Here is a 57,671-nt window from a genome sequence, read left to right as displayed (position 1 = left end):
CAAAAACGTATATTATCTGGACGGAAATAAACCGATAGACGAGGAATGCAAACGCTATGCCGAACTGCTGAAGAAATATCCTCCGCACATCGTTTGCCTGGGTATCGGCGAAAACGGACATATCGCTTTTAACGACCCTCATGTGGCTCATTTCAATGACCAGGAGGATATCAAGGCAGTCACCTTGGATCACATCTGTCGGAAACAGCAAGTCGACGACAAATGCTTCGCCAAGATCGAGGATGTGCCCACGCAGGCACTCACCCTGACCATCCCCGCGCTCATGCAAGGGCAATACATGTTCTGCATCGTGCCTTACAAAACGAAAGCGGAAGCCGTATACCGAACGCTCCAAGGCGAAATCTCCGAAACCTGTCCCGCCTCCGTATTGCGCACGAAAGAACATGCCTTCCTCTACATCGACCGCGAGAGTGCTGCACTATTACATCTGAAACAATAATTATAAAATTCGCATATTATGAAGATTAAAACATTTCTGATCGCCCTTATCGCACTGTTCGTTTCAAGCTGGGCTTTCTCCCAAAAAGTGATAAAACTGGGAATTATCGGACTCGATACGTCTCACGCTCCCGCATTCATCAAACTCTTGAATGACGAGCATGCGCCCGAGCAATATAAAAATTTCCAAATCGTAGCCGCTTATCCCTACGGATCGAAAACCATCGAGAGCAGCTATAAACGTATCCCCGCATACGTAGAAGAAGCCAAGAAATACGGTGTCAAAATTACCTCCTCCATCGCCGAGCTACTCAAAAACGTGGATGGTGTTCTATTAGAAACGAACGACGGCAACTGCCATTTGGAACAGGCCCTCGAAGTCTTTAAAGCCGGGAAACCGACCTTTATCGACAAGCCCGTCGCCGCCAATTTGGCAGAAACCATCGCCATCTTCAAGCTGGCAAAAAAATATCAGATACCGCTCTTCTCCTCTTCCTCCTTGAGATATTCTCCTCAGAACCAGGAAATCCGAAACGGGAAATACGGCAAAGTCTTAGGCGCCGACTGCTACTCGCCCGACGCGTACGAACAAAGTCATACCGATTTCACATGGTATGGCATACACGGCATCGAAATCCTCTATACGGCTATGGGAAGAGGCTGCACTCAAGTAACTCGCACTACGACGAAAGATTACACCGTCACTACGGGAATCTGGGCGGACGGAAGAATCGGTACTTTCCGTGGCATCCGTGCAGGCAAGAAAGATTATGGCGGCAACGTCTTCCTCGAAGATAAAATCGTGCCGGCCGGAGGATATGTCGGTTACCAAGTACTGCTGGATCAGATTCTGGAGTTCTTCCAGACGAAAGTCATTCCCATTGATCCGGAAGAAACAATCGAAATCTTCACGTTCATCGAAGCATCTCATCAAAGCAAAATGTTGAACGGACTTCCCGTTTCGATGGAAGCCGTATTGGAGAAAGGTAAGATGGATGCGGAACGGGTATTGAAGACGTTGAACGAATGAGGAATTTCTCGTTTTGTAACGAATCGTTTGATATAGCGCTTTAAAAATAAGGGAGGATGTGTCGACGGGCGCATCCTCCTGCGTTGTCGCGTCACCCGTCAGCCCCTGGTGAAGAGAACGGAGGTCACAGATCGTAAATTTTGTATCCGTCGATCACATAACGGGATAATACGCGATCGAGGCGGTCTTCGGGCAAAACCATCAATACGGTCGAAAGCACTTCCGTATCGACGGCACTGAAAGCCTTTACCGATACCAAGCGGTGCTCTTCGTTATATACCTGCGTATGAGGATCGATGATGTGCTTGGGGTGAGCAGGCATATTGCCTGAGGTAGACATCGCGCGGTCTCGGAGCTCGACAACGTCCAACCGTTGTCGGACATCATACGGATTTTCTATGCCTACCGCCCAACAATGACCGTAAGGATGGGTCCCCAGGCCGAGTACGGAACTGTTGCCGAAATTGATCAGTGCGGAGGTAAACCCATGCGCTATCAAGAGCTGCCGAATCCGCTCGAGGGCGTAACCTTTGCCGTAAGCGCCCAAATCGATCTCCACCTGATCGGTTTTAAAAGAGACGGTTCGATGCTCCTCGTCGAACGAGATCGCTTTGAATTTACCGAGAGCGACGTCGAAATAACCTTCGGTCAGTCGATGATGTTCTCTGCATGCGGTGAGAATCGACCAAAGCTCGTCTCCAACCGGATAAGGCGCCTCCGCTGCACGGTGATTGACGGCGTACAACTCACTGACCTGATCAAACTTGTCATAGATGCGCGACAAGCGGACACATTCGTCGACGATAGCATTCCAACACGTCGCGGAGGCTTCCTTGCTTTTTCCCAACAACAGAGCTTCCAGCCTCGTCCACATGATGTTCGTCAAGAGTCCGTGAAACAGGAGGGAGGATTCGTAATAATCGATGTAAGAATTCGTCGTATTCATCGTATCCGTCTATGGCAAGGGCTTCGGTTTCAGCTGTTTTTATGCCGATTCTCCCGCCGTTTCCGTATTTCCGCCTTCTTCTTGGCTGCGGCTGAGCCGTGCAATCCCGTGATATAAGTTTTCTTCTTTGCCTTCGTTCTCATCTTGTTCCGCTGCGGTTCGGAGAGACTTCTGCTTCCCTTGAACACGATACCGTCCACCATCGCGTGCCGTATCTCTTCGTTCTTCACCATTTTGTTTTCTCTTAAGGATTACGTCATCGTTGTTTTCAGAAATCGACTTGTTCGATCTCTTTCGCGGCAGCATACCTCTTCAACAGGCGAATCATATCATCGGCGGCTTGCTGAAGCCCGACGGCGCCGTCGTACCCGTTGATGAGGGCTAAGAAATGGGTCGTATTCAGATCCATTTTGGTACGTTCATGATCACTCGTAGGCGTCCCTACTCCACCCGAAGCGTCGCGATAAACAGGCAGACATTCGATATTCAGCATCCCTCTGCCGATCCCTTCATAGGGTTCACCGGCTTTGCCGATGCCCAAGGTCAACGTATCGCCACGGAATTTATCTGCATCAAAACCTCCGATGGAATAACCGTAACGGAGAGAGATCACATTGATCAGATCGACCAACGTGTCGATCTGATACAGCGGCAATCCGCGCACGATTCGCCGACACAGCGCCTCGTTGGAAGGCCGGTAACGGCTGGGGTCCTTCCCGCACTGACGGTATGCTTCGCGAGTGGCACGGATCGGGGCAATTTCTTTTACGGTATCCGGCGTATATCTCGTCCGATACACCGTAGTCAGTTCCTCGATTTCTTCCCACAGTCCTTTGCTATAAGCACTGTTTTTCACGTGGGCATAGACGGCCTTCCCGCGAAATTCGGGGCATTTTTGTTCGAATTCGTCCGATAAGTCGATCTTGATCCTCATGGTTTCGGCTCCTCCTGGTCTTCGTATTCGTAGTCAATGTCGTCGAGGTCGGCCTTCAAGTCGTCATCCTGCCCCATCTCTTTCAATTCTTCAGGGAGGAGATTTCTGTTTTTGGCGCGGTGTATCAACACTCCGGTCTCCTTTAGCAGGTTGCTCTCCTTATTCAACTCCGTCCAAAGCAGATCTTTCAATTCGGCCAATCCTTTGCCGGTCACTGCCGAGATAAACACGTGGGGAATCTCTTCGGGAAGCGTCGGTTCCAACAGCCGGATCAGTTCGTCGTCGATCAGATCGCACTTGGTGACAGCCAAAATCCTCTGCTTATCGAGCATCTCGGGATTAAAGGCGGTCAATTCGTTCACCAGAATCTCGTATTCTCCTCTGATATCTCCCGTGTCGGAAGGAATCATAAAGAGCAAGAGCGAGTTGCGTTCAATGTGTCGAAGGAAACGCAAGCCTAACCCCTTCCCTTCGCTCGCCCCTTCGATGATACCGGGGATATCGGCCATCACGAACGAACGCCCGTCGTGATAGGGGACGATCCCCAAATTCGGTTCCATCGTGGTAAATGGATAATTGGCTATCTTCGGACGAGCAGAGGTCACAGACGAGAGCAAGGTCGATTTCCCCGCATTGGGGAATCCGACCAACCCGACATCCGCCAAGAGTTTCAGTTCGAGTATCACCGTCAGCTCTTGCATCGGCTCCCCGGGTTGAGCGTATCGGGGGGCTTGATTGGTCGCCGTACGGAAATGCCAGTTTCCCAATCCGCCGCGACCGCCTTTGAGCAAGACGAACTCCTGTGCATCTCTCGTAATATCACAGAGATATTCGCCGGTCTCCGCATTATACACGACGGTCCCGCACGGCACTTCGATCACTTTGTCCGCTCCGTCCTTTCCGAAACTTCTGTTGCGCGATCCGTCTCCTCCGTGAGCAGCAAAGGCGTGACGTTCGTATTTCAGATGGAGCAAGGTCCAATAATTGCGATTTCCGCGCAGAATTACATGTCCTCCCCTGCCTCCGTCGCCTCCGTCGGGTCCTCCCTTCGGCACATACTTCGCCCGATGCAGATGCATGGAGCCTCGCCCGCCCTTTCCCGAGCGGCAGTAAATCTTCACGTAGTCTACGAAATTCGATTCGGCCATCACGCTGTCATTAGTCGTTCACTGCATCGACGACTTCGCAAATATCACGAAAGATCCTTTCCTTCGTTCCGATACCGTCGATATGCCGATGCTTTCCCTCTCTCTTGTACCAATCGATAACCGGAGTGGTCTGCGAATGATAGACCGTCAGACGGTTTTTGATCGTTTCTTCGTTGTCGTCGGTACGCCCCGTCTCCCTCCCGCGCTTAATCAGGCGAGTCATTAACTCGTCTTCCGGAACTTCCAGATTCAACATGACGGACACATCCTGCCCGCGCGTAGTCAACATTTTTTTCAACGCATCCGCCTGCGCTATCGTTCGAGGGAAACCGTCGAAGATCACGCCTTTACTGTCTTTCAAGCCATCTAATTTGGAAGCCAGCATGTGTACGATCAGATCGTCTGGAAGGAGTTTACCCTCGTCCATGTATCCTTTGGCGATTTTTCCCAACTCCGTTCCGTCCTTCAGCTCCGCACGCAATACGTCTCCGGTCGAAACATGGTGGAGACCGTATTTCCTAACGATATACTCGCTCTGCGTTCCTTTTCCTGAACCCGGAGCACCAAAAATGACAATGTTCAGCATATTATTTATCTTTAACGTTCATTTACCACTGCATAAATATCCCGGCAGTTTCTGCCCAGTTCCTCGTAATCCAAGCCGTACCCTATAATAAAATCGTTCGGAATGCGCATGGCCACGTAACTGATATTCAAATCGACTTCCAACTTTTCCGGTTTCAATAACAAAGTACAAATCTTTATCTCTTTCGGGTTTCTCGTTTGCAAATCCTCCAACAAGTATTTCATGGTCAATCCCGTATCGATAATATCTTCGATCACGACGACCGTCCGTCCGGCAATATCGGTATTCAACCCGATGAGTTCTTTCATTTTACCCGTCGACGAGGTTCCCGAATAGGAGGCGTATTTCACAAAAGAGATCTCGGCAGGAATGGTCAGGTTGCGCATCAAATCGGACGCGAAAATAAAAGAGCCGTTGAGCACGCTTAAAAAAATCGGATTCTTCGCTACCAAATCCTGACTGATCTCTTCTGCTACACGTTTCACTTCCCGCAGAATTCGTTCCTCTTTAATGAACGGTGCAAAGCACTTATCTTTAATTTGCATGGTCTCCATACCACCATAAATTGTAATTGTTGCAAAAGTAGCATTTTTCCGTCAATATAGCAGTTTTCTTTCTCACTTCTTTTATAAATGTGCTATCTTTGCTCAGGTAAAACGGCGTTACGCTACAGAATGAGGAGGCCCATGAAAATTTTAAGTTGTATCCAACTCAAAGAATTAGATCGATACACCATCGACCGTGAACCCATCACTTCGATCGATCTGATGGAACGGGCGGGCGAAGCACTGACCCGAGCTATCGCACGGCGTTGGGATACTTCTTATGCGATAAAAGTCTTTGCCGGACCGGGCAATAACGGCGGGGATGCGTTAGTCGTCGCCCGGATGCTCTCTCAGAAAGGTTACGGCGTAGAAGTATTCCTGTTCAATATCTCCGGCCGACTGAGCGAGGAATGTCAAATCAATCTCGATCGGTTGAAAGAATGTGGTGAGGTGTATTTCTCCGAAATCACTACGCAATTTTCGCCTCCGGTCCTTACATCGACCGATTTGGTAGTCGACGGATTATTCGGCAGCGGATTGAACCGTCCGTTGAACGGCGGGTTCGCGGCGGTTATCAGATATATTAATACCACTGTCGCTCCGGTTGTCTCCATCGATATTCCTTCCGGTCTGATGGGAGAAGACAACACCTGCAACGTCCGTCCGAATATCATCCGCGCCACAGTCACGCTGAGCGTCCAGTTGCCCAAACTGGCTTTTCTTTTTCCTGAGAACGAAGAGATCGTAGGCGAATTGGAACTTTTGGACATCGGTTTGCATAGAAGCTATATCGACCGAACGACGACCCCTTATCATATCACGGAGGAAGCGGACATCAGACAGATGCTGAAGCCGCGAAAACGGTTCGCGCACAAAGGAATGTTCGGACACGGCCTGCTCATCGCTGGGAAATACGGCATGGCCGGAGCCTCGATCCTGTCGGCCCAAGCTTGCTTGAGGTCGGGCATCGGCCGGCTGACCGTTCACGTTCCCATCCACAACAACGATCTGTTGCAAATGACCGTCCCCGAAGCCATCGTACATACCGACATCCACGAACGGTACTTCGCCGTCCCCGAAGAATCGGACAACTTCCGAGCGATCGCTATCGGACCTGGCATCGGACAAGAAGAGGATACAGCACTCGCCCTGAAAGAACAACTGCAAAAGACGACCCGTCCCATGATCCTAGACGCCGACGCGCTGAACATCGTAAGCGACCATCGCAACTGGCTGACGATGTTGCCTAAACGCTCTATCCTCACTCCCCACTTAGGCGAACTCGACCGCCTGATCGGCAAATGCACCGACTCGTTCGAACGGTTGAACAAAGCGAAAGAACTGGCCGCTTCGCTCCAATGCTATCTCATCGTGAAAGGACATTACACCGCGATCGTTACGCCGGAAGGGAACTTCTTCTTCAACCCTACGGGAAATCCGGGAATGGCTACGGCCGGCAGTGGAGACGTACTGACCGGCATTCTGCTGGCTCTGGCAGTGCAGGGATATACCTCCGAGGAGACTTGCCGTATAGGCGTTTACGTACACGGACTGGCCGGAGACCTGGCTGCGGAAAAAGCAGGAGAGATCGGTATGACGGCAAGCGACATGATTCGTTCACTGCCGCAAGCGTGGAAGAAATTGACAGGAACCGCTCCCTAAACGAGAAAGAATCATTAATTTTGTGCCATCAATACATAATTAAAAAGAAAAATGAAAAAAACACTATTCGCCATAGGTCTATTACTCGCCCTGAACAGCCATGCCCAGAACTTCAGCACCTATACTCCCGGCAGTTTGAGCGAAGGCGTCGTTTACTATTTGCCCAAGACCGTCATCGACATCGAAGTGATCGCGACAAAAATAATCTATACGCCGGGCGACCTCTGCCAATATGCCAACCGATACCTCCGATTGAACCATATCTCGGCCGTGCCCGAAACTCACTGGGAAATCAAGGAAGTAAAGGTAAAGTCGGCGGGTGTGCCGGACCCGAATAACGCCTATCAGGTGAAGCTGAAAGAGAAAGAAGTAGCATCGAACGTTCAACTGACAAAAGACGGCCTCATCATGGCCATCAATACCACTGTGTCGACCGACAGGGAGAAGACGACGCCGGAAACACACCCATCGACCGAAAAACTTAATCCAAACAAATACCTGACGGAAGAAATACTCAATGCCACCTCGACGGCTAAGACGGCCGACTTGGTAGCCAAAGAAATTTACAGTCTTCGCGAAAGCAAGAACAGCTTGGTACGCGGCCAATCGGAATACATGCCCAAGGACGGAGCGGCATTGAAACTGATGCTCGAGAAGATTGAAGAACAGGAACAAGCCCTGACGCAGATGTTCACCGGAATTACCGTCGAAGAAGACCACACGCTGCACTTCTACATCACTCCGGAAGATAAAACTGTCGACCAGATAGCCTTCCGCTTCTCCCATCGGTTAGGAATATTGCCTCCCGGTAACTTAGCCGGTTCGCCCGTATACCTTTCGATCAACAGCGTCGATCCGATTCCTGTCCCCGATCCGAAGACCGCCGAAAAGAAAAAGAAAGTGGAAGGCATCATTTATAACATTCCGGGCAAGGCGAGGGTAAAGGTAAACAGCGTTGAAAAAACGTACTTCGACGGAGAACTCCCCGTCACGCAGTTCGGCACGACCGAAGTACTGGTGGGCGATCTGTTCAAAAGCAAAGTGAATACGCAGGTCGTCTTCAATTCGCAGACGGGAGCGATCGTGAAAATCGATAAAGACCTGTAACGGAGAACTGCCTCCATCCCCACCCCGTTTTCTCTGCTTGGCCGGAGCGAAAACAAACGGTTGGGAACCTGCCAAAACTTGGTGAGAATAAAATACGGTCGTTCGAAGCCTGCGGAAACCTTATCCAAGCCCGGAACTGTTCAGCAGATAATCCTTAAAATCGGCAAACGACTTACGTATCGGTACGGTTCGCTTCTTTCCCTGCATAAAACGTTGCAAACGCGGAGGAACAGCGATGGAATCCCCGATGATTCGCTCCACCTTTTCCTGGAACTTGGCAGGATGAGCCGTGGCCAAAAAGAAACCGACCTCGCCGGGCATCAGACTCTCTCTTAACGCCCGAAAGCCGCAAGCGCCATGGGGATCCAACAAATAACGATGCCTGTCCCATACGGTCCGAATCTCCTCCGCAATCTGTGCATCGTCATACGCCGCCCCGCCCACGTCAGTGACGATCGCCTCGTAACTGTTCGCGTACAAGGCGAGGATACGGGCGAAATTGCTCGGGTCGCCCACATCCATGGCATTGGCCAACGTGGCAACACTGGGCCTCGGCGAATAACGACCGGTCTTCAGGTACTGATAAAAGACATCGTTCCGATTGTTGGCGGCGATATACTTATCGACCGGCAAACCCATCTTCTTCGCCAACAGGCCGGCCGTCAGATTCCCGAAGTTTCCGCTGGGAACGCAGGCGACAAGGCGGGCATCCGCCTCTTTCAGACGAGCATAGGCATGGAAATAATAAAACGCCTGGGGTAAAAAGCGAGCGACATTGATGGAGTTGGCGGAAGTCAGATCAAGACGATCGTTCAATTCGTCATCCATAAAAGCCGATTTCACCAACGCCTGGCAATCGTCGAAGCAACCGTCTACCTCGAGAGCGGTAACGTTCCCTCCCAGCGTAGTGAACTGCTGTTCCTGAATCCGACTGACCTTTCCCTTGGGATAAAGCACGTGCACACGAATCCCTTCCACACCGAGAAAACCGTTAGCCACGGCACTGCCCGTATCACCCGAAGTGGCAACCAGTACGTGCACTCCCTGCTTGCCTTCCTTTCGAATAAAATAGCCCAACATACGGGCCATGAAACGGGCACCTACATCCTTAAAGGCGAGTGTCGGACCATGAAACAGTTCCAACGAATAGATCCGATCGGTTACCTTTACCAGCGGAATATCAAAATTCAGGGTATCGTCGACCATCGAGCGAAGGATATCCGACGGGAGGTCTTCGCCGAAGAAAGCCGTCGCCACTTCGAAGGCGATCTCCTGCAAACTCAGCTTCTCTATTTCGCGGAAGAATTTCGCCGGCAACAGGCTGATCGCTCGCGGCATGAATAATCCTTTATCCGCAGCCAAACCTTTGACGACGGCTTCTTCCAGTGTAACGTCGGACGTCCGACAATTGGTACTGTAATAGTTCATACGCGCATAAATTCACGGATAAATTCATCGCCTTTCAATAAACCGTACGAGCCTCGGCAGGCAGCCGACTCGTCAAAAGTCTGCACCTCATCGGGCACAATGCCGGGATACCAGATCGCGAAAGGCACAGGCTCCGCCGTATGAGTGCGGTGTTCGCAAGGAGTCGGGTGATCGGGCAAAACCGCGATGGCTACCGGTTCTTCCCATTTCTCGACTTCGTGATAAATAGGTCCGACTACCCGCCGGTCGAGATCTTCGATCGTTCGTCTCTTCAGCGAGATGTTCCCTTCATGCCCCGCCTCGTCGCTTGCCTCGATATGCAGATAAACGAAGTCGTCCTTACGCAGAGCGTCCAATGCCGCCTTTACCTTGTTTTCATAATTCGTATCGTAAAGTCCGGTCGCCCCTTCCACCCGAATCCGGTTCAGTCCGGCATAGCGACCTATACCATTGATCAGGTCGACCGCCGAGATTACGTCGCCGTTCTTGATCTGAGGAAACTTTTCGGCGATAGGTTCCATCCGGGGGCGATACCCCGGGCTCCAGGGCCAGATGCTATTTGCCGGATCTTTCCCCTCGGCACGGCGTCGAATGTTAAACGGATGGTCGCGGAGTAATTCCTGCGAGGCAAGTATCTGCTCGTTGATCAGGTCGGCCGTCTCCTGCGGCGTAAACCGCGTGATGCGGTCGTTCTCGAGACCTTTCATCGGCTTCGCCAGCAGGGGGCGGAAGGGCTGGAGCGGGGCATCGTGTGGCGGAGTCGTCTCGATCCGCTTGTCGCCTCCCTTTATCACCAGCAGGTGCCGATACTGAACGCCCGCGTAATAACGGATGTATTCATTTCCGAGACGGCGTTGCAAATATGCGATCAACGCGTCGCCGTCGCTCGTTTCGATATGTCCAGCCGAATGGTTCTTCAAACGCTCTCCGTCGATGCAGACCAAGTTGCATCGCATCGCCATTTCCCCCGGCTGTAAGTCGACGCCGATGCTGGCCGCTTCCAACACCCCTCTTCCCTCGTACACCTTGGGAAGATCGTATCCCAGAATCGACATGTTGGCAATTTCGCTTCCCGGATGGAAGCCGTCGGCGACCGTAATCAGCCGTCCGTTTCGTCCGTTTCGGGCAAGCAGGTCCAGGTAAGGCGTTTCGGCTACTTGAAGCAAGGTTCTATTTCCTAATGATTCGATCGGCCAATCTGCCATACCGTCACCTAATATAATGATATGTTTCATGTTTTATTGCTTTATATTGCAGGCGGAACCACTGCATGAACCGCCTCGGTTGAACTTCGCATCGCCCTACTTTCATGAAGGCGATAAATGAATAAATAAATAGAAAAAGAAGCCGACGCGCGCAGAAGCATCCACGCCATGCGGAATAAATACCGACTTCCAAGATTTACGAATGAATGTGCTTCACGTAGAAACACGAATAACTATCCCAACCCCGAAGGGTTGTGACTGTGAAAGATGTGACGAATGTCAGACAGTTATACGTTCTCATTATGATGCGCTACGTTTTTCAATCGTTGATGCTGCAAATATAAGCAAATAAATGACACTTCAACCGCTTTCCTTCTTTTTTTTAATAAAATGTCATTTTTTTCGGGAAAAGGCAACTATTTCTTCGTATTGCGGCAAAGGCGAAAAGCGTCCCCACAAGTTTTTCTTGACTTATGGGGAACTTTGATCGATAGCGCCGTCATTACTTACTTTCGGATATTGGGCTCTTCCAATCCGTAGGCGTGTTCCTTATCGATTACCTTCAAATAGACGGCGAAAACCATAGCCAGCACGCCGAACAGGGCGAAGATAATCAACGGGACGGTATAATCATAGGGGATAAAAGTATCGGTAGCGCCCTCGGCAATAGCTTGTTTGGCGGCGATCACCGCAGGATTCGCGGCATTGACCGACTGAAGCACGCTCCCGATCAGCAGGGGGACGAAACAAAGCCCGATATTCTGAACCCAAAAAATCAAGGAATAAGCACTGCCCAAATAACGGGCGTCCATAATCTTGGGAACGCTGGGCCACAATGCCGCCGGAACCAAAGCGAACGAAACACCGAGGATGACGATGGTCGCATACGCCATCACTCGACTGTGTGTGATCGGCAAACCGAAGGCGAATACCAAGTGACAAACGATCAGGAGCAAGGCCCCCCAGATCAGCATGGTAGCCCCCCTGCCCTTGTGATCGAGGTAAGACCCCAGGAAAGGAGTGATGATAGCCGCCCCGACGGGAAACCAACGGAAGATCTCGGAAGCGGAAGTGGCAGAAATACCGTTCAAGTTGCATTGAAGCATGTTGGCACCGTAACGCTGAAAGGGGAAAATGGCAGAGTAATACAGCACACAAAGCAGAGCGACTACCCAAAAGATCTTGCTGGAGAAGATATTCTTCACATCGCTGACCTTGAACTGTTCTTCCGCCTCGACCTCCAAACCGTCGCCGAGCTGTTTGTCCAATTTCCTGTCGAATACGCAAAATACCAAGAAGAAGATCAATCCGATAAGCAACAGCACGGTACAGAAAGCGACGGGTTTAAGAACCGTACCGAATTTCTCGGCAATCCAAGGAGAGATAGAGAAGATAGAAAACACGCCGATACGGGCAATGGCCATCTCCACACCCATCGCCAAGGCCATCTCTTTCCCCCGGAACCACTTGGCGATCGCTTTCGAAACGGTGATGCCCGCCATCTCGCAACCGCAACCGAAAATCATAAAACCCAGCGAAGCCATCTTGGCGCTCCCGGGAAGCGAAACCCACCAGGAATTGAGCCATTCATTGACCGCCGTAGCTTGAAACCAGTCGCTGATGCCCACATATTTGATGCACGCCCCGACGAACATCATCGAAGCCGCCAACGTCCCGGTAAAACGAATCCCGCACTTATCCAGAATGATACCTGCCAGAATCAGGAATCCGCATACGTTTAAAATATATTCTGCGCTGGCATAAGTCCCGAAAACGGTTGGCGACCAGCCTCGCTCCGTCTCGATCAAACTTTGCAAGGGAGACATCACGTCGACGAACATATACCCGAAAAACATCATCAAGGCTATCAGTATCAGCGCAGCCCAACGTACCACGACATAATCGTTGATCAATCTCTGAATTTGTCCTACCATAACTCTATCATTAATATTGGCGCATTTTTTTTACTCAGGCAAAGATACAGAAATTTGTTAAATACTTGAACGCATTCCCGAAAAAGTTCTATATTTGCAGCCGGGAAACCATACGCAATTTATAGAAATAATATACAAACCCTATCAAATAACGAATATGAAAAAGAGTAAATTCACCCCGTTGTGCTTCCTCTTGAGCGGAAGCATCCTGTTTTCATCCTGCATCGGCTCTTTCAAGCTGTTCAACAACCTCAAAGAGTGGAATCAAGGCGTGAGCGACAAGTTTGTCAACGAACTGATCTTCTTAGCTTTCCACATCGTTCCGATCTACCCGATCGCCTATCTGGCAGACGTTCTGGTGCTGAATTCCATCGAATTCTGGAGCGGTCGGAACCCCGTCTCGAGCATCGGCGATCAAAAGGAAATAAAGGGGGAAGACGGAGCCAACTATACCGTGACGACTACGGCCGACGGCTATCGCATCGCTAAAGAAGGCGAAAACGTTTCCCTCGACCTGGTATACGACAAAAAGGACAGGACGTGGAATGCCGTTTCGGGCAACGAACGTTACGAGCTCGTGCAAATGAACGAAGACGGCACGGCGACCTTAAACCTGCCGGACGGCAGATCGATGACCGTGACACCCGATGCGCAAGGCATAGCAACCGCCCGCGTGGCTGTTACGAGCGCTGCATTCGCCAAATAAAAGGGCAATGCGCCCCAAATTAAACGTAGGGAAACGCCTCTGTGCAACTTGCCGATAATCAGGTGTCTAAGGACGCGAAAACGGTCCTCTGAGACCATTCAAATTCCCTGCGCAGACAATTTTAAGAGAGTGCGCAGACAATTTTGAGAGAGTGCGCAGACAATTTTGATGGGCTGCGCAGGAGGGACATAAAAAGTAGGCCGCTTTGACGAGCGGCCTACTTTTCATCTATCGTGGGGACACTATCAGGAGAGATCGGCCAATTTGTTTTCCGATCCGAGGACATCGATGATTTTATGCTTGTACATCTTGGTCATTTCCTCGCGAGCCGGCCCGCAATACTTGCGCGGATCGAACTCTCCCGGCTTCTCATCGAATACTTTCCGAACGGCAGCCGTGAATGCCAGACGGGAGTCGGAATCGATGTTGATCTTGCAGACTGCACTTTTGGCAGCCTTCCGCAACTGTTCTTCGGGAATGCCTACCGCATCGGGCAATTTGCCGCCATGTGCATTGATCATATCCACATACTCCTGAGGAACGGAAGAGGAGCCGTGCAACACGATGGGGAAGCCCGGCAACTTGATCATGATCTCATCCAGGACGTCGAACGCCAGGGGAGGAGGAAGCAACCGGCCGGTCTTCGGGTCGCGCGTGCACTGTTCGGGTTTGAACTTATAAGCGCCGTGAGACGTTCCGATCGAAATGGCCAAGCTGTCTACGCCGGTCTTCCCCACGAAGTCCTGCACCTCTTCCGGTCTGGTATAGTGAGATTCTTCGGCCGACACCTCGTCTTCTACACCTGCCAATACGCCCAGTTCACCTTCCACCGTGATATCGAAGCGGTGAGCGTAATCGACCACCTGCTTGGTCAGGGCGACATTCTCCTCGTAAGGCAGGGCAGAGCCATCGATCATCACGGAAGAGAATCCCATATCGCAGCAACTTTTCGCCAGCTCGAACGAATCGCCATGATCCAAGTGCAGCGCGATCTCGGGATGCTTGCATCCCAACGACTTGGCGTACTCCACAGCGCCTTGCGCCATATATTCCAACAGAATTGGATTGGCATAGTTACGGGCGCCCTTGGACACCTGAAGGATAACCGGCGACTTCAGCTCGGCAGAAGCCGTAATAATAGCCTGCAACTGCTCCATGTTGTTGAAGTTGAATGCAGGGATCGCATAACCGCCTTTCATTGCTCTGGCAAACATGTCTCTTGTGTTTACCAAACCTAAATCTTTGTAATACATTTTACTATGTTTTATGGTTAGAAATACTGTTTTACTTCCGACCACAAAATTAGCAATAAATGTGACAAATCTGCGATAGTCGGCGTAAAATTGACTTCTAATTAACTTAATTTTATCTCGTTTCCGATAAAATGAAAAGTTTGACATATCGACTTTACAAAAGATCAGGATGTTAAAAAGAAGCCGATCAGAAAAAAAACAAAGAGATGCTTTTCCTTTTTTAAAGAAATGCGCTATCTTTGCAGACCGAAACATTATTCGAAATAAATAACAGTAAAATCATAATCGAAATGAAAAAGGATCTTCATCCCTCGGAATATCGCCCGGTCGTATTCAAGGATATGAGCAACGGCGATATGTTTTTGTCTCGCTCCACGTGCAGAGCCACTGAAACTATTGAGTTCGAAGGCGAAACTTACCCCTTGGTCAAGTTGGAAATCTCGAATACTTCGCACCCGTTCTACACCGGAAAATATAAATTAGTGGATACTGCCGGACGGGTGGATAAGTTCATGAACCGCTACGGCAATCGTTTTAAAAAGTAAGCTCAATCGAAGTGCCCTATAAAAAGACCGCTCCGTTCGGAAGCGGTCTTTTATGGTGATAAGCCCTTCTTCTCATCCTGCTTCCGAGGGCGTAAATTTCCCCTCCGTCCAAGAATAAACGAGGGGATCTTTTCGGAGGTAGGGACGTATCTTTTCCCGATCATCCTCCGATAAATAGTCGGGCGTCGTATATTCGAACCGAATAACGGCTCTTTCGACGGATAAGCTGGCTTTTATCAGATCCACGTCCGCTTTCTCTCGAAGCAGCTGGTAGGGCAAATCTGTCTGGGCAGGATTCCGAAAAAACGAATCGACCGGAGGGCAAGCGATATAGTCGGCCGTTTTCAATCGCTTCCACGAAATATCATAAAACTCGACCGCGCTGTCGCAAACCGGAGCGCATACTGTTCGAACCACGCATACGACTTTCGCCGAATCGTTTACCGAGAGCAGTTTCATCTCGACGGTACTTTGCGAGGTCATCTGCAAAAGCAAATAATCTTTCGTCAGCACTTTCAGTTCGGAAACCTCGCCGAGACGGTTTTTCACCTCAGCTTTCATCTTACTATCCACGAAGTCGACACAATCCATCCGATTGTTCTTGGTAAGCAAGGGCAAGATCGAATCGGGCATGGCCACCAATAAGGTGCGCATGTCCTGCGCACCGATATGAATCAGGCACAAGAGACTTCCTACCACTAAAGCGAATCCCCTCTTCATAGGTCAAAGCACCATCCAGCTATCCTTCCGTTTCCTGCAGGTCGCTATGAGGTAGAGCCCCCATAAGATCAGGGGGATGCTTAACTGCTGCCCGATATTCAAAGCCATCGTCACTTCTTCCTCCACCTGCGGATTCTTCAAGAATTCCAAACCGAAACGGGCTCCGAAGAAAATAAGCAGTGACACGCCGGTAATCAGCCCCACATATCGCTGCAAACGATACTTGCGGTACATGATCCAGGCCGTCAGCCCGGCTACCAGGCAATAGATCATCTCGTAAATCTGCGTCGGGTGACAAGGCAAACCTTCGTACAACTGGTGCCATTCGCGCGAACGGACAAACTCGAAACCCCACGGCATCGTCGTGGGGAAACCGTAAATTTCCGAATTCATCAGGTTACCGAAACGAATGCAGAAACACAGGGCCGCCACGCCGGGAATCATCCTGTCGAACAGCCACCATACGTTTTTATGAGTAACGCGCACGGAGAAGATAACCATACCGAGGATCAGACCGAACACACCGCCGTGACTGGCCAATCCGCCTTTCCAGATCTTCAGGATCTCCAACGGATGCGAGGTATAGAAATCCCATTCATAAAACAAACAATGCCCTAACCGAGAGCCTACTACCGTAAACACGAGGCAGTAAAGAAACAGTTTGTCCGGCCAATCTTTCGGGTTATTTTCTTTCAGCAAAATCCGACTTACGATTTCGTAGGCGAGAATAAATCCGATTCCCCACATCAAGCCGTACCAGCCTATCTCTATCGGACCTAACCGAAACAGGATAGGATCTGCATTCCATACTATACTTGTTACCATGTCTGCTTCATTTATATTTCCCTGACAAAGGAAACAAAAAAAATCGGTTAAAGGAAGAAAAGCAAATAAAAAGATACATCAAACCAAGCGCGCTATCAGGTCTTCCCGTTCGCCGTAGAGCAAATCGATGACAGGCAGTTCCACCAGCGTATAACAGCCCGGCCGTTGTCTCAACGCCGCCCGAGCCGCACATACCAACACCTGGCCGGTCAATGCCGGATTATTGATCTTCATGTCAAACTCGAACAACTGGTTTTGGGTCTTCCCGGAAACGCCTTTACGAACCAAGTTCACCCCATGCCCGTAATCCAACAAGTCGTCCACCGAAGGGACTTGACACACATAGGTTTCATCGTGGGCAAAGTAATCGTCCGCCTTGACAGCAGCGGCGACCTCTTCGAACTCATAACCGTCCTTCAGTTCGATGTAAACCATCCGGCGATGCATCCCCGTCCCCACGGGGATAGTCATCGACAAAGCCGCTTTCACGCCGTCGACGGCTTTTACGGCAACCGTATGCCCCATGCTCATTCCGGGGCCGAAATTGGTATAAGTAATCCCTTTCGGCGCCATAGCCTGCAATAAGGCGCGAACGACGGAATCGCTTCCCGGGTCCCATCCCGCCGCAACGACGGACACGACGCCGTTCGCCTTGGCGATCTCATCCAAAGAGCGGCGCAGCGCAAGAATCTGCGTATGCATGTCGAAGCTGTCCACCGTATGAATGCCTAACGAAAGAATTTTCTCGGCATACGCTTTCACCATCCTCGTAGGAGTAGCCAAAATCGCCACATCCACGCCTTCCAAATCCTCGATCTCCTTTACCACCGCACAGGAAGCGAGCTCCGCCGGTTTATTCTCCTCGCCCCGGCGGCGGACAACTCCTGCAAGATCAAAGTCGGGAGCCGCTTCCAAAGCCTCTACGACATACTTACCAATGTTACCGTAACCGACGACAGCCGCTTTAATCTTTTTCATCGTTCTCAATTTTCAATTTCTTTTTTCTACCAATTCCGTGCAAAAATAATCATTTCGATTGACTCCGCATGGCGAACGGACTTAATAAATCAAAACAAAAGACATAAATCTTGATGAAAAACATTATCTTTGCTTGTTATAACGAAGAATTACCATGATAGAATATGTAAAAGGCGAACTCGCGGAAGCAACGCCCACGACAGCCGTGGTCGATTGCAACGGAGTAGGATACGGCGTCAATATCTCTTTGAATACCTATTCGGCTATCTCCCACAAGAAAGAAGTGAAGCTGTTTATTTACGAAGCCATTCGGGAAGATGCTCATATACTCTTCGGCTTCTCGTCGAAGTTGGAACGCAACCTGTTTCTCCAACTCATTTCGGTACCCGGCATCGGAGGGAGCTCCGCCCGCATGATTCTGTCCGCCTTGTCTCCCCAAGAGTTGTGTACCATCATCGGCCAGGAAAACGTCAACATGCTGAAGACCGTAAAAGGCATCGGACTCAAGACAGCTCAACGGATTATCGTCGATTTGAAGGACAAGATAACCACCTTAGGCCTCGACACGGTTTCGAGCGAGACGATGACCTTGTCAGCGGCGGCGTCCGAAATCCACGACGAAGCGATCGCAGCATTGACGATGTTAGGCTTTGCGCAAGCCGCTTCGATCAAGGCGGTGAACGCGATTCTGAAAGAAGAACCGGACCTGCCGGTAGAGCGAGTGATAAAACTGGCGCTGAAAAGGCTTTAATCCTTGTTCTCTTCCATCTTCCGTTTTACGAAGTCGATCTTCAGACGAGCTTCTTTCCGCGCTTTCTCTATCTCTTCCATACCGGAAAGAATGCGGGCGAGGCGGCTCAATTCGACGATCGCCTTCCTGTCACTGACGGGCATGACCGTACGATAAGTCCTATCGCCGTTGAACTGCAAACGGATGTTTTTATCGGCGTGCTGCAGGACGAAAGCTACCACGCCCCCGTCAGCTCCCAACTTATAATCGACTTTTTCGATCGGCCGCCCCAAATCGGTAGTCTCATACCGATCGTCCGAGGGGGGCGTTTCGGCAGACTCGTCGCCGTCGCTCACTTTCACGGCGGTATGATGAATGCTTCCTCCCGCACAATAAATAGAAGTGATCGACATCTCTCCCCGTTCGCTTACCTGAGCGCGGAGAAAGGTACGGCCGATATTCCTCTCTACGGTTTGGGCAGGATAGAAATAATTGCCCGTTTCCTGATAAGCGGTATCTTTCTCTAACACGAAACGGCCTTTTATCGAATCGAACTGCGCCTGTTTAACCATCCTCATGCTGTCCAAATAGACCAAACTCTTCTGCTGTTCCTGCAAATCGGCCTGCTGCAACAACCTGATTCCTTTCTTCCGGCTCTCGAAAGCTTTCGGATAAAGCACCCGGATGCTATCGACCTGCAACTTGGCTTCGCTAAACTGTTGAGCGCTCAATGCTTTCTCCGCCTGCTTCAGATGCTCGGCGGCCTTTTGTTCGTCGACGTTGCCACAAGCATTCAATCCCGTCGCCAACAGCAGAATGATTCCTAACTTTTTCATGACCTTTACCTTATTATTGTTGCAAAAATACAATTTATCGACTATCATACCCATTTAAAAGCCAAAAAATAGTAATTTTACCACCGTTTAGCATAGAATATGGAACTGAAAAAATCTTTTACGGGCAAGATATTCCAATCGATCTCGGAAACAGCCGACGAGTTGGGCATGGAATGTTACGTAGTGGGAGGGTATGTGCGCGACCTGCTCTTGCATCGCCCGTCGACGGACATCGACGTCGTCGTCGTGGGAAACGGAATCGAAATAGCCAAGGCGCTATCGACGAAATTAGGCAAAGGCACGCACTTAACCGTGTTCAAGACCTTCGGGACCGCCCAGATCAAATATCGTCATACGGAAGTAGAATTCGTCGGAGCCAGGAAAGAATCGTACAGTCACGACAGCCGGAAACCGATCGTCGAAAACGGGACGCTGGAGGACGACCAAAACCGGCGCGACTTTACGATCAATGCCTTGGCCGTTTGCCTGAACCGAGATCGCTTCGGGGAACTGATCGATCCCTTCGACGGATTAAGCGATTTGGACGAGGGCATCATCCGCACCCCGCTCGATGCGGACATCACTTTCAGCGACGACCCCCTGCGCATGATGCGCTGCATCCGCTTTGCCACCCAGCTGAACTTCTTCATCGAAGACGAGACGTTCGACGCCCTTACGCGCAACAGAGAACGTATCGCCATCATTTCCAAAGAACGGATTGCAGAGGAACTGAACAAGATCATCCTCTCCCCCGTCCCCTCGAAAGGATTTGTCGACCTCGATCGTTGCGGCCTGTTGCAACTCGTCTTCCCCGAATTAGTCGCCTTGCAAGGCGTCGAAGTCAGAAACGGGCGTGGTCACAAAGAAAACTTTTACCATACATTGGAAGTATTGGATAATATCTCCAAGCAGACCGACAACCTCTGGCTGCGTTGGGCAGCCTTATTGCACGACATCGGCAAACCCAAGACCAAACGCTGGGCCCCCGCGATCGGCTGGACTTTTCACAGTCATAACTTCGTAGGAGAACAAATGATTCCGGCCATCTTCCGCAAGATGAAGCTCCCGATGAACGAAAAGATGAAGTATGTCCAGAAATTAGTCGGGCTGCACATGCGCCCTATCGCCATCGCCGACGCGGAAGTGACCGATTCCGCCGTACGCCGCTTGCTCTACGAGGCGGGCGAAGACATCGATGACCTGATGTTGCTTTGCGAGGCGGATATTACCTCGAAGAACGAAGTCCGCAAAAAAAGATTCTTAGACAACTTCCAACTCGTCCGCCGAAAGTTGAAAGACTTACGGGAGAAAGATTACAAGCGACTGCTTCAGCCCTGCATCGACGGCAACGAAATCATGGAGCTGTTCCACCTAGCCCCAAGCAGAGAGGTGGGAATCCTGAAACAGACATTGAAGAATGCCGTACTCGACAATAACGTAGAAAACAAACGCGAGCCCCTCATGCGACTGTTGATGGAGGAAGCGAAAAAGCTCGGACTGACCGCGCAGGACAAAGCAACCTGAACCTCTTCCTTCCAATCGCCTCAACGTTTTCCAGGAGATTAGTATCTTTTTGAAAAAAGATTAGTATCTTTTGAAAGAAAGATTAGTATCTTTGGGGAGAAAGATTAGTGTCTTTTTAAAAGAACCATGCCATTCAGCACTTTTCCCCTTAAGAAAATAAGGGCATGAATTTCCCTTCCTAATTTTCGCGCATACAAAGGAAAGAAAAATAACATATTCGGTGGCATCATTTCAGTTCCATCCGATACACGTTCGTTTCTTTTCGAAGGAAACCTGCCGAACGATATAAGCCGTTGGCAGCGACACGTTTCGGGCTCGAGGTGAGCATCAACACTCCCTTTCTCCCTTTCACATAGTTCAGAACGAAGTCGACCAGTTCCCGGCCGAGATGTCGGCCGCGACAAGAACGGTCTACCGTCACATCCTCTATCCACCATTTTCTACCCGAAGGGGTGAGGTAAGTCGCCAACACAGCCATTCCGACTATCGTTTCTTCTTCTTTCATGACAAACAGATGCACGTTGTCCGACGCCACCACCTGCCGGAAGTCATCGGCAGATAGAGGAGAAAGCGTCGGGTTCAATTGGAGCAGCAAAGCATTGATCCCCTTCAGATCGCGCTCGTCCGTCTCGCAAAGTTCTGCAATTCTCATCATAACGGATATCGAGAGGAAGCTCGACCGGAAGTCCGACAGGACGTATGAAGCCAGGCTCTCAGCTCGTCCCACATCCACAAACACGTACCTAAGAAGTTGAATCGTTTCATCGCCGTTATCTCATTTAAAAATTCCCTGAATCGAAATCGGCTCTTCGGCATAGTTCCGGCGTATCTTCAGCGCCGCCCCCTTCTCGGTCAAAGTCATCGACACCTCCAAGGCGCTGTACCAGTCCACAAATTGCAACTTGAAATCGAAAGTAAACCGGTCGGTCCAAGCATAACAACCGGCTGCGGCAAAGGGTCCGGCGATACCCTTGAAGCGATCCTTCGCCCAAACGGTATAAGGAGGATGCATCGAAGTCGAAGCGGTCAGCCACTGTCCGTACCCCAGAGGCAACTCATACGAACGTCCTCCCTTATCGGTAATCCGAAGCATTAACTGCCGGTTATACCGACGAACCTCCAACGAAGTCCAACCGAACTCGTTCTCTCCCATTTCGATCGGATGCTCAAAGAGGGCGTTCTCTTCCGGAGATCCGGCTTTCCCCTGCACACACGGATATGCGTATCCGTTTATCTTTTTCATCAGGCGGGCAAATTCTTTCCGCGATTTGTCCACCTGATCCGTTACGGCAGGGAGCAACAAGCTGAATATGTTATGCAGCGGCGTTTTCAACGAGCATTCGGTAATCACCACCACCATGTCTTTATCGGGACTCAGGACGATGTACTGCCCGAAAGCGCCGTCAGCCCGGACCGATCGGCGATCTTCGCATATCCACATCTGATAGCCGTATCCCTCGCCGCCGTTATCGATCTGTTTGCTCATCATCTGGACAACCCAATCGTGCGGTAACAACTGTTTCCCCTTCCATTCGCCACCACGCAGCAACAATTGCCCGAACTTCGCCATCGATTCGGGCTGGATATACAACCCCCATCCGCCGGTATTATATCCTTCCGGACTCTCCTCCCATTCCACATCGGTAATATGCATGGCATTGAAAAGCTTCAGCTTCAGATAATCCAGCACTTTCATGCCGGTCACCTTCTGTACGATGGCCGAAAGCAGATAAGTGCAAAACGAATCGTATCTGAACGTTTTCCCCGGAGTCAACACATCTTTAGCAAATAATTGCGGAATCCATTCCGTCGCCTGCGAGCGAAGATCCCAATCCGGCTCAATCCCCGACGACATCGTCAACAGATCGCGGACCGTCATCGCGGAGAGATTAGGCGATATCGAATCCGGCATCTCCGCCGGAAAGAACACCGCCACCCGGTCTGTCAATCGCAAACGATTATCTGCCCAAGCAAGCCCCACCGCAGCGCTGATAAAGGTCTTCGAGCAAGAAAACATCGTATGCTTATACTTGTCGGCAAACGGTTTCGGATAAGCTTCCGCGATCACTTTCCCGTGGCGGAGCACCATCACGCTGTGTATCTGATATACGGGATAACGGATTATAGAATCCAAGAAGACTCCTATCCGCTTGGAAGATACGCCTTCCGCTTCGGGCGTCGACCTCGGCAATTCGTTGGTCTGAGCGCAGGCCGTACCCGCCGTAAACAGAATCAGCAACACAACGACATCTTTTCGTAAACTTCTCATGGCCTCGTTTTTTATATGAAACAAAAGTAATCATTTCCCTTCAAATCGTACCAAAGCCATCCATTTTTATTTAACGAAGATGCCGCAGGGCCGCAGAATCGAATCGCAGCACGCATCAGTGCTAAAAAACAAAAGAGAAATTTGTTGTTTTTTAAAGTTTAGATAATTTTGCACCATTATTTTCAGATTCGCAGGATGAAAAAGACAGATCGAATAACATGCTTGACGCTTTTAATGCTGATGCTTTCGATGACGGCTACATTAAGGGCGCAGACTGCCTCCAGCGACTCTATCGTGCTCCACTACCTCGGCGAACAGGGGATACCCGTCACTTACAACAACGGGGTGAAACTCTTGAAAAGCGGGCGAGAAAAATTCGACGACCTGTTCCACGCCATCCGACAGGCCAAACATCATATCCACTTGGAGTATTTCAACTTTCGCAACGACTCGATCGCTCGTGCCGTATTCGTATTATTAGCCCAGAAAGTCGAAGAAGGCGTAGAGGTAAGGGTGCTGTTCGACGCCTTTGGAAATATGTCGAACAATCGTCCGCTGAAAAAGGTGCATCTCGACTCCATCCGTGCGTCGGGCATCGAAATGGTAAAATTCGACCCCATTCGCTTCCCGTGGCTGAATCATATCTTTCATCGCGACCATCGGAAAATCGTAGTCATCGACGGAGAAATCGGCTATACGGGAGGGATGAACATAGCCGATTATTACATTCACGGCCTACCGAAAATTGGTCCGTGGCACGATATACATATCCGCATAAAAGGAGAAGCCGTAAGTTATCTGCAAGACATCTTTCTGACCATGTGGAACAGCTGTACCAAGCAACAAGTAGAGGGCCCAGCCTATTATCCGTTCCGGCAACGGGAAGCGAACGGAAGCGAAGATGGGGGGAATACCGGCATCGCCATCATCGATCGGGTCCCCCAAAAGACACCCAAGATCATCCGACGGATGTATGTCGAATCGATTAACGCCGCCCAGAAAAAGATACAAATCATCAACCCCTATTTCGTCCCCACGCATAGCATCAAGAAGGCCATCAAAAAGGCATTGAGACGCGGAATCAAGATTGAGATCATGATACCGGGGCAATCGGATATCTCCTTCACGCCGGAAGCATCGTACTACACCGTCAACAGTCTGCGAAAAAAAGGGGCGGAAATCTACATCCACCACAACGGTTTCCATCATTCCAAAATCATGATGGTAGACAGCCTGTTCTGTACGATCGGCAGTAGCAATCTCAACAGTCGCAGCCTTCGGTTCGACTATGAAGTCAATGCATTCGTCTTCGACAAGGCTACGACCAACGAGCTAAGCAACATATTCGAAGACGACAAACGGCAATCCACCTTCTTAACGCAAGCAGAATACAAGAAAAAATCCGCATGGAAACGTTTCGTCGGTTGGTTCGCCCACCTCTTTATACCTGTTTTATAAAAATAACAGTTTTTAGGCCTGCAAAACTACAATATTTTTCTTACTTTTGTCACATGCGTATCCTTCCCTGAACAGGAAACCAGAGAAAAAGTAAAAGATACAGAATGAGTGTTATAGATTTTATCAAACATACGGATCGCACCGCCTTTTCGCTTGAAGTACTCCCTCCGCTGAAAGGAACCGGGATAGAGAAACTATACCAAACAGTCGACTTACTGCGCGAATTTGATCCGAAATATATCAATATCACTACCCACCGAAGCGAATATGTTTACAAAGACTTGGGGAACGGTTTGTACGCACGGCATCGCGTCCGTCGCCGGCCGGGAACAGTAGCCGTAGCCGCCGCCTTGCAAAACAAGTACAACATTCCAACGGTTCCGCACGTACTTTGCAGCGGTTTTACCCGCGAAGATACCGAATATCAGCTGTTAGACTTGCAATTCTTGGGTATTACCGACATTTTGGTGCTGCGTGGCGATAAAGCCAAAGATCAAGCAGCGTTCGTACCCGAACAGGGAGGAAATGCACATGCCATCGATTTGGAAAAGCAGATCAACGACTTCAATAACGGTTTGTTTGTAGACGGTTCACCGATCATCGTGACCGGCACTCCTTTCCACTATGGCGTATCCTGCTACCCCGAGAAGCACGAAGAAGCACCCAACATGGAACAAGATATTTATTGGTTGAAAAAGAAAATAGAGGCCGGGGCAGAATATGCCGTATCCCAAATGTTCTACGACAACCGAAAATTCTTCAGCTTTATAAAGCGAGTGCGAAAAGAAGGGATCCGCGTCCCCATCGTTCCGGGCATTAAGCCTCTTTGCAAACTGAATCAAATCACCATGATTCCCCAAACGTTCAAGATAGATCTTCCCAAAGAACTGGCAGCGGAAGCTATCAAGTGCAATACCGACGAAGAAGCGAAAGCGTTGGGCATAGAATGGTGCATCTATCAATGCAAAGAACTGATCGCGCATCGCGTGCCAAGCATTCATTTCTATTCGATGGGAGCGGCCGAAAGTATCAAACAAATAGCCCAAGCCATTTACTGATGTATTTCCGCGATGTCATAGGGCAACAAGCTGCAAAGAGAAAACTCCTTGCGGAAATAAGGGAAGGAAGAATCCCTCACGCACTCCTTCTGTGCGGTCCGCAAGGCTCCGGGAAGCTGCCCTTGGCAATGGCCTATGCCCGATATATCTGTTGCGAACATCCGACGGAGGAAGAGGCTTGCGGGGAATGTCAAAGTTGCCGGTTGTTCAACAAATTGATTCATCCGGACGTGCACTTCATCTTCCCGGTGATTCGGAAGAAAGGCGAAACCGTTTCGGACGATTGGATCAACGAGTGGAGAGAATTGATACGAAAAGATCCCTACTTCAGTCCGAATCATTGGTTGGCTGCCATGAACGCAGAAAATCAGCAACCGGCGATCTACGTAAAAGAAAGCGATGAAATCATCCGTAAACTGAGCATAAAATCCATGTTAGGCGGATATAAAATCGTTATCATCTGGATGCCGGAGAAAATGAATACGGAATGTAGCAACAAGCTGCTGAAGATTTTAGAAGAACCGCCTGTACAGACAGTGTTCCTGATGGTCTCGGAAGAACCTGCCCTCCTATTGCCGACGATCTTAAGCCGTACCCAACGATTTAATATCCATCGACTGGAAGAACAGGAAATCGTAGATAAGTTATTGCAGACAGGATTGATCGAAACAGATGCGAGAACGATTGCTCACAGCGCAGAAGGCAGCTATCAGAAAGCATTGGAAACCATTCGCATAGACAACGACAAAGAAGAGTATTTTAATTTATTCGTCCAACTGATGCGACTGGCTTACATGAGAAATGTAAAAGATCTGAAAGCCTGGAGCGAAGACGCGGCTAACAAAGGCCGGGAATGGCAAAAGAACTTCTTGGGATATTGTCAGCGGATGGTAAGAGAAAACTTTATCTATAATTTCCATCAACCGGATATGGTATACCTGAATCCGGAGGAAAAAGAATTCTCGCAAAACTTTGCCCCATTTATCAATGAACGGAATGTGATCGGTATCATGAACGAATTAAACGAAGCGGCACAACATGTCGAAAGGAATGTAAATTCCAAAATGATCTTCTTTGATTTTGCATTGAAGATGATCATGTTGTTAGTAAAAAATAAAATAAGAAAGATCAAATGACAGATAATCATTTTAAACTGAGGTGTGGCGGCGGCCTTTGCTGCAAAGGTTGCGGCAAGCAAGACCGACAGCTAAACACCTACGACTGGCTGGCCGATATTCCCGGCAATGCCGACGAACAGGAAATGGTGGAAGTGCAGTTCAAGAATACCCGTAAAAGTTACTTCAGGAACAGCAATCGACTGAGATTGGAAAAAGGTGACATCGTGGCCGTAGAGGCCAATCCCGGACACGACATCGGGGTGGTCACACTGACAGGGAAGTTGGTCCTCTTGCAGATGAAAAAGGCCAATCTGAAATCGGATATGGAAATCAAACGAATCTACCGGAAAGTAAAACCGGTAGACATGGATAAGTATAAAGAAGCAAAAGAGAAAGAACATGCTACCATGATCCGATCCCGCCAAATCGCCAAAGAACTCAATCTACAGATGAAAATCGGGGATGTAGAGTATCAGGGAGACGGGAATAAGGCAATCTTCTATTACATAGCCGACGAACGGGTCGACTTCCGCCGGCTGATCAAGGTGTTGGCCGAAACATTCCACGTGCGCATCGAAATGAAACAGATCGGAGCCCGCCAAGAGGCTGGCCGAATAGGTGGTATCGGCCCCTGCGGCAGAGAGTTGTGTTGTGCGACATGGATGACTAATTTCGTTTCAGTCTCGACCGGCGCCGCCCGTATTCAGGATATTTCGCTGAACCCTCAGAAGCTAGCCGGACAATGTGCGAAACTGAAGTGTTGTCTCAATTATGAAATAGATTCGTATGTGGAAGCCCAGCATAAATTACCGAGCAAAGAGATCGAATTGGAAACAAGCACGGGGACATTCTATTTTGCAAAAGCCGACATCCTCAAAGGGCTTATTACCTATTCGTCGGACAAGAACATGTTGGCAAATACAGTCACCATCTCTGCCACACGCGCTTTCCAAATCATCAGCATGAACCGGTACGGAGAAAAGCCGGACAACTTGACAGAAACCGAGCAAAAGAATAATCTCGATAAAACTGTCGACTTGGTCGAACAGGAAAGTCTGACCCGCTTCGACAAACGTAAAAGCAACAACAGAAAGAAAAGATATAAAAACGGGAACTGGTCGCGACAAGGAGAAAACAATCTACCGCAATCCAATAATCAGACAGCGCAAAATCAACTATCAAATGCCGATTCTGAACAGAAAGACAACCCCAATAAGATAAGACATTCGAATAAACAGGGATTCGGTAACCCGAACAGACCGTCGAAGGATAACAACCGTCGAGACAACGGAAACAAGGGCCCCAAGAATGAGAACAGGAGAAACATTCCGCAGCATAAACAGATAAACAACGACCAACCGATAAAATAAAGAAAATAATGAAAATCCGAATGCTTAAGAGTTTCCTTGTAGCAGCCGGTCTATTTGCTTTCCTCGCCTGCCAAAAAGAAGTAGCCTATCATTTGTACCAACCCATTCCCTCGACCGGATGGGCGAGAAACGATACGCTTACTTTTACGCTACCTCCTACGCTACCGGCGGGGAATTATGCGGTCGAGATAGGCATACGTAATAAGAACGACTACCGATATCGCGATCTATGGATATATGTCGGTAGGTACTTAGGCGACAGCAACCATTATGAAAGCGAAAAGGTCCATCTCTATGTGGCTGATAAAACGGGGAAATGGAAAGGATCCGGCACCGGCGGTTTATACCAATTTACGGTTCCTTATCTGAAAGAGATAAAAATCGGCGAAGGCGAAACGAAGCGGACATTCAGCATAGCATCCTGCATGCAGGATGAGAGACTGACGGGGCTTAGTGACATCGGCCTGCGCATTCTCTATCGCTAACGGTTGCTACGATTTGCATCGATACGGAGAAAGATAAAGAGCAGCAAGGTAAATCCCCACAGGGAAGAACCTCCGTAGCTAAAGAATGGCAAGGGTATGCCTATGACGGGTGTCAACCCCAATACCATGCCGATATTGATAAATAGGTGAAAGAAAAAGATACTCACTACCGAATAACCGTATACGCGCCCAAAGGCAGCATGCTGGCGTTCCGCCAAATGAATCAGTCGTAATATCAAAACCAAAAAGAGCAACAATACTACAGCCGATCCGACAAATCCCTCCTCCTCGCCTACCGTACAGAAAATAAAATCGGTATCCTGCTCAGGGACGTACTTCAGCTTCGTCTGCGTGCCATTCAAAAATCCTTTTCCGGTCAAACCTCCCGACCCGATGGCAATCTTGCTTTGATTCACATTATATCCGGCGCCGGCAGGATCATCCTCCATACCTAAAACAACTTTTATGCGCACTTGTTGATGCGCTTCCAACAGATTATCGAAGACATAGTCGGCGGAATATAAAAATATGATCGAACCGACAGCGAAAAAGGCAATATACAGAAATGTCCATAACCGATCGCGAAGCGCCATGTACACCAAGTACATTATCAGACAGAAGCAAAGAAAGAGCTGGAAATAAACGATATTAAAGGGGATGACATACAGCGAAAAGAGTAAGGCAAGAACAGTGCTGCTGAAACCGATGAGAAAAATAGAACAAGCCATCCGCTGTCTATTCATGCCATAGACATAAATCAATATCGGTGACAGGCACGTGATGAGAGCAAGCACCGAAAAATGTCCGATAGAAGTTACCCCATCGAACATGAGTTCGTCGCCGAAGCGAATTCCGACGACGAAGAAGAACACAGCACAAAGTCCGGCAAAGAGGAATACTCCCGGCATACCTTCGCGATAAAGCATCAGGAAAAAAGCCAAATAGACTAAGGCAGAACCAGTCTCTCGTTCCAGGATAATGAGAATCATCGGTACGAAAATGAGCGTTAAGGTGATACCTAAATCACGCAGTCTCTGCATCGAATAGGCATACCTTCCCATAAATTTGGCTAAAGCCAAAGCCGTCGTAAACTTTGCGAATTCGGCAGGTTGTATACTGATCGATCCCATCTTTATCCACGAATAAGAACCCTTGGTATTATCTGCGACGAAAGGCGTTATGAACAAAAGGATGATCATAAAGCCGTACAGGAGATAAGCAAAAATATCGTACAGCTTGTCATCTAACATAAGTAAAATGAAGCCAAGCCCCAATGAGCAACCGATCCATATCAATTGTTTTCCCGAACGAGTATCAAAACTAAAGAGATCCATGTCTCCATAATTATAACTGGCTCCACAGACGCTGAACCAACCGAAGACGACCAACGCGATATAGATAGCGACGGTAAACCAGTCGACCGACTTAAGCATGCTACCTTTCGTGTATGCCATAATCTATTCGTTTATGTTGAAACTCATCTGCCATCTCTTCGCTGGCAAGCGACAATTTCCCATTCAGATACTGTTCCATAATCAAAGCGCCGATAGGTACGCCGTACTGGGCTCCGAATCCGCCATTCTCCACATACACGGCTACTGCAATCTGGGGATCGTTCATCGGGGCAAATCCCATGAAAGCCGAATGATCCTTTCCTCTATTCTGCGCCGTACCCGTTTTTCCGCAAACTTCAATACCCGGTAGATTCGCCCCCCGGCACGTTCCTCCCAATACAGCCTGGCGCATTCCCTCAGCAACAACCTCATAGTATTGCTTTTCCACCTTCGTATAGCGGCGGGTAGTATAAAGAGGATCTATAGACTCACCTTCAATCTTTCGCACTATATGTGGAGTAATAAAATATCCCCTATTGGCGATAGTAGCGCTCAGATTAGCTATCTGCAACGGCGTAGCGGAAACCTCTCCCTGACCGATAGAGATAGAGATAACGGTCAACCCGTTCCAGGCGGATTTATAGTTCTTATCGTAATATTGAGCATTCGGAATCATACCGCGTTTCTCCCCCGGCAAATCGACACCCAACGGATATCCGTATCCCATAGAAACCATATAATCTCGCCACGTAGTCATTGCATTCTGGACCGAACCGTACTTCTTTCGTGCTCCCATCATGTGGTAAAGTCCCCAACAAAAGTAACCATTACAAGAGGTAGCTATTGCCGGTATCAAAGGCAACGGCGAAAAATGGCTGTGACACCCCACACGTAATCCGGCATATACGAATCCGTGATAGCAGGGATAAGACGTCTCGGGGGCGATAATTCCTTCCTGAAGGAACACAAGGGCCTGCGAAGGCTTAAAGGTGGATCCCGGCGGATAAGTCCCCATAATAGAGCGGTTCAACAAGGGTTTCCACGGATCTTTCGAAAGCATCAGGTGATTCCTTCCACGCGGACGCCCTACCATCAAACGCGGATCATACGACGGAGAAGAAACCATGCATAAAATCTCACCCGTCTTCGGCTCAAGGGCGACAATACTCCCGATTTTTCCTTCTAAAAGCCGTTCTCCCAACATTTGCAAATCAATATCTAAACTAAGTCGAAGATTCTTTCCCGGTTGCGGAGTGACGTCATAAGCGCCATTCATATAACGCCCCTGAATACGGCCACGAGCATCTCTGAGCAATATCTCCACCCCCTTTTCTCCCCGTAACTGTTCTTCGTACGAACGTTCCACTCCAATCTTACCGATAAGATCGCCTTGCACGTAATAGTCATCAGCTTCCATATCTGTTTTCGAAACTTCTCCGATATCGCCCAAGACGTGTGCCGCTGCATTATAATTATACTGCCGGATTGTTCTCCGCTGAATATAAAATCCGGGGAATTCAAAAAGTTTCTCTTGGAAAACGGCGCACTCTTCGGCGGAGAGTTGGGTCATCAACACCTGATGCGTATAAGGAGTATATCCCGGATTCAGGTGCCGATCTTTTATATCCAGAAGACGACGTTTGAAATAGTCGGGTGTAATCTTCAGTGTTTGACAGAAATCAACCGTATCCAAATGAGTGACCTCTTTCATGATCACGGTAACATCATACGCAGGTTGATTGTATACCAAAAGACGATCATTGCGATCGTAAATAACCCCGCGGCTAGGGTACAGCGTCTCATGAAGAAAAGCATTGCTATCCGCATTCTTCTTATAATCGCTACTCATAATCTGGAGGTCGAAGAGCCGAATCAGGTAAAGCAAGACTATCATGATCATCGCCCCACCTAAAATATATTTCCGCTTCTCGAGATCAAAGTCTTTCTTCACTATTTTTTCCTCCTTATGGATTCAGCGCAAAATATGCAAATCAAAGTAATGGCCATATCGGCTAAAATCCTCCATACCATTTCTTGCCAATGAAAAAAGGAAAATGCTTCAATCAGTTCGACGACGCAACAGAAGATAAACGTACATAGGAACACATAACTGAAATAAGAAGAAAATCCCATCGCGACCACGCCCGGGGCAAAGTCTTCTTCCATTTCTTTCCATGTGACAAGTCGGATGATCGGTTCTCTTACAAAAGCGACCAAAGTAATAGCAGCCGTATTCACCCCCGGAGTATTGGAAAATATATCGATAACCAAGCCTAAAGAGAAAGCCCAAAACAATAAGACATTCCTCCCTACGGAAGAATTGTATCGAAGGATAAAATAAATAAAAAAGAAAGGTGTGGCATAGCCACCAATATGGACATGGCTCAAAACCAATACTTGTAAAAGCACTAATCCTACAAACCAAGCTAAATTTTGCAATAAACTCCGCATTCTCCTAACGTAACTTATCAATGATCTGCTTCTTTGACAGATTCTTCCAACTCCTTTTGTTCCAGGCCATTTTTCTTCGAAAGAACGCGGACCTCACTTAAACAGGAAAAATCAATAAATAGTTTAACCCGTAACAAATAAGAAAGTCCATCGTGACTATCCCCGATATCGTCTACCGTGCCCACAGGAATGCCTGGAGGGAAAATAGCACTGTGTCCGCTGGTAACGATGGTATCTCCCAATTCAAAGATAGAATGGCGGGGCATATCCTTGATAAAGGCATATACGGGCGAGCCGCCAGTCCATTTGAGAAAGCCGAAATAATCGCTTCGTTTGATCTTGCAGCTGATACTGCTCTTCGCATTCAGTATCGGAATGATCACGGCATAATGAGCAGATGTCTTATATACAATCCCAACCACTCCGTTTCCGCCGACCACCCCCATCTCACGATAAACGCCGTCGGCTTCTCCTCGATCGATGGTGAGGTAATTGTTCGTATATACAATGTTGTTATTAATCACATTTGCCTTAATAAACTCATAATCAATCAAAGCATCTCGTTCTATTTGCGTTATAACGGTAGTGTCTGCGATCAATCTCTTATAAGCTTCTCTCAACTGTTCCATTTGGATTTCCAATTCCACATTCTGTTGCACGAGGTCGGTATTGATACGCTTCAGATTGAAATATCCAGTAACCTTGTGGGCAACTTCGTATACAGCTCCTGAAAGTCGGTTTGCAGAAGAGAAAAACACGCTTCCTTGATAGCCGTTAAAACGAAATAACAGCATAAAGCTGATAATCTCCATAACGATAAAGAGAAACCAGTGTTTATACTTTATCAGAAAGTCGAGCAAATGGCGCATTGTGATGCCGTTATCTCATCAGGAACGAAAATCTGTTCACATTCTTCAGGGCGATACCCGTTCCTTTCGCCACACTCAACAACGGATACTCCGCTACATGGAACGGAATATTGATTTTATCCGTCAAACGTTTGTCCAAACCGCGAAGCAAGGCGCCGCCTCCGGCTAAATAAATACCGTTCTGTACAATATCTGCATAAAGTTCCGGAGGCGTTTGTTCTAAAGCACTCAGAATCGCCGTCTCTATTTTAGAAATGCTCTTCTCCAAGCAATGAGCGATTTCCTGATAGTTGACAGATACCTCCATAGGCAAGGCAGTAATACGATTCGGACCGCGAACGATATAATCTTCCGGAGCATCCTCTCCCAGATCGGTCAAGGCCGCGCCTACATGAATCTTAATCCGTTCAGCCATTCGTTCGCTGACTTTTACGCTATGCTGCCGGCTCATATATTCCTGAATATCGGTTGTCAGGTCGTCGCCAGCGATACGGATTGAAGTATTGGAGACGATGCCTCCCAGCGAAATGACCGCAATCTCCGTCGTACCACCGCCTATATCTACGATCATATTCCCTTCTGGAGCTTCCACATCGATGCCGATGCCGATGGCGGCTGCCATCGGTTCGAATATCAAATAGACATCTCGTCCGCCGGCATGTTCTGCACTATCCCGGACAGCGCGCAACTCTACTTCGGTGCTCCCGGAGGGAACCCCAATAACCATCCTCAATGAAGGAGAAAAGAGGCGGCTACCCATATTGACTTTCTTGATCAATCCGCGAATCATCTGTTCGCAGGCATTAAAATCGGCAATCACTCCATCTCTCAAGGGGCGAACCGTACGAATGGTAGGGTTTTCCTTCTCGTACATCATTTTTGCCCGATCCCCCACCGCAATCATCTTGTCGGTTCTCCTGTCGAGCGCCACTACGGAGGGTTCGTCCACCACGATTTTGCCATTACTGGTAATAATCGTATTGGCAGTACCCAAATCAATCGCTATTTCTTGTGTAAAAGAAAATAATCCCATAAAACTAATGTTTGAAATGACGAATACCGGTTAATACCATGGCAACGTCGTGTTGGTTACAATAATCCAATGTCAGTTGATCGCGGACCGATCCTCCCGGCTGAATCACAGCGGTAACACCTTCTCTATCTGCTATTTCGACACAATCAGGGAAAGGGAAAAAAGCATCGCTGGCCATAACAGCTCCATGCAAGTCGGCTCCGAACGACTTCGCTTTCTCCACAGCCTGTTTCAATGCGTCTACACGTGAAGTTTGCCCAACTCCGCTGGCCAATAGTTGTTTTCTCTTTGCCAGCACGATAGCATTACTCTTGCTGTTCTTTACGATCTTATTGGCAAACAACAGGTCTTCGATCTCTCTCTTTGTAGGCGCTTTGTCCGTCACCATTTTCAAATCGGCCTCGGTTTCCATATCCAAATCCTTATCCTGGACAAGGACACCGTTCAAGAGAGAACGAAACTGCTTCCTGGGCAGCTTTACTTCTTTCCTGACCAAGATAATTCTGTTCTTTTTCTGGACAAGGATCTGCAAGGCGTCGACATCATAGTCCGGAGCGATAATGACTTCGAAGAACAATTTATTGATTTCTTCCGCCACATCTTTATCCACAACGGCATTGGTAACGAGAACACCGCCGAATGCCGAAACCGGATCCCCCGCTAAGGCATCTTTCCAAGCTTCGAGCATCGTAGGACGCGAAGCCAGTCCACAAGCATTCATGTGTTTGAGAATAGCGAAGGTAATCTCATCAAACTCATCGATCAATTCGATGGCAGCATTTATATCCTGCAAGTTATTGTAAGAGATTTCCTTTCCGTGAATCTGATCGAACATCGCTTCCATGTCACCGAAGAAATAACCTTTCTGATGCGGATTCTCGCCGTAACGCAATTGTTTCTGCTCATCAACCGCATAGCGGAAAGCCGAGTCTGCCCCTTGATCAAAATAATGGAAAATAGCCGTATCGTATCTGGAAGAAACCGCAAAAGCTTCTTTCGCAAACCAACGACGCTCCTCTAACGAGGTTACAGCCCCATGCTCGAACAATATCCCCCACAAAGGTTTATACTGAACCTTACTCGCCACGATGACCACGTCGTTATAATTCTTTGCGGCAGCACGAATCAATGAGATACCGCCGATATCTATCTTTTCGATCACAGAAGCTTCGTCCGCTCCCGAAGCAACCGTTGCCTCGAACGGATACAAATCGACGATCACCAAATCGATGTCCGCAATGGCATACCGTTCCATCTGCCGACGGTCTTCTTCCATACTTCGGCGACCTAAAATACCGCCGAAAATCTTAGGATGCAAAGTCTTCACTCGCCCCCCCAAAATGGACGGATAAGAAGTCAATGTTTCCACAGCCTGGCAAGGATAACCTTTCGATTCGATAAAATGTTGAGTCCCACCGGTTGAAAGAAATGTTACACCTTCCTCATGCAGCTTGGCAAGAATATCGTCCAAACCTTCTTTGTGATAAACCGAAATCAATGCGGTTTTAATTCTCTTCGTTTCCGACATATCTATATGATTACATTTTAGGTACAAAGATAGGATTTTCATGCGATTCCCGCTATCAAAAACAGTGAAATATTGTTTATCGAACCATAAAATCCCCGTCTCTCGTATAAATGAATGCATACACCATCATTTCGACCGCTAAAATGTGGGAAAACCCTTCGCAATATGCGGCAAGCCGACCTGATAAGTTCGTCGACTAACAAAAACCGATGCGATATTATAACGATAAGCTTACGATTTAATAAAAAACTGAGAAAAACAACCTGAACCTCCTCGGTCATAGCAAGGCGATCCTCCCGCCGAGACTCTCCGTCAAGAAATTCAACGACATCTTAGTAGCAATAAAAAAAATACAACATATAGTGTGTATAATGAAGAAATAAAAAACTATCTTTGCAAAGAGTAGCAGCAAAAATCATACTTAAACATCTATAACCACAAGGATATGAAGAAAGAAATCAAATTCAGTCTCGTTTATCGTGACATGTTCCAATCTTCAGGCAAATATCAGCCTCGAGTAGATCAGTTGGTTCGTATCGCCCCAGTCATTATCGATATGGGCTGTTTTGCTCGCGTGGAGACAAACGGCGGAGCATTCGAACAGGTGAACCTCATGTACGGTGAAAACCCCAACATAGCAGTACGCGCATTCACAAAACCGTTCAATGAGGTCGGCGTCAAGACGCATATGTTGGATCGCGGTTTGAACGCCTTACGCATGTTCCCCTGTCCGGCCGACTTGCGCAAGCTGATGTACAAAGTAAAACATGTCCAAGGCGTGGATATTACACGTATTTTTTGCGGTCTGAACGATCCGAAGAATATCATTCCTTCCATCAAATACGCAAAAGAGGGAGGCATGACTCCTCAGGCTACGCTTTGCATCACCTACTCGCCGGTTCATACGGTAGAGTATTACACGAAGTTAGCCGATCGGCTGATCGAGGCCGGTGCTGAAGAGATATGTCTAAAGGATATGGCTGGCATCGGTCGCCCGTGGTCGCTGGGACAGTTGGTTAAGAATATCAAGGCGAAACATCCCGATATCGTTATCCAGTATCACGGCCACAGCGGTCCAGGTCTTTCCATGGCCTCTATCCTCGAGGTCTGCGAGAACGGCGCCGACGTGATCGATACGGCCATCGAACCTCTTTCGTGGGGGAAGGTTCATCCCGATGTCATTTCCGTGCAAGCGATGCTGAAAGATGCAGGCTTTCAAGTTCCCGAAATCAATATGAACGCCTACATGCAAGCGCGTGCGTTGACGCAAGAATTTATCGACGACTTCCTAGGGTATTTCATGGATCCGAACAATAAACTGATGTCGTCGCTATTGTTAACCTGCGGCCTCCCCGGTGGCATGATGGGTTCCATGATGGCCGACCTCAAGGGGGTTCATTCTGGCATTAACATGATGCTGAAGTCACAAGGGAAACCCGAAGTCAGCCTGGACGATTTAGTCATTCGCCTCTTCGAAGAAGTCCAGTTCGTTTGGCCCAAGGTGGGCTATCCTCCGTTGGTTACTCCTTTCAGTCAATACGTGAAGAATATCGCTCTGATGAATATCATGGCCGACGTACAGGACAAGCCTCGTTTCAGCCTGTTGAGTGACAACAGTATCTGGGGCATGATTCTGGGAAAGAGCGGCCAATTACCCGGCGAAATCGCTCCCGAAATAAAAGAATTAGCCAAAGTACAAGGACGCGAATTCTTCGACGGAGACGTACAGAACCTTTATCCCGACGATTTGGATAAATATCGCGCAGAGATGGACAAAAACGGGTGGGAAACAGGACCCGACGATGAAGAACTCTTCGAATTCTCCATGCACGACATGCAGTATCGCGACTTCAAGAGCGGTGTAGCGAAAGAACGTTTCGAAGTCGATTTGCAGAAGGCGAAAGATGCAAAGATGGCGAAGAGTGGATTTTCGGAAGAAGATATCAAAAAAATGAAACGCGCTAAAGCCGAACCAATCACCGCCGACGAGAAAGGGCAAGTGGTCTGGGAAATCGATGTGGAGAATCCGTCTATGGCTCCGGCCGTAGGGAAACTGTACCGAACCGACGACAATTTCTGTTACATCCTAACGCCGTGGGGCGGCAACCTGAAGCAGGCAGCCAACTTTAACGGTCGCATCATAGAAGTATGTGTTAATCAAGGCGATCGCGTCAACAAAGGTGATGTCCTTGCATACATCCAGCGCGAAGATGCATAAAATTAACCATAAGGGAAAGGTCGTTAAAATGGAAGTTTTGGCGCGGACCCTTCGGGTGTCATCCTTATATGCTAAAACGTTCGTTCTCCCCGATTAAAATATATTTTTCAACTGAATATGCAAGGAATACTATTTTTTTCGTGAGAGGTTTTATATCTTTGTGCCATCGAACATATTTAAACTTTTAATTTATAGTGTCATGGAATTTTTAACAAACGAAAAACTGACTATCGTCGGTGCGGCCGGCATGATCGGTTCAAACATGGTTCAGACAGCCCTCATGTTGGGTCTGACGAATAACATCTGCCTGTATGACGTCTTCTCTGCGGAAGGTGTTGCCGAAGAAATGCGTCAGAGCGGTTTCGATGAGGCGACTATCGTCTCGACTACCGATCCGAAAGAAGCTTTCACGAATGCCAGATACATCATCTCGTCCGGCGGCGCTCCCCGCAAAGAAGGTATGACGCGCGAAGATTTATTGGCTGGCAATTCGAAAGCAGCTCAGGAACTCGGTGAGAACATCAAGAAATATTGTCCGGATGCCAAATTCTGCGTTATTATTTTCAATCCGGCTGATATCACAGGCTTGGTAACGCTGGTTCACTCCGGTTTAAAACCCAATCAGGTCGCTACGCTCGCCGCACTCGATTCCACCCGTTTGAAAGGTGCGCTCGCCAAACATTTCGGTGTGAGCCAGTCTGTGGTGAAGAACGCTTATACATATGGCGGCCATGGCGAAAAGATGGCAGTATTTGCCTCTCCGACAACCATCGATGGCGTTAAATTGCTCGATATCATTGCCGGTAAAACCAAAGTCAACGGAAAAGGCCTTAGCACCGACGAATGGGCGCAGATGCAGAAAGCAGTCACTCAAGGTGGTGCCAAAATTATTGAGCTCCGTCGACGTTCTTCTTTCCAAAGTCCGTCTTACCTTGCCGTAAAAATGATTGAGGCAGCTATGGGCGGCGAAGAATTCTATTATCCCGCAGGCACGTATGCAAACACAAGCCGTTACAACCATGTCATGATGGCTATGCCGACGCGTATCACTGCCGACGGCGTGTACACCAAACCGGTCATGGGTACGCCCGACGAGATCGCTACGCTGGATGCCAGCTACGCCCACTTAGCAGGTCTACGCGATCAGGTTATCGCAATGGGTGCCCTTCCTGCCGTATCCGAATGGAACAAGACTAATCCGAATCTCTAACGGGAAGGATAAACATAATTTATCGGCTTCTATTTGGATAGAAGCCGATTTTTTTTTATCTTCGCTTCCACTATGATCGATCGTTCCACCGTAGATAAAGTAATGGATGCCGCTAACATCGTGGAAGTGGTTTCCGAATTCGTCACCCTGAAGAAGAGAGGAGTGAACTATGTAGGGCTATGCCCTTTTCACGACGATAAAACGCCCTCTTTCTACGTCTCTCCGGCTAAAAATCTATGCAAATGCTTTGCATGCGGTAAGGGCGGAAATACTGTCCACTTTATCATGGAACACGAGCAAATGACCTTTCCCGAAGCGATCCGTTGGTTAGCCAAGAAATACCATATAGAAATAGAAGAAAAAGAACTTACTGCCGAAGAGGTAGCCCAACAAAACACCCGAGAAAGTCTGTTCGTAGTCAATGAGTTTGCCAAAGAATATTTCCAGCAGATCCTATACAATCATGCTGCCGGGAGAAGCATCGGCATGGCTTATTTCCATCAAAGAGGAATCCGCGACGACATCATCCGGAAATTCCAATTAGGTTACAGTACGGACAGCAGCGATGCCCTGGCCAAAGAAGCTTCTCAAAAAGGATATAAAAGAGAATACCTCGTAAAAACTGGACTCTGCCTCGAAAAGGAAAACGGCACACTTCGAGACCGTTTCTGGGGAAGAGTCATCTATCCCTGGCATACCGTTACCGGAAAAGTCGTCGCTTTTAGCGGACGCGTACTCCAATCGAATGCCAAAACGGCCAAGTATGTAAATTCGCCGGAGAGCGAGATCTACCAAAAACGCAAAGAGCTTTACGGAATCTATTTCGCCAAGCAAGCTATCATCAAGCAAGACAAATGTTTTTTGGTGGAAGGCCAGATGGACGTCATCTCCATGCACCAGAGCGGCATCGAAAACGTCGTAGCCAATTCGGGTACTGCACTCACGCAGGAACAGATCAAACTGCTCCATCGATTCACCAACAACATTACCCTACTGTACGACGGCGATTCCGCCGGTATCCACGCCAGCCTGCGCGGCATCGACATGTTGCTCTCAGAGGGAATGAACATCAAAGTGCTACTGCTGCCGAACGGAGAAGACCCCGACAGCTTTTCTCGCTCGCACAACGCCGCCGAATTTCGACAATTCATCGCCGAGCGGGAAGAAGATTTCATTCGCTTTAAAACGCGTCTCCTATTGGATGAGGCCGAGAACGACCCTATCAAGCGAGCACAATTAGTTGCGAATATCGCACAGAGCATTGGACAAATCCCGAATAAGATCGTCAGATTCACCTATACGCAAGAGTGTGCAACCTTACTCCACATCAGTGAGAAAATTATCTTAGAAGAATGCGAAAAATACGTCAAAAAACGCCGACAAGCATTTTTTAACAGCTCTTTAGAAGAAAAAACCTCCGCCTTGCCCGTCGACGATGCGCCGCCAATCAACGTCCCGACAGAAGAATGTCCGCCGACACCTCTCTCGAAAGCGGCGAAAGATGCAGGCGACTATCAGACGTACATCCCCGAAATAGAACGCGAGAAACTCTTATTTTATACCCAAGAAGTGGAACTGATCAAATCGATCGTCCGTTACGGGGAACTGCCTCTTTATAAAATCAGATCGGACGACGGGCAGAGCCGAGACCTTTCCGTTATAGAATACATTGCGAATGACTTAAAGCAAGACGATTTGCAATTCCACCATCCGCTGCACAGGAAAATAGTAGCGGAAGGATTAGCCCACCTCCACGACGAAGATTTCACGTGCGAACGTTATTTCCTCACACATCCGGATCAACGCATCAGCCGAATTGCCGCCGAACTGATCAGCGAACGTTACGAATTGAGCCGCCGTTACGAGATGAATACTGAAAAAGACCGCTTAGTCCACATCATCCCTCAAAATCTAATAAACTTCAAGCTCTCCATCATCGAAGAAGAAATGAAACACACAGCCCTCCTGTTAAGTAATCCAGGCCCAATGAAAGACGGAAGCCGTACAAAAGAAATCATGTTGCGTTATAAAGAATTGAGTACGCTAATGGCTAAAATAGCGGAAAAGGCGGGACGTGTCGTCATTTGACAACTTCTAATGCCCGCCCTAATTATTAAAACGATGCCCATCAAAGTAAATGAGCAGCATGACTTCTCCTGCTATAGGTAGACACATTTAGTCTTAATAACGCGAGTTCGGGATAAGGATTTATAATAATTTTCCTCACTCATCAAGACACAAAGGTTTGGGCGATCGAGTTATGGTCGCCTAAACTAGTCGAGCTATAATTTTACTTCCAGAGGACAAGTTTGTCCATCCGTTGGCGCAATATCAAAGTTAAAATTAACTTCCGGCTTTACAGCAACGAAACAATATGCTCCAATCGCGGACAACAAGTTCATCAAAAATTTCAGTAACTTTGCTTTCGGTAATCATGATATGGTATTTATTGTTTTTGTGCCTCTAAAGACTGATTATCAGAGATATTACCAAAAGATCGGCAGTCTTATCAAACTACCGATTTATTTTTTCAAGGGGATTTCTTATACCGAACTCGCGTAATTAGGTACCGAACGTTTTATGCCAACTCCATATAAAGGTAAAAAGTATACACCAGTTGATTATGGAGCGAGTGATTCAGATATTAAAATTTCCTTTCGTTAGTGAGTCCCCAAGTAATAAAATAGCATACAAACATGCAATAATATTTCCGGTTCGTACTGTACGGAGCTGTAAGCCGTTGAGATAATCCACAGTATCTTAAACCGTTTTTAAACTAATCAAACAACTCAAAGTTTTATACTTCGGTTTCGAATCCTCACATCAGTTCCGACAGAATATGACGACATATTTTTCAGGCACAGAGCAAGCCTTTTCAAACATTCATTTGAACGACATTCGCATCTTTTAAATAACTTTATCGTATTTCTGTAAGATTATCGGGAAAAATAATTAAATTTGCAGTCCGATAGATCAACATGGATTATGGAGTTCGATTTACTCACGGCAATTTCGCCGATTGACGGCCGGTACAGAGAGAAAACGGAAGCGTTGGCTGCTTACTTCTCAGAATTCGCCCTAATTAAATATAGAGTGCGCGTAGAGATCGCATACTTTATCGCTTTATGCGAATGGCCCCTCCCACAGTTGAAAGATTTCGATCGTTCCCAGTTCGCTTCTTTACGCGCCATTTACGAACATTTCTCGGAGACAGATGCTCGGCGTGTCAAAGAGATCGAGCGCACGACGAACCACGACGTGAAAGCGATCGAATATTTTATCAAGGAACAATTTGATAAGCGCGACGGGTGGGAACGGTATAAGGAATTCGTCCATTTCGGTTTGACGTCTCAAGACATTAACAATACTGCTGTGCCCTTATCGTTGAAGGAGTCGTTGCAGGAGGTCTACTATCCTCTGCTGGAAGAATTGATTGCCTTGCTGGACGAGTATGCGGAGCGTTGGAAAGCCGTTCCGATGTTGGCCAGAACACATGGGCAGCCGGCTTCTCCAACCCGTCTGGGCAAGGAGATAAAAGTCTTCGCATACCGCTTGAGTCGACAATTGGCTGCGCTGAAAGCCTGTCCGCTCACGGCCAAATTCGGAGGAGCTACAGGAAACTTCAACGCCCATCATGCGGCCTATCCTGAGATCGACTGGAAAGCGTTCGGCAACAGCTTCGTCTCCGAGCGATTAGGGCTGGAACGAGAGGCATACACCACCCAGATTTCGAATTACGACAGCCTCGGGGCGATCTTCGACGCGATGAAACGGATCAACACGGTGATGATCGACCTGAATCGCGACTTCTGGATGTATATATCGATGGACTATTTCAAACAGCAGATCAAGGCGGGCGAGGTCGGATCGAGTGCGATGCCTCATAAAGTGAATCCGATCGATTACGAAAATGCGGAAGGCAATTTAGGCATGGCCAACGCCATATTAAACCATCTCTCGCTGAAATTACCCCTTTCGCGTTTGCAGCGCGACTTGACCGATTCCACGGTCTTACGCAACATCGGCGTACCCATAGGGCATACCGTGATTGCCATCCGAAGCACACTGAAAGGATTGCATAAAGTATTGCTGAACGAAGAGAAAATCCGCGAAGATCTAGATCATTCTTGGAGCGTAGTAGCCGAAGCCATTCAGACCGTCTTGCGTCGGGAAGCCTATCCGCATCCTTACGAAGCGTTGAAGGCACTTACCCGAACAAACGAAGACATTACGGAAAAATCGATTCGAAATTTTATCCACTCATTAAACGTAAGCGAAAAGGTAAAGAACGAATTGCGTGCCATCACGCCACATACCTATACGGGAATTTAATTTATAAAAACAAAGCCCGAGAGGGCATTATTCATTATTAATAAAAAAGCTATGAGTACAGAAAATGAAAACAGACCGAACGAGGCTGTCAATGAAGAGAATCAGTATGTCGACGAAGAGAACCGGCAAGTAGACCGGGAAGGAGGATATCAGCCGCAGGACGAACAACGTCCTTATCGAACACGAATCGCAAACAGTTATCATCCGAATTACAACAGAGAAGGTAACAATCGACCGTATCACACATATCATGCGGAGGGACAGTCGGGATACCGTCGGTATTACAATAACCGCCCACACAATCCCCGTTTCAACCCGAACAACGGAGACGATATGGACAACGGCCAGCCACGCCCGTACCGGCCGCGCATGAACAATTACAGTCCGGACTATCGTCGCGACGACAATGCCTACAACAGTCCGCAACGCCTCTACAGGCCTCGCCCCAACAGCTATTACCCGAACTATCGTCGCGAGGAAGGGGAGTCGCGCCCGTATCGACCGCATCCCAATTACAATAACTATAATAACGATGACGAACGTTTACAACGTCCGTACACTCCACGCCATACCGACGAGGGAGACATGCCTGCGGTGCGCATGCGTCGTCCTCGCATTCAAAATGGAAACAGTCAGAATCGGTACCGCCCTCGCTTCCAACAAGATAATCGCCCATATCGTCCGCGCACGGCCGATTATAATCCGAACGCGAAGTACAATAAAAAGAAACAAATCGAATACAAGGAAGTATGGATCGACCCGAACGAGCCGATTCGTCTGAACAAATACTTAGCCAATGCAGGAATTTGCTCGCGCCGAGAAGCTGACGAGTTTATCACGGCTGGCGCAGTTTCCGTAAACGGACAGGTCGTTACCGAATTGGGAACAAAGATCATCCGTTCCGACGACGTGAAGTTTCACGGCGAATCGGTCAAATTAGAGCGCAAGGTCTACATTTTGCTAAACAAACCCAGAGGCTATATCACCACGTCGGACGATCCGCAAGAACGCAAGACGGTAAAAGACCTGGTAAAAAATGCGTGTGCCGAACGTATTTATCCGGTCGGCCGCCTCGATCGCAACACGACGGGGGTACTGCTTCTGACGAACGATGGCGACCTGGCTTCCAAGCTGACTCATCCGAAATTCCTGAAAAAGAAAATATATCACGTTTATCTTGACAAACCCCTCGTTCAGGAAGACATGGATCGGATCCTCTCGGGAATCATCTTGGATGACGGCGAGATCCATGCCGATGCTGTAAGCTACGTCTCGGAAACGGATAAAACGCAGGTAGGAATCGAAATACATTCGGGACGCAACCGTATCGTACGACGTCTCTTCGAAGCTATAGGATACAAAGTGTACAAGTTGGATCGGGTTTATTTCACAGGTTTGACGAAGAAAGGACTGCGTCGCGGCGATTGGCGTTTCCTCACGGAGAAAGAAGTCAATATACTCCGCATGGGGGCTTTTGAATAAAGAGATGAAAGCTGTAAGAGGCTAAAAGATTTGATTGAGGAGAATGAACAATGGAAAAAATTTGTAGAACAAAGGTGGTCGATATTCTGAAACGTACGGATTTCGGCGCAATTGTTCATGTGCAAGGATGGATTCGTACGCATCGGAGTAGTAAAGCGGTCGATTTTATCGCATTGAATGACGGTTCCACCATCCACAATGTACAGCTTGTGATCGACCCGCTTCGGTTCGATGCAGAGCAGCTGAAACAGTTAACGACAGGAGCCTGTATCGGCGTGAAGGGGAAATTGGTGGAGAGCGAAGGCTCTGAACAACGTTCCGAAATACAGGCAGAAAGTATTGAAATCTATGGACTGTGCGGAAACGATTACCCTATGCAGAAAAAAGGACAAAGTTTCGAATATATGCGTCAATACGCTCATCTCCGTCTGCGTACCAATACTTTCGGTGCCGTGATGCGTATTCGACACCACCTGTCCATGGCTATTCATACCTACTTTCACGAACACGGATTCTTTTACTTCCACACTCCTATCATTACGGCAAGCGATTGCGAAGGAGCGGGAGAAATGTTTCAGATCACGACTCAGAATCTGTACGATTTGAAGAAAGATGAGCACGGAAAGATTAAGTACGACGACGATTTCTTCGGCAAAATGACTTCTCTGACGGTAAGTGGACAGTTGGAAGGCGAACTCGGAGCCACGGCTTTGGGAGCTATCTATACATTCGGTCCTACGTTCCGGGCGGAGAACAGCAACACGCCCCGGCACCTGGCCGAATTCTGGATGATAGAACCGGAGGTCGCGTTCGTCGACCTGCCGGCCCTGATGGACCTGGAGGAAGATTTCATTAAGTTTTGTGTGCGCTGGGCTTTGGAACATTGTAACGAAGATCTGAAATTTCTGAATAAGATGATCGACAAGACCCTGATCGAACGCCTCCAGGGCATATTGAAAGATCCCTTCGTACGTCTGTCCTATACGGAGGGCATTAAGATCTTGGAAGAAGCGGCAAGGCAGGGACATCGGTTCGAATTCCCCATTTCGTGGGGAATGGATTTGGCCAGCGAACACGAACGCTATCTGGTCGAACTTTACTTCAAACGGCCAGTGATAATGACCGACTATCCAAAAGAAATCAAAGCCTTCTATATGAAGGTGAACGAGGATGATAAAACCGTTCAGGGAACCGATGTCTTATTCCCGCAAATCGGAGAGATTATCGGAGGCTCCGTCCGGGAGGAAAACCTCGAGAAATTGAAAGCGGAAATAGCACGTCGGCACATCCCGATGAAAGATATGTGGTGGTATTTGGATACGCGTAAATACGGCACCTGCCCGCATGGCGGCTTCGGCCTCGGGTTCGAGCGCTTGATTCTTTTCGTTACGGGAATGGCCAATATACGCGATGTCATCCCCTTCCCCAGAACACCGCACAACGCCGATTTCTAATCGATTTCCATACCCTATGAAAAGGGTTCGTCATGCGATTATCTCAATTCGGACATATGTAAAAATAATTGTCAGCATCGTTCTTTGACATTCGGAAATAATTGATATATTTGTAGGCAGACTTTCTCAAACCAATTTGTTAACTAATACATACCGCTATGAAACAGTATTTTCGCGTTCTTTTAATGGGAATCTCCCTATGGGCGGGAGCGACAAGCGTGAGGGGACAACGACAGGCTCAGGAGTCGAACCTAAAAGGTATTTGGCAGATGTGTTTCTACGTATCGGCCAGTCCGGATATGATCGGCGAGTTGAAACCCAGCAATTCTTTCAAAGTATTGTCGGACAATGGAAAATTCGTCAATATGACCGTCATTCCCAATCGAGGCGCCATTATTATCGGTTCCGGCACTTACGAAATAAGTTCCGATTCCATCTACGTGGAACATGTCGAAAAGAGTTTGGATTTGCCTCAGCTTACGGGTGCAGACAATATTCTTTATTTTACGCTGAAAGATGACGCCGAACTGATGGTGCTCAAATATTTCATTAAGAACGATCGCCAGGGGAACGAAATCAACACTTGGTGTTATGAAACATGGAAAAGAGTAAACATGCCGACCACCTACCCGAAAGATTTGGTCAGATAAACCTTTTCTATAGGCTGGTAGACTCTCCTCCTCATGCCCCATACAAGGCCTCTAAAACCATTGCCTCTTAATATATGTGAACAGAATGAGAGTCGCTAATGTAGACAATCCAGCATAGGGGATCATATTGATATAGTCGGTCGACCGATCGTATTTTATATGCGCCACATAGTTGAATGCATAGTAAATCGCAAAAGCGATCAATACGCCTATCAATGCCCCCGCAACGATATCCCCGGGATAATGAACGCCTAAGTAAATGCGACTGTAGGAATGGAAGATCGCCCAGGTAAAAATGAAGATGATAATCCGAATTTTTCGCAATTGCAGCGACATCAGCGTGGCCAGGGAAAAAGAATTGGCAGCATGACACGAAGGAAAGCCGTAATGGCCTCCGCGATAATCATTCACCGTATGAACAAGCTGCCAAATCGGACTCTCGACGTTGGTCGGACGAGGTCTCATCACCGCATGGCGCAATACGCTTCCGCAGACATAATCGGAAACGGCGAAATTCAGCAGAAACATAGCTATCAACACAAACAACACCACGTGAATGCCGTACTTCTTGAATAACACATACAGCAACACCGCGTACATCGGAATCCATACGTATTTATAAGAAATAAGCCACATCAGCGAATCGAAAAAAGAGTTGTGGAAACCGTTTAACCATAATAACAGATCGGAATCCATATGCTGCAGATATTCTATCATAGCCTCTATATTGATGAGCGCGCAAAGATACAAATATATTTTTAGGATAGCGCAGACTTTTGAAAGATTTGCGCATAAGATGGATTTTTACAGATCAGGCTACGTCTTCTATCCCCTCATTGAGGTTAGTGACCTGTCCGTTGACGTCCCGGATCCCGCCGGATACGTTGGATAACCTGTCCGTTGACGTCCCGGATCCCGCCGAATACGTTGGATAACCTGTCCGTTGACGTCCCGGATCCCGCCGAATACGTTGGATAACCTGTCCGTTGACGTTCCGAACCTCGCCGGATACGTTGGATAACCTGTCCGTTGAGGTTAGACAACCTCAAATTTGACGTTCCGGACGTATCCGGATAGGTTATATAACCTATCCGACGGGATAAACAACCTCGCCGGCGGGATTCGGGACGTATCCAGCTACATTAGGGGACGTATCCAAACGAGTAAAAGACATGTGCCGACCGTTTCTTTATATTTTTAGGTATATTATTTGTCAAAACCAGAACTTCGTTTTTTTATTTCCTTTTTTTCAACTTCCTTTGTCTCCGCAATGGAACAGATCGATGGAGACGAAAAATAAACCGCTTCCGGTCCTTACCGTTACCGGTTCGGATAGCACGGGAGAATCGGGCATTCAAGCGGATATCAAGATCATTACGGCGTTGGGAGGGTATGCGGTTTCCGCTATCACTTCCATCACCGTACAGAATACGTTGGGCATTCAGGATTTCTTCGACCTGCCCTCCGCGATTGTCGCTGGGCAAATCGAGGCGATCATCGACGACATTCAACCCGCGGCCGTGAAGATAGGAATGGCTCGAAGCGTCGAGGTGGTGGATGCAATCACGCTCGCCTTAACCAAATATAGACCTCCGTGCGTGGTTTATGATCCGATCGTCGTTTCGAGCCGTAACGAATTGCTCATGTCGACCGACGTGATCGAACGTATCCAATCGCATTTCTTGAAGCACTGTACCTTGGTGGTGATTAGCCGTCAAGCGGCTTCGTATTTTCTGAACAGGAAAATAGAAACCATCGACGAGATGACATCCGCCGCCGCCGAATTGCTGCACCGAGGAAGCAAAGCCGTATTGCTGCAAGAAGGAATGACTTCGGCGGAGATGACGACGGATCTCTTATTGATCGCCGGGGAACAGAAGCCAAGATACCTCTTCTCGCCCGCCGCTGCGGAAAATGTCCATGGCATAGGAGGTACGCTTTCTTCGGCCATCGCTACCTATCTGAGTCAGAAGCTCTCTATCCCCGAAGCAATCGAAAACGCGAAAAGTTATATCCGTCAGCAAACAACCTTTTCCGGCCGTTTAGAAGGCAGAGGAAGCGAACTGTATAACGAATTCATCGGCTTGATCGCTTCGCATTATCAAAGCAGCAATGACGTCCGTTATTATGCCGATCGGTTGAATGTTACCACCCGTTACTTGGCGCAGGTAGCCAAACGCTTGGCGGGAAAGACGCCGAAAATACTGATCGACGAGTACTTGTTGAAACAGGCGGAAGCGATGTTGAGCGGCAGCAATAAGACAGTGCAGGAGATCTCTTACGACTTGGGCTTCCGTTCGCAAGCCCATTTTACGAAGTTCTTCAAGAAATTAAAAAACGTAACACCGAGTGAATATAGAAATAATGTATAATTCCAAAAGCAAAAGACAGCATCCGATTTAAAACTTTTCGAGTATGAAGATAAGCGCTTTTGCCCTAAAAAAACGATTATGAAAGAAGACAGACAAACATTGAACCGTAATTTGGCTCAGATGCTGAAAGGCGGAGTGATCATGGACGTAACTACACCGGAACAGGCGAAGATCGCCCAGGATGCCGGGGCTTGTGCAGTAATGGCTCTGGAACGTATACCAGCGGATATTCGGGCGGCGGGCGGCGTGTCCAGAATGAGCGACCCGAGAATGATCAAAAGCATCCAGCAAGCTGTTTCTATCCCCGTGATGGCCAAATGTCGTATCGGACATTTTGCCGAAGCGCAGATACTGCAAGCCATCCAAATCGATTACATTGATGAAAGCGAAGTCTTATCACCGGCCGATGATATTTATCACATCGATAAGACCAAATTCGACGTGCCTTTTGTTTGCGGCGCTAAAAATTTAGGCGAAGCACTTCGACGAATTGCCGAAGGAGCCACGATGATCCGCACGAAAGGTGAACCGGGAACGGGCGATATCATCCAGGCAGTTCGTCACATGCGACTGATCCAAAGCGAAATCCATCGCCTCACGTCCTTGAACGAAAACGAACTCTACGAAGCTGCCAAACAATTGCAAGCTCCTTACGAGTTGGTGCGCTATGTGCATAACTATGGCAAATTGCCAGTAGTCAATTTCGCCGCAGGCGGGGTCGCTACACCTGCCGACGCAGCATTGATGATGCAACTCGGTGCGGAAGGCGTATTCGTAGGGTCCGGCATCTTTAAGTCCGGCAATCCGGCTAAACGAGCGGCAGCCGTCGTACAAGCAGTAACCAATTATAATGATCCAGACAAACTTGCCGAACTTTCCGAAGATCTGGGCGAAGCCATGGTCGGAATCAATGAACAGGAGATCAATCTGCTCATGGCCGAACGAGGGAAGTAAAAAGTATTTGGTTTATGAAGAAGATTGCTGTATTAGCGCTGCAAGGAGCTTTTATAGAACATGAACAACGGTTGCGAGAACTCGGTGCGGAAGTAGTTGAAATACGTCGATTGGCCGATTGGCATCAGCCCAAGGACGGATTGATCCTCCCAGGAGGAGAAAGTACCGTGATGCTTAAATTACTGTACGATCTCCATTTGTTCCATCCTATTCAAGAGGCCATCCAAAAAGGGCTTCCCACTTTCGGAACATGCGCCGGATTGATACTTCTGGCCAAACAGGTGGAAAACGAACCGGCAAGACGACTGGGTACCATGGACATCACGGTCAGGCGAAATGCTTATGGACGGCAACTGGGCAGTTTTCATACTTTCGCAGCAATGAAAAACATAGGCGAGAATATCCCGATGACCTTCATCCGAGCCCCGTACATCAGTGAAGCAAGACCGAATGTCGACCTCCTCTCGATCGTCGAGGGACATATCGTGGCTGCCCGACAGGAGAATCAGCTGGTTACGGCTTTCCATCCAGAATTGGACACGGATGCTTCCGTACACCGGTATTTCTTACAGATGATTTAAAAGAATCGGCGTTCCGAAAGCATTTACCAAAAGAAAGTTCCACCAATTATTTTTATCGACAATGAAGTATCGGCAAGAACAAGCTTGCACACAGACGAAAAAAGTGTGCCGTTTTTAACACTTTTATACATTACTAATTTGCATGGAAATAGAAGAATCGTTTAATTTGTAGCCTACATTTCTCGAAGAAAAAGTTAGATGGCTACGCTATATATAATTGCAGGTTGTAATGGAGCGGGAAAGACTACGGCGTCTTATTCAGTTCTGCCGGATATATTGGAGTGTCGCGAATTCGTTAATGCCGATGAAATCGCCAAAGGGCTATCTCCGTTCAATCCGTCGAGCGTAGCGATTCAAGCAGGGCGTCTGATGTTACATCGCATCGATGAATTATTGCTCTCTGGAGTGAGCTTCTCCGTAGAGACGACGCTTTCTACCCGTTCCTATTTAAGTTTAATCCGTCAAGCACAAGAAAAGGGATATACGGTGAATTTGATCTATTTCTGGCTCAACTCTCCGGAACTTGCTATTGAAAGGGTAAAACAGCGGGTATCCAATGGCGGACATGATATACCGCCCTTAATTGTACGCCGTCGTTATAAGGCGGGATTGAATAATTTATTCAAGATTTACATGTCGTGCGTCGACTATTGGATGCTTGCCGACAATAGCAACACACCTCGCGTGATTGTTGCCGATGCTTTCCGTAAAGGAAACGAAATTAGGATTTATGATCAGGACTTATTTAACCAAATAAAGAAATATGTCAACTAGAGAGGAATATCAAGAATTCAGTAACAGATTGCGCTACGGTTTGGAAATAGCGGAACAACAGTTGATAGAAGAAACTGCACGCCGTGAAGGTAAATTATGTTACGGGCATCCGAATGGCAAGATTATCCATATCGCTGCATCGGATGTGTTGAAAGAAAGAGAAAATAGCGGCATTACATGTCCGCAAAGCGATTTGGTCGAAGGCAGTTGGTTCCGTTGAAAACGATTCCCCGAAAAAGGTAAAAATGTAAAACGTCAAAAAAAAGCTGATTTTGTTTGTCAGTTAAAAGAAAAGCCATACCTTTGCAAGCCGATTATTATCAAAAGATTAAAAGTAAAATCTGGGCGCTATGATTAATCCTGTCCGAGGATAATTATAGAGGTCGGGATATAATTGTTTTTTAGTAGTTAACATTAAAAAGGATTTTAGAGTGGATACTTTAAGTTACAAGACTATTTCCGCAAATAAACAGACAGCTCATAAAGAATGGGTGATTGTGGATGCGACCGATCAGGTTTTAGGCCGATTCGGTTCAAAAGTTGCGAAACTGCTGCGAGGGAAGTACAAACCGGATTTCACCCCTCATGTGGACTGCGGCGACAATGTGATTGTCATTAACGCAGACAAAGTAAAATTAACTGGAAACAAGTGGACCGGAAGAGTTTACTTGCGTTACACAGGTTATCCTGGCGGTCAACGCGAATCGACTCCCGCAAGCATTATGGCTAAGCCCAATGGAGCAGAGGAGTTAGTAAAAAGAGTAGTAAAGGGTATGCTTCCCAAAAATCGGCTAGGTAACAAATTGATTCGAAATTTGTATATCTACGCAGGAAGCGAGCACAAGCAAATGGCTCAGAATCCCCAATCGATCGACATTAATTCACTTAAATAAAAAAGCATGGAAGTAGTAAATGCGTTAGGTAGACGGAAAAGTGCGGTAGCACGTATTTTTGTAACAGAGGGTACAGGAAAGATTACTATCAACAAGAGAGACCTTGCACAGTACTTTCCATCTTCGATTCTGCAATATGTAGTTAAACAACCCCTGAAAAAATTGGAAGTAGCTGAAAAATACGATATCAAGGCTAATCTTCAAGGAGGCGGATTCACCGGTCAGTCGCAAGCGTTACGATTGGCCATCGCCCGCGCGCTGGTGAAGATCAATGCGGAAGACAAACCTGTGCTGCGTGCTGCAGGATTCGTCACACGTGACTCACGCAAAGTGGAACGTAAAAAACCAGGACGCCCGAAAGCACGCAAGAGATTCCAATTCAGCAAACGTTAACCGTCGGTGGAATAGAAGATTGCGTTTAGTATCTAAACCGTCGGGATTCTTTAATCGGACAGACTACCCGATGGCTGGTTAGAAAGAAACAAAAAAGAAAGTAAACGATTTAAAGAAAAATAAAATGTCCAGAACAAATTTTGATACATTATTGCAGGCGGGTTGCCACTTTGGGCACTTACGAAGAAAATGGAACCCTGCAATGGCTCCTTACATCTTTATGGAGCGCAATGGTATTCATATCATTGACCTTAACAAAACAGTAGCCAAGGTGGAAGAAGCTGCTGAAGCAATGAAACAAATTGCAAAATCAGGAAAGAAAATCCTGTTTGTCGCTACTAAGAAACAAGCCAAGCAGATTGTAGCTGAGAAAGCTACTTCTGTGAACATGCCTTATGTGATCGAACGCTGGCCGGGCGGTATGTTGACAAACTTCCCGACGATTCGCAAGGCAGTAAAAAAGATGACCACAATCGATAAGCTGACCAATGACGGCACTTTTGCGAACTTATCCAAACGCGAAATGTTGCAAATCTCGCGTCAGCGAGCTAAGTTAGAGAAGAATTTAGGCTCTATTGCAGATTTGACTCGCCTGCCTGCCGCCTTATTTATCGTCGACGTATTGAAAGAGAATATAGCTGTTCGCGAGGCTAATCGGCTCGCTATTCCGGTGTTCGGGATTGTCGATACGAACTCGAACCCTAATAATATCGATTTCGTCATTCCTGCAAACGACGATGCGACGGATTCGATAGAGGCTATCTTGGACGTCGTTTGCGGTGCCGTAGCAGAAGGTTTGGAAGAGCGGAAAGCCGAGAAGTTAGACCAAGAGACCGGCGAAGAAAACGCTCCGAAAGTCAACAGGAAGAAAACGACAAAGGCCCGTTTAGGAAAGGCGGAAGAAGATGCGATCAACGCATCTAAAGCTGCCGCTTTCATGAAAAATAAGGACGAAGAAGCCTAACGTGATAAGGAATTGAGAGTTGAGAGTAAGAATCCAAAAGGCTACGGACATCCGTGCTGCAAAGTTTGTATTCTGCACTTTCAACTCTCAATTTACGTAAATGGAATATTAACCGATAAAAAAATGATATTATGGCTGTAACTATAGCTGATATTACGAAGCTCCGGAAATTGACCGGAGCAGGCATGATGGATTGTAAAAATGCATTGGAACAATCTAATAACGATATGGAGAAAGCAATTGAAATCTTGCGCCAAAAAGGACAGGCTGTAGCGGCTAAACGCTCCGACCGCGACGCTTCGAACGGTTGCGTTCTGGTCAAGTCGACAGGCAATTTCGCTGCACTGATCGCACTGAAATGCGAAACCGACTTCGTGGCGACTAATGTCGATTTCGTAGCTTTAACTCAACAAATCTTAGACGCTGCTGTCGCGGCCAAGTGCAAAACTTTAGAGGAAGTCAAGACGCTTTCTTTGGGAAAGGAAACCGCTCAGGACGCCATCATCGCCCGCAGCGGCATCACTGGCGAAAAAATGGAATTGGGCGCTTATCTGACGGTCGAGGGTACAACCGTCGCTATCTATAATCACCAAGGCAAGAACATTTTGGGAACGATGGTCGCATTTAACAAATTGGCTGATGAGGCCCTCGCCCACGAAATTGCGATGCAAATCGCCGCCATGAACCCGATTGCGATCGATCAGGCCAGCGTTCCACAGGAAGTGAAAGACAACGAATGGAAAGTCGCCCTGGAAAAAACGAAAGAAGAACAAATTGAAAAAGCCGTTCAGAACGCCCTGAAAAAGGCTGGATTCAACCTCTATATTGCCGAGAACGAAGAACACTTGGCAGAAGGCATCAGCAAGAAAGAAATTACCGAAGCCCAAGCTGACGAGATTCGTCGGATCAAAAAGGAGACGGCGGAGCAGAAAGCGGCTAACCTGTCCCAACAAATGATCGAGAATATCGCCAAAGGGCGGATGGCGAAATTCTACAAAGAAGTTTGTCTGGTCGAACAAGAAGATATCATGGATCCGACAATGACTATCGGACAATTGATGGCGAAGTCGGATGCTGAGCTGAAAATCGCAGACTTCAAACGTTTTACGCTTCGTGCCGAATAACGAAACTGTCGATATCTACAAAGAGAGAGACATGACATGGTCGAGTCTCTTTCTTTTCTAAAACAGACCTTCGGCGAATAAATTCATCTCTTTCCTGAAAGCAGTACAAATAAAAATGCTAAATTTGTATTCGTAATCGAAAAGAGATGAGTATGATTTTGCGTAAACCGATCGATAAAGTTCCCGAACCTACACTTCGACGCCTCCCTTGGTACCTTTCCTCCGTAAAGCTGATGAAGGGGGAAGGCGAGAAATATGTTTCATCTACGCAAATCTCTAAACTGACCAATATCGATGCTGCCCAGATAGCGAAGGATTTATCGTATGTAAACATCTCAGGACGGACGAGGGTCGGTTACGACGTCGGAGCACTGATCGATGCCTTGGAGCGTTTTCTCGGCTTCACAAGCAGCCACCAAGCCTATCTGTTCGGGGTCGGTAGCTTAGGAGGAGCTTTGCTTCAAGACTCCGGTTTAAATCACTACGGGCTGAAAATTGTCGGCGCATTCGATATAAATGCTGCCATCATCGGCAAGGTAATCGGGAGTGTTCCTGTTTACCATGTCAACCGATTAGAAGCATTAATGAAGCAGACGAATGTCCGCATCGGTATACTGACTGTCCCTATCACTTCGGCGCAAAAGGTGACCGACCGCATGGTTGCTTCCGGCATCCGAGCCATCTGGAATTTCACCCCTTTCCGGATCCACGTCCCCGAAGGAATCGTAGTGCAAAACACTTCCATCTACGCTCATTTAGCCTTGATGTTTAACCGTTTAAACGATAATCAGAAGCTATTATGAAGATATTTGCTGTGGGGATGAACTATGCGGCCCATTGCCGGGAATTGCATCCAGATAAACCCTTGCCGACCGAGCCAGTTATCTTCCTCAAACCGGATTCAGCGCTCCTGAAAGACAGTAACCCTTTCTTCCTTCCCAATTTTTCCGAACGAATAGAATACGAAACGGAATTAGTCGTTCGAATCAATCGATTGGGCAAATGTATCCCCGAACGCTTCGCTTCCCGGTATTACGATGCGGCGACAGTCGGTATTGATTTGACGGCGAGAGACTTGCAACAAAAGCTGGCGGAGGCAGGCAACCCTTGGGAAATATCGAAAGGTTTCGACGGAGCGGCAGTTATTGGCGATTTTGTCTCCGTAGAACAACTGAGAGACATACGGCAACAATCATTCCGCCTTGATATCGATGGGAAGACGGTCCAAGAGGGCAATACGTCCGACATGATCTTCGGCGTAAATCGGATCATTTCGTATATCAGCCACTTCTTCACCCTGAAGATGGGTGATCTGCTTTACACCGGTACCCCTGCAGGTGTCGGGCCGGTGCATATCGGGCAACATCTGGAAGGTTTCTTGGGAGATAAAAAAGTATTAAATTTTTATGTACGATGAAGATACGTGTAGGATTCGGCTATGATGTACACCGGTTGGTTCCTGATCGGGAGTTATGGTTAGGAGGTATCGAGCTGGAACATTCCATGGGGTTGCTCGGTCATTCGGATGCCGACGTGTTGATTCATGCCATTTGCGATGCATTGCTTGGAGCAGCCAATATGCGGGATATCGGTCAACATTTTCCCGATACGGAAGAAGTGTTAAAAGGCATCGACAGCAAAATTCTACTTTCCCAAACGGTCGAACTGATAGCCGCAAAAGGCTATCGGGTAGGAAATATCGATGCGACGATCTGTGCGCAACGCCCGAAGCTGAATCCGCATATCCCCAAAATGCAAGCAGTCCTAGCCCGTTTAATGCACGTCGATCAAAATGACGTTTCCATTAAGGCTACCACTTCTGAAGGCCTAGGTTTTGTCGGTAGGGAGGAGGGGATTGCCGCTTATGCAACGGTATTGATCGAAAAAAACTGAGTTTCTATACTTCATACCCGATATTCGGTGAGCAAAAAACCGATGCAGCATTAATGATAAACTCCGGCGTAATGGACATTTGGTAGGCTGAAAAACCTCTCAAATGTTAGTAATGGACATTCGGGCTGTCATATCGCGTATCTGATAAGGAGCTCGCACGGTTGCGCTATAAGATTAATCCCAAACTGAGGAGCAATCCGAACAGAAGTATATTGCGTGAAGTTTTTCCGAGAATGATGTTTAACACTTTTCCTTCTCGGATTCGAACCATCTCTTCCCATGTCAAGAAGTGTATCGGCAAAT

General features: G+C 47.9%; 56 protein-coding genes (2 of these 56 running past the window's edge). 32 read left to right on the top strand and 24 right to left on the bottom strand.

Annotated elements, in window-relative coordinates; translation table 11 throughout:
• Window positions 1-460 carry the 3' portion of a glucosamine-6-phosphate deaminase gene (locus tag BN102_RS03080; protein WP_021312190.1) on the top strand. Its footprint begins 305 nt before the window's first position, so 460 of the gene's 765 nt are visible here — the last part of the coding sequence; its start codon lies beyond the left edge, outside the window; its stop codon occupies window positions 458-460.
• A gap of 18 nt (window positions 461-478) precedes the next feature.
• Window positions 479-1,489: a Gfo/Idh/MocA family protein gene (locus BN102_RS03075; RefSeq protein ID WP_019207609.1), complete on the top strand. Its 1,011-nt coding sequence runs from the start codon at window positions 479-481 to the stop codon at window positions 1,487-1,489.
• Window positions 1,490-1,613: 124 nt separating this feature from the next.
• Here the strand turns inward: BN102_RS03075 and BN102_RS03070 are convergent, their stop codons facing one another.
• Genes BN102_RS03070 through hpt form a run of 6 tightly spaced genes read right to left on the bottom strand, consistent with a single transcriptional unit; the run spans window position 1,614 to window position 5,657 of the window.
• Window positions 1,614-2,435, bottom strand: a complete 822-nt coding sequence (locus BN102_RS03070; protein WP_019207608.1) for an FAD:protein FMN transferase — start codon at window positions 2,433-2,435, stop codon at window positions 1,614-1,616.
• Window positions 2,436-2,464: 29 nt separating this feature from the next.
• The gene (locus BN102_RS03065) at window positions 2,465-2,668 is read right to left on the bottom strand and encodes a hypothetical protein (protein ID WP_019207607.1); all 204 of its coding nucleotides are present in this window, start codon (window positions 2,666-2,668) and stop codon (window positions 2,465-2,467) included.
• Window positions 2,669-2,703: 35 nt separating this feature from the next.
• On the bottom strand, window positions 2,704-3,363 hold the full coding sequence (locus BN102_RS03060) for a B3/B4 domain-containing protein (protein ID WP_035456852.1): 660 nt from the start codon (window positions 3,361-3,363) through the stop codon (window positions 2,704-2,706).
• Window positions 3,364-3,365: 2 nt separating this feature from the next.
• Window positions 3,366-4,517, bottom strand: a complete 1,152-nt coding sequence (gene obgE, locus BN102_RS03055; RefSeq protein WP_036787160.1) for a GTPase ObgE — start codon at window positions 4,515-4,517, stop codon at window positions 3,366-3,368.
• 10 nt (window positions 4,518-4,527) lie between these two features.
• On the bottom strand, window positions 4,528-5,103 hold the full coding sequence (locus BN102_RS03050) for an adenylate kinase (RefSeq protein ID WP_019207604.1): 576 nt from the start codon (window positions 5,101-5,103) through the stop codon (window positions 4,528-4,530).
• 11 nt (window positions 5,104-5,114) lie between these two features.
• Window positions 5,115-5,657: a hypoxanthine phosphoribosyltransferase gene (gene hpt, locus BN102_RS03045; RefSeq protein WP_019207603.1), complete on the bottom strand. Its 543-nt coding sequence runs from the start codon at window positions 5,655-5,657 to the stop codon at window positions 5,115-5,117.
• Between the two features lie 132 nt (window positions 5,658-5,789).
• On the opposite strand from hpt, the gene BN102_RS03040 reads away from it, so the two are divergent.
• Together BN102_RS03040 and BN102_RS03035 are read left to right on the top strand one after the other, a co-directional pair.
• A complete protein-coding gene (locus tag BN102_RS03040) occupies window positions 5,790-7,310 on the top strand; it encodes an NAD(P)H-hydrate dehydratase (RefSeq protein WP_021312265.1) in 1,521 nt (506 codons plus the stop codon).
• A gap of 51 nt (window positions 7,311-7,361) precedes the next feature.
• Window positions 7,362-8,417, top strand: a complete 1,056-nt coding sequence (locus BN102_RS03035) for a DUF4831 family protein (protein WP_019207601.1) — start codon at window positions 7,362-7,364, stop codon at window positions 8,415-8,417.
• A 120-nt stretch (window positions 8,418-8,537) separates the two neighbouring features.
• Here the strand turns inward: BN102_RS03035 and thrC are convergent, their stop codons facing one another.
• From thrC to BN102_RS03020, 3 genes are all read right to left on the bottom strand, one after another.
• A complete protein-coding gene (gene thrC / locus BN102_RS03030; protein WP_019207600.1) occupies window positions 8,538-9,845 on the bottom strand; it encodes a threonine synthase in 1,308 nt (435 codons plus the stop codon).
• Window positions 9,842-11,080, bottom strand: a complete 1,239-nt coding sequence (locus BN102_RS03025) for a cofactor-independent phosphoglycerate mutase (RefSeq protein ID WP_019207599.1) — start codon at window positions 11,078-11,080, stop codon at window positions 9,842-9,844. Before BN102_RS03025 ends, thrC begins: the two co-directional genes overlap by 4 nt.
• A gap of 476 nt (window positions 11,081-11,556) precedes the next feature.
• Window positions 11,557-12,984: an MFS transporter gene (locus BN102_RS03020; RefSeq protein ID WP_019207598.1), complete on the bottom strand. Its 1,428-nt coding sequence runs from the start codon at window positions 12,982-12,984 to the stop codon at window positions 11,557-11,559.
• A 157-nt stretch (window positions 12,985-13,141) separates the two neighbouring features.
• Here BN102_RS03020 and BN102_RS03015 point away from each other — a divergent pair, with 157 nt between their 5' ends.
• On the top strand, window positions 13,142-13,690 hold the full coding sequence (locus BN102_RS03015) for a DUF3332 domain-containing protein (RefSeq protein ID WP_019207597.1): 549 nt from the start codon (window positions 13,142-13,144) through the stop codon (window positions 13,688-13,690).
• Between the two features lie 245 nt (window positions 13,691-13,935).
• Here the strand turns inward: BN102_RS03015 and BN102_RS03010 are convergent, their stop codons facing one another.
• A complete protein-coding gene (locus BN102_RS03010; protein ID WP_021312217.1) occupies window positions 13,936-14,943 on the bottom strand; it encodes a class II fructose-bisphosphate aldolase in 1,008 nt (335 codons plus the stop codon).
• A gap of 290 nt (window positions 14,944-15,233) precedes the next feature.
• On the opposite strand from BN102_RS03010, the gene BN102_RS03005 reads away from it, so the two are divergent.
• Window positions 15,234-15,488: a type B 50S ribosomal protein L31 gene (locus tag BN102_RS03005; protein ID WP_035456847.1), complete on the top strand. Its 255-nt coding sequence runs from the start codon at window positions 15,234-15,236 to the stop codon at window positions 15,486-15,488.
• 72 nt (window positions 15,489-15,560) lie between these two features.
• Here the strand turns inward: BN102_RS03005 and BN102_RS03000 are convergent, their stop codons facing one another.
• The 3 genes from BN102_RS03000 to BN102_RS02990 all read right to left on the bottom strand — a co-directional run bounded on the left by BN102_RS03000 (window position 15,561) and on the right by BN102_RS02990 (window position 18,011).
• Window positions 15,561-16,208 (bottom strand): DUF3256 family protein, encoded by a 648-nt coding sequence (locus tag BN102_RS03000; RefSeq protein WP_019207594.1) that lies wholly within the window; start codon window positions 16,206-16,208, stop codon window positions 15,561-15,563.
• Between the two features lie 3 nt (window positions 16,209-16,211).
• The gene (gene lgt / locus BN102_RS02995; RefSeq protein WP_019207593.1) at window positions 16,212-17,033 is read right to left on the bottom strand and encodes a prolipoprotein diacylglyceryl transferase; all 822 of its coding nucleotides are present in this window, start codon (window positions 17,031-17,033) and stop codon (window positions 16,212-16,214) included.
• Between the two features lie 78 nt (window positions 17,034-17,111).
• Window positions 17,112-18,011 (bottom strand): diaminopimelate dehydrogenase, encoded by a 900-nt coding sequence (locus BN102_RS02990; protein WP_036787158.1) that lies wholly within the window; start codon window positions 18,009-18,011, stop codon window positions 17,112-17,114.
• 154 nt (window positions 18,012-18,165) lie between these two features.
• Here BN102_RS02990 and ruvA point away from each other — a divergent pair, with 154 nt between their 5' ends.
• The gene (gene ruvA, locus BN102_RS02985) at window positions 18,166-18,762 is read left to right on the top strand and encodes a Holliday junction branch migration protein RuvA (RefSeq protein WP_019207591.1); all 597 of its coding nucleotides are present in this window, start codon (window positions 18,166-18,168) and stop codon (window positions 18,760-18,762) included.
• Here ruvA and BN102_RS02980 read toward each other — a convergent pair.
• Window positions 18,759-19,577 carry a hypothetical protein gene (locus tag BN102_RS02980; protein WP_035456843.1) on the bottom strand — a complete coding sequence of 273 codons (819 nt, stop codon included), beginning with the start codon at window positions 19,575-19,577 and terminating at the stop codon, window positions 18,759-18,761. The genes ruvA and BN102_RS02980 overlap by 4 nt on opposite strands.
• A 99-nt stretch (window positions 19,578-19,676) precedes the next feature.
• Here BN102_RS02980 and BN102_RS02975 point away from each other — a divergent pair, with 99 nt between their 5' ends.
• Window positions 19,677-21,101 carry a CCA tRNA nucleotidyltransferase gene (locus BN102_RS02975; RefSeq protein WP_019207589.1) on the top strand — a complete coding sequence of 475 codons (1,425 nt, stop codon included), beginning with the start codon at window positions 19,677-19,679 and terminating at the stop codon, window positions 21,099-21,101.
• A 226-nt stretch (window positions 21,102-21,327) separates the two neighbouring features.
• On the opposite strand, the gene BN102_RS02970 is transcribed toward BN102_RS02975, so the two are convergent.
• Together BN102_RS02970 and BN102_RS02965 are read right to left on the bottom strand one after the other, a co-directional pair.
• Window positions 21,328-21,756 (bottom strand): GNAT family N-acetyltransferase, encoded by a 429-nt coding sequence (locus BN102_RS02970; protein WP_156810919.1) that lies wholly within the window; start codon window positions 21,754-21,756, stop codon window positions 21,328-21,330.
• 120 nt (window positions 21,757-21,876) lie between these two features.
• Window positions 21,877-23,370: a serine hydrolase domain-containing protein gene (locus BN102_RS02965; protein ID WP_019207587.1), complete on the bottom strand. Its 1,494-nt coding sequence runs from the start codon at window positions 23,368-23,370 to the stop codon at window positions 21,877-21,879.
• A gap of 234 nt (window positions 23,371-23,604) precedes the next feature.
• Between BN102_RS02965 and cls the strand changes: the two genes are divergently transcribed.
• From cls to BN102_RS02940, 5 genes are all read left to right on the top strand, one after another.
• A complete protein-coding gene (gene cls / locus BN102_RS02960) occupies window positions 23,605-24,828 on the top strand; it encodes a cardiolipin synthase (RefSeq protein WP_021312231.1) in 1,224 nt (407 codons plus the stop codon).
• A 104-nt stretch (window positions 24,829-24,932) separates the two neighbouring features.
• A complete protein-coding gene (metF, locus tag BN102_RS02955) occupies window positions 24,933-25,886 on the top strand; it encodes a methylenetetrahydrofolate reductase [NAD(P)H] (RefSeq protein ID WP_019207585.1) in 954 nt (317 codons plus the stop codon).
• A complete protein-coding gene (gene holB, locus BN102_RS02950; protein WP_019207584.1) occupies window positions 25,886-27,022 on the top strand; it encodes a DNA polymerase III subunit delta' in 1,137 nt (378 codons plus the stop codon). Before metF ends, holB begins: the two co-directional genes overlap by 1 nt.
• The gene (locus tag BN102_RS02945; protein ID WP_019207583.1) at window positions 27,019-28,374 is read left to right on the top strand and encodes a PSP1 domain-containing protein; all 1,356 of its coding nucleotides are present in this window, start codon (window positions 27,019-27,021) and stop codon (window positions 28,372-28,374) included. Before holB ends, BN102_RS02945 begins: the two co-directional genes overlap by 4 nt.
• A gap of 20 nt (window positions 28,375-28,394) precedes the next feature.
• Entirely contained in the window at window positions 28,395-28,859 is a 465-nt protein-coding gene (locus BN102_RS02940; RefSeq protein WP_198006540.1) for a gliding motility lipoprotein GldH, read from the top strand.
• On the opposite strand, the gene rodA is transcribed toward BN102_RS02940, so the two are convergent.
• The 6 genes from rodA to purH are packed head-to-tail and all read right to left on the bottom strand — an operon-like array spanning window position 28,856 to window position 36,074.
• Complete coding sequence (rodA, locus tag BN102_RS02935) at window positions 28,856-30,313, bottom strand: rod shape-determining protein RodA (RefSeq protein ID WP_019207581.1); 1,458 nt, start codon at window positions 30,311-30,313, stop codon at window positions 28,856-28,858. The two genes, BN102_RS02940 and rodA, sit on opposite strands and share 4 nt — an antisense overlap.
• Entirely contained in the window at window positions 30,294-32,144 is a 1,851-nt protein-coding gene (gene mrdA / locus BN102_RS02930; RefSeq protein ID WP_019207580.1) for a penicillin-binding protein 2, read from the bottom strand. Before mrdA ends, rodA begins: the two co-directional genes overlap by 20 nt.
• On the bottom strand, window positions 32,144-32,644 hold the full coding sequence (gene mreD / locus BN102_RS02925; RefSeq protein WP_035456751.1) for a rod shape-determining protein MreD: 501 nt from the start codon (window positions 32,642-32,644) through the stop codon (window positions 32,144-32,146). The genes mrdA and mreD overlap by 1 nt, the downstream gene beginning before the upstream one ends.
• 17 nt (window positions 32,645-32,661) lie before the next feature.
• Window positions 32,662-33,513 (bottom strand): rod shape-determining protein MreC, encoded by an 852-nt coding sequence (gene mreC, locus BN102_RS02920; protein ID WP_019207578.1) that lies wholly within the window; start codon window positions 33,511-33,513, stop codon window positions 32,662-32,664.
• Between the two features lie 10 nt (window positions 33,514-33,523).
• Window positions 33,524-34,546 carry a rod shape-determining protein gene (locus BN102_RS02915; protein WP_019207577.1) on the bottom strand — a complete coding sequence of 341 codons (1,023 nt, stop codon included), beginning with the start codon at window positions 34,544-34,546 and terminating at the stop codon, window positions 33,524-33,526.
• Between the two features lie 4 nt (window positions 34,547-34,550).
• Window positions 34,551-36,074, bottom strand: coding sequence for a bifunctional phosphoribosylaminoimidazolecarboxamide formyltransferase/IMP cyclohydrolase (gene purH, locus BN102_RS02910; RefSeq protein WP_019207576.1), 1,524 nt, complete (start codon window positions 36,072-36,074; stop codon window positions 34,551-34,553).
• A gap of 445 nt (window positions 36,075-36,519) precedes the next feature.
• Here purH and BN102_RS02905 point away from each other — a divergent pair, with 445 nt between their 5' ends.
• From BN102_RS02905 to BN102_RS02875, 7 genes are all read left to right on the top strand, one after another.
• Window positions 36,520-38,292: a hydroxymethylglutaryl-CoA lyase-like TIM-barrel protein gene (locus tag BN102_RS02905; protein ID WP_019207575.1), complete on the top strand. Its 1,773-nt coding sequence runs from the start codon at window positions 36,520-36,522 to the stop codon at window positions 38,290-38,292.
• 199 nt (window positions 38,293-38,491) lie between these two features.
• A complete protein-coding gene (locus tag BN102_RS02900) occupies window positions 38,492-39,502 on the top strand; it encodes a malate dehydrogenase (protein WP_019207574.1) in 1,011 nt (336 codons plus the stop codon).
• 72 nt (window positions 39,503-39,574) lie between these two features.
• Complete coding sequence (gene dnaG / locus BN102_RS02895) at window positions 39,575-41,590, top strand: DNA primase (RefSeq protein ID WP_019207573.1); 2,016 nt, start codon at window positions 39,575-39,577, stop codon at window positions 41,588-41,590.
• Window positions 41,591-42,487: 897 nt separating this feature from the next.
• Window positions 42,488-43,834, top strand: a complete 1,347-nt coding sequence (gene purB / locus BN102_RS02890) for an adenylosuccinate lyase (RefSeq protein ID WP_019207571.1) — start codon at window positions 42,488-42,490, stop codon at window positions 43,832-43,834.
• A 51-nt stretch (window positions 43,835-43,885) separates the two neighbouring features.
• Window positions 43,886-45,316 carry a pseudouridine synthase gene (locus BN102_RS02885; RefSeq protein WP_019207570.1) on the top strand — a complete coding sequence of 477 codons (1,431 nt, stop codon included), beginning with the start codon at window positions 43,886-43,888 and terminating at the stop codon, window positions 45,314-45,316.
• A gap of 50 nt (window positions 45,317-45,366) precedes the next feature.
• Complete coding sequence (gene asnS / locus BN102_RS02880) at window positions 45,367-46,770, top strand: asparagine--tRNA ligase (protein ID WP_036786970.1); 1,404 nt, start codon at window positions 45,367-45,369, stop codon at window positions 46,768-46,770.
• A 158-nt stretch (window positions 46,771-46,928) separates the two neighbouring features.
• The gene (locus tag BN102_RS02875) at window positions 46,929-47,420 is read left to right on the top strand and encodes a DUF4488 domain-containing protein (RefSeq protein ID WP_019207568.1); all 492 of its coding nucleotides are present in this window, start codon (window positions 46,929-46,931) and stop codon (window positions 47,418-47,420) included.
• A gap of 51 nt (window positions 47,421-47,471) precedes the next feature.
• On the opposite strand, the gene BN102_RS02870 is transcribed toward BN102_RS02875, so the two are convergent.
• On the bottom strand, window positions 47,472-48,137 hold the full coding sequence (locus BN102_RS02870; protein ID WP_019207567.1) for a phosphatase PAP2 family protein: 666 nt from the start codon (window positions 48,135-48,137) through the stop codon (window positions 47,472-47,474).
• A 566-nt stretch (window positions 48,138-48,703) separates the two neighbouring features.
• Between BN102_RS02870 and BN102_RS02865 the strand changes: the two genes are divergently transcribed.
• From BN102_RS02865 to ispF, 12 genes are all read left to right on the top strand, one after another.
• Window positions 48,704-49,792: a hydroxymethylpyrimidine/phosphomethylpyrimidine kinase gene (locus tag BN102_RS02865; protein WP_019207566.1), complete on the top strand. Its 1,089-nt coding sequence runs from the start codon at window positions 48,704-48,706 to the stop codon at window positions 49,790-49,792.
• Window positions 49,793-49,870: 78 nt separating this feature from the next.
• Window positions 49,871-50,746 (top strand): pyridoxal 5'-phosphate synthase lyase subunit PdxS, encoded by an 876-nt coding sequence (pdxS, locus tag BN102_RS02860; RefSeq protein WP_019207565.1) that lies wholly within the window; start codon window positions 49,871-49,873, stop codon window positions 50,744-50,746.
• A gap of 14 nt (window positions 50,747-50,760) precedes the next feature.
• The gene (pdxT, locus tag BN102_RS02855; protein WP_019207564.1) at window positions 50,761-51,327 is read left to right on the top strand and encodes a pyridoxal 5'-phosphate synthase glutaminase subunit PdxT; all 567 of its coding nucleotides are present in this window, start codon (window positions 50,761-50,763) and stop codon (window positions 51,325-51,327) included.
• Between the two features lie 198 nt (window positions 51,328-51,525).
• Window positions 51,526-52,101: an ATPase gene (locus tag BN102_RS02850; protein WP_019207563.1), complete on the top strand. Its 576-nt coding sequence runs from the start codon at window positions 51,526-51,528 to the stop codon at window positions 52,099-52,101.
• Window positions 52,091-52,321 (top strand): DUF8506 family protein, encoded by a 231-nt coding sequence (locus tag BN102_RS02845; RefSeq protein WP_019207562.1) that lies wholly within the window; start codon window positions 52,091-52,093, stop codon window positions 52,319-52,321. The genes BN102_RS02850 and BN102_RS02845 overlap by 11 nt, the downstream gene beginning before the upstream one ends.
• 211 nt (window positions 52,322-52,532) lie before the next feature.
• The gene (gene rplM, locus BN102_RS02840) at window positions 52,533-52,994 is read left to right on the top strand and encodes a 50S ribosomal protein L13 (RefSeq protein WP_019207561.1); all 462 of its coding nucleotides are present in this window, start codon (window positions 52,533-52,535) and stop codon (window positions 52,992-52,994) included.
• 6 nt (window positions 52,995-53,000) lie between these two features.
• Entirely contained in the window at window positions 53,001-53,387 is a 387-nt protein-coding gene (gene rpsI, locus BN102_RS02835; RefSeq protein ID WP_019207560.1) for a 30S ribosomal protein S9, read from the top strand.
• A gap of 124 nt (window positions 53,388-53,511) precedes the next feature.
• Complete coding sequence (gene rpsB, locus BN102_RS02830; RefSeq protein ID WP_021312148.1) at window positions 53,512-54,351, top strand: 30S ribosomal protein S2; 840 nt, start codon at window positions 53,512-53,514, stop codon at window positions 54,349-54,351.
• A 131-nt stretch (window positions 54,352-54,482) separates the two neighbouring features.
• Entirely contained in the window at window positions 54,483-55,475 is a 993-nt protein-coding gene (gene tsf, locus BN102_RS02825; protein ID WP_019207558.1) for a translation elongation factor Ts, read from the top strand.
• 146 nt (window positions 55,476-55,621) lie between these two features.
• Window positions 55,622-56,278, top strand: a complete 657-nt coding sequence (locus BN102_RS02820; RefSeq protein ID WP_035456747.1) for a redox-sensing transcriptional repressor Rex — start codon at window positions 55,622-55,624, stop codon at window positions 56,276-56,278.
• A complete protein-coding gene (locus tag BN102_RS02815; RefSeq protein ID WP_021312202.1) occupies window positions 56,275-56,892 on the top strand; it encodes a fumarylacetoacetate hydrolase family protein in 618 nt (205 codons plus the stop codon). Before BN102_RS02820 ends, BN102_RS02815 begins: the two co-directional genes overlap by 4 nt.
• A complete protein-coding gene (gene ispF, locus BN102_RS02810; RefSeq protein WP_019207555.1) occupies window positions 56,889-57,368 on the top strand; it encodes a 2-C-methyl-D-erythritol 2,4-cyclodiphosphate synthase in 480 nt (159 codons plus the stop codon). Before BN102_RS02815 ends, ispF begins: the two co-directional genes overlap by 4 nt.
• 166 nt (window positions 57,369-57,534) lie before the next feature.
• On the opposite strand, the gene BN102_RS02805 is transcribed toward ispF, so the two are convergent.
• Window positions 57,535-57,671, bottom strand: the final stretch of a protein-coding gene (locus BN102_RS02805) for a 1,4-dihydroxy-2-naphthoate polyprenyltransferase (protein ID WP_035456744.1). 754 nt of this gene lie beyond the right edge of the window; only the last 137 of its 891 coding nucleotides appear in the window; the start codon falls outside the window, past its right edge; it ends in the stop codon at window positions 57,535-57,537.

The organism is Phocaeicola abscessus CCUG 55929 (assembly GCF_000312445.1).
GTDB lineage: Bacteria > Bacteroidota > Bacteroidia > Bacteroidales > Bacteroidaceae > Phocaeicola > Phocaeicola abscessus.
This window is presented reverse-complemented; position numbering and strand designations above follow the sequence as displayed.

Coding starts and splice junctions, on each gene's coding strand:
- BN102_RS03040 (WP_021312265.1), top strand. CDS start 5,790: ATGAAAATTTTAAGTTGTATCCAACTCAAAGAATTAGATCGATACACC.
- metF (WP_019207585.1), top strand. CDS start 24,933: ATGAGTGTTATAGATTTTATCAAACATACGGATCGCACCGCCTTTTCG.
- cls (WP_021312231.1), top strand. CDS start 23,605: ATGCTGATGCTTTCGATGACGGCTACATTAAGGGCGCAGACTGCCTCC.
- BN102_RS03070 (WP_019207608.1), bottom strand. CDS start 2,435: ATGAATACGACGAATTCTTACATCGATTATTACGAATCCTCCCTCCTG.
- purB (WP_019207571.1), top strand. CDS start 42,488: ATGGAGTTCGATTTACTCACGGCAATTTCGCCGATTGACGGCCGGTAC.
- mreD (WP_035456751.1), bottom strand. CDS start 32,644: ATGCGGAGTTTATTGCAAAATTTAGCTTGGTTTGTAGGATTAGTGCTT.
- BN102_RS03005 (WP_035456847.1), top strand. CDS start 15,234: ATGAAAAAGGATCTTCATCCCTCGGAATATCGCCCGGTCGTATTCAAG.
- BN102_RS03035 (WP_019207601.1), top strand. CDS start 7,362: ATGAAAAAAACACTATTCGCCATAGGTCTATTACTCGCCCTGAACAGC.
- BN102_RS02915 (WP_019207577.1), bottom strand. CDS start 34,546: ATGGGATTATTTTCTTTTACACAAGAAATAGCGATTGATTTGGGTACT.
- hpt (WP_019207603.1), bottom strand. CDS start 5,657: ATGGAGACCATGCAAATTAAAGATAAGTGCTTTGCACCGTTCATTAAA.
- obgE (WP_036787160.1), bottom strand. CDS start 4,517: ATGGCCGAATCGAATTTCGTAGACTACGTGAAGATTTACTGCCGCTCG.
- BN102_RS03010 (WP_021312217.1), bottom strand. CDS start 14,943: ATGTATTACAAAGATTTAGGTTTGGTAAACACAAGAGACATGTTTGCC.
- mreC (WP_019207578.1), bottom strand. CDS start 33,513: ATGCGCCATTTGCTCGACTTTCTGATAAAGTATAAACACTGGTTTCTC.
- BN102_RS02820 (WP_035456747.1), top strand. CDS start 55,622: ATGAGTATGATTTTGCGTAAACCGATCGATAAAGTTCCCGAACCTACA.
- BN102_RS03065 (WP_019207607.1), bottom strand. CDS start 2,668: ATGGTGAAGAACGAAGAGATACGGCACGCGATGGTGGACGGTATCGTG.
- BN102_RS03075 (WP_019207609.1), top strand. CDS start 479: ATGAAGATTAAAACATTTCTGATCGCCCTTATCGCACTGTTCGTTTCA.
- thrC (WP_019207600.1), bottom strand. CDS start 9,845: ATGAACTATTACAGTACCAATTGTCGGACGTCCGACGTTACACTGGAA.
- BN102_RS03025 (WP_019207599.1), bottom strand. CDS start 11,080: ATGAAACATATCATTATATTAGGTGACGGTATGGCAGATTGGCCGATC.
- lgt (WP_019207593.1), bottom strand. CDS start 17,033: ATGGTAACAAGTATAGTATGGAATGCAGATCCTATCCTGTTTCGGTTA.
- purH (WP_019207576.1), bottom strand. CDS start 36,074: ATGTCGGAAACGAAGAGAATTAAAACCGCATTGATTTCGGTTTATCAC.
- BN102_RS02975 (WP_019207589.1), top strand. CDS start 19,677: ATGGAACTGAAAAAATCTTTTACGGGCAAGATATTCCAATCGATCTCG.
- rodA (WP_019207581.1), bottom strand. CDS start 30,313: ATGGCATACACGAAAGGTAGCATGCTTAAGTCGGTCGACTGGTTTACC.
- BN102_RS02845 (WP_019207562.1), top strand. CDS start 52,091: ATGTCAACTAGAGAGGAATATCAAGAATTCAGTAACAGATTGCGCTAC.
- BN102_RS03015 (WP_019207597.1), top strand. CDS start 13,142: ATGAAAAAGAGTAAATTCACCCCGTTGTGCTTCCTCTTGAGCGGAAGC.
- BN102_RS02965 (WP_019207587.1), bottom strand. CDS start 23,370: ATGAGAAGTTTACGAAAAGATGTCGTTGTGTTGCTGATTCTGTTTACG.
- BN102_RS03000 (WP_019207594.1), bottom strand. CDS start 16,208: ATGAAGAGGGGATTCGCTTTAGTGGTAGGAAGTCTCTTGTGCCTGATT.
- BN102_RS02905 (WP_019207575.1), top strand. CDS start 36,520: ATGAAGAAAGAAATCAAATTCAGTCTCGTTTATCGTGACATGTTCCAA.
- pdxT (WP_019207564.1), top strand. CDS start 50,761: ATGAAGAAGATTGCTGTATTAGCGCTGCAAGGAGCTTTTATAGAACAT.
- rpsB (WP_021312148.1), top strand. CDS start 53,512: ATGTCCAGAACAAATTTTGATACATTATTGCAGGCGGGTTGCCACTTT.
- BN102_RS02990 (WP_036787158.1), bottom strand. CDS start 18,011: ATGAAAAAGATTAAAGCGGCTGTCGTCGGTTACGGTAACATTGGTAAG.
- ispF (WP_019207555.1), top strand. CDS start 56,889: ATGAAGATACGTGTAGGATTCGGCTATGATGTACACCGGTTGGTTCCT.
- BN102_RS03020 (WP_019207598.1), bottom strand. CDS start 12,984: ATGGTAGGACAAATTCAGAGATTGATCAACGATTATGTCGTGGTACGT.
- rpsI (WP_019207560.1), top strand. CDS start 53,001: ATGGAAGTAGTAAATGCGTTAGGTAGACGGAAAAGTGCGGTAGCACGT.
- BN102_RS02865 (WP_019207566.1), top strand. CDS start 48,704: ATGGAGACGAAAAATAAACCGCTTCCGGTCCTTACCGTTACCGGTTCG.
- BN102_RS02870 (WP_019207567.1), bottom strand. CDS start 48,137: ATGATAGAATATCTGCAGCATATGGATTCCGATCTGTTATTATGGTTA.
- ruvA (WP_019207591.1), top strand. CDS start 18,166: ATGATAGAATATGTAAAAGGCGAACTCGCGGAAGCAACGCCCACGACA.
- tsf (WP_019207558.1), top strand. CDS start 54,483: ATGGCTGTAACTATAGCTGATATTACGAAGCTCCGGAAATTGACCGGA.
- BN102_RS02945 (WP_019207583.1), top strand. CDS start 27,019: ATGACAGATAATCATTTTAAACTGAGGTGTGGCGGCGGCCTTTGCTGC.
- BN102_RS02900 (WP_019207574.1), top strand. CDS start 38,492: ATGGAATTTTTAACAAACGAAAAACTGACTATCGTCGGTGCGGCCGGC.
- BN102_RS02970 (WP_156810919.1), bottom strand. CDS start 21,756: ATGATGAGAATTGCAGAACTTTGCGAGACGGACGAGCGCGATCTGAAG.
- pdxS (WP_019207565.1), top strand. CDS start 49,871: ATGAAAGAAGACAGACAAACATTGAACCGTAATTTGGCTCAGATGCTG.
- BN102_RS02815 (WP_021312202.1), top strand. CDS start 56,275: ATGAAGATATTTGCTGTGGGGATGAACTATGCGGCCCATTGCCGGGAA.
- BN102_RS03050 (WP_019207604.1), bottom strand. CDS start 5,103: ATGCTGAACATTGTCATTTTTGGTGCTCCGGGTTCAGGAAAAGGAACG.
- holB (WP_019207584.1), top strand. CDS start 25,886: ATGTATTTCCGCGATGTCATAGGGCAACAAGCTGCAAAGAGAAAACTC.
- BN102_RS02885 (WP_019207570.1), top strand. CDS start 43,886: ATGAGTACAGAAAATGAAAACAGACCGAACGAGGCTGTCAATGAAGAG.
- BN102_RS02980 (WP_035456843.1), bottom strand. CDS start 19,577: ATGAAAAAGTTAGGAATCATTCTGCTGTTGGCGACGGGATTGAATGCT.
- BN102_RS02850 (WP_019207563.1), top strand. CDS start 51,526: ATGGCTACGCTATATATAATTGCAGGTTGTAATGGAGCGGGAAAGACT.
- BN102_RS02940 (WP_198006540.1), top strand. CDS start 28,395: ATGCTTAAGAGTTTCCTTGTAGCAGCCGGTCTATTTGCTTTCCTCGCC.
- asnS (WP_036786970.1), top strand. CDS start 45,367: ATGGAAAAAATTTGTAGAACAAAGGTGGTCGATATTCTGAAACGTACG.
- BN102_RS02875 (WP_019207568.1), top strand. CDS start 46,929: ATGAAACAGTATTTTCGCGTTCTTTTAATGGGAATCTCCCTATGGGCG.
- dnaG (WP_019207573.1), top strand. CDS start 39,575: ATGATCGATCGTTCCACCGTAGATAAAGTAATGGATGCCGCTAACATC.